Below are 57,671 nucleotides of genomic sequence, written 5' to 3' on the forward strand. Positions count from 1 at the left end.
CTGCTGATCTCATTATGGGTGAATTATTAATCGTCCCTCATTGGCTGCTCGCAGGATTAGTGTTTGTAGTATTGTACTACGATAGTGAGAATACATATTTTGCATTAATGTATGCTGTCATTTTTGGTTTGCTTTTTGATATGATTTATACAAGTATATTGGGTGTATATATGTTTTCCTATGCCACAGTTATTTATATCATTCATCTTCTAAAAAAAATGTTACATATTAACTTTTTTAGCATGATTTTATTCCATATTATCGGAATTGGAGCTGGAGATTTACTGATCTACTTTGTTTATAATATAACTGACTTAGTAGATATGGCATGGAATGATTATTTACTTGACCGATTATTACCTACTATAGGTTTAAATCTTATTTTTGTTCTAGTTATCTATCCATTTTTAAAGAAGCAACTTGTGAAATGGAGAACGACAGAGCAGTGGAAATAACTGGTTTTATAAAACTAATATTTTAGCGCCCATTCATAAATGTTTTTGGCTGCTTTAGTGAGTTAATGAGGTGAACATATATTGCGTGAAAAGAAACAGTTAATAACCATCAAGGGTACAAGAGAAGGGATAACGCTTTTTATTGATGAATATTGTTCATTTATAGAGGCGATGAAGGAACTTCATAATAAAATAATTGCAAGTAAACCGAAAGATGATGAACCCATTGTATCCGTTAAAGTAAAACTAGGGAACCGCTACTTAACAGAAGACCAAGAGAAACATTTAAGGAAAATTATAAATGAAAAAAATCGATTTACCATTATTTCAATAGAATCAGACGTTATTCTTAAAGAAGACGCTTTGAAATGGAAAGAAGAAAGTAAAATAAACGCTGTTAATCAAATTGTTCGTTCTGGACAAGTTCTTACTGTAAAAGGAGATCTACTTCTGATCGGGGATGTCAATCCCGGTGGCAAAGTTGTCTCGGCAGGAAATATTTATATTATGGGAAATCTATATGGAATTGCTCATGCTGGTGTGGATGGAGATAGAAACGCCTTCATTGTTGCTTCCTATATGAAGCCGACTCAATTGAGAATTGCTGATTATTTAAGTCGAGCTCCAGACTATGAATCTGATGGTGTGTATATGGAATGTGGTCTTATTGATGAAGACGAGGACAAAATCATAATTGATAGATTGCAAGTTCTTTCACATAAACGTAAAGGATTAAGCAGGTTCGAAAGGAGAGTACAAAATGGGTGAGGCGATTGTAATTACCTCTGGTAAAGGTGGAGTTGGTAAAACTACTACTTCCGCAAATATTGGAACAGCTCTGGCATTAATGGATAAAAAGGTATGTTTAATAGACACAGATATTGGTTTAAGAAATCTAGATGTTATTATGGGATTAGAAAATCGAATTATTTATGATATTGTGGATGTTATTCAAGGACGTTGTAAATTGAAACAAGCATTAATTAAAGATAAACGATTTGATTTCTTATCCTTGCTTCCTGCTGCACAGACTAGCGACAAAACTGCTGTTACAACTGAAGGTATGAGAAGCATCATTGCTGAATTAAAGCAAGAATATGATTACATTGTTATTGATTGTCCGGCGGGGATAGAACAAGGATTCCAAAATGCTATTGCCGGTGCTGATCGTGCGATAGTTGTAACCACACCTGAAAAATCGAGTGTGAGAGATGCTGATAGAATCATAGGCTTGCTAGAGAAAGAAGAAATGATAGAATCACCGCGATTAATTATTAATCGAATCCGTAATCATATGGTTAAAACAGGGGATATGATCGATATTGATGATATAGTTCAGTTGCTATCAATAGATTTAATCGGTATTGTAATAGATGACGATGAAGTCATTAAAGCTTCTAATAAGGGAGAGCCAATTGCCTTAAACCCAAATTCAAAAGCTTCTATTGCCTATCGTAATATTGCAAGGAGAATTCTGGGAGAGACCGTACCATTACAATCTCTAGAAGATGAGAAAGGTGTATTTCAAAGAGTTAAAAAATTCTTTGGTATACGGAGCTAACCAATACTATTATATAGAAGACGGAATGAAGAAACTTTCATTTCGTCTTTATTTTGCAGGTTGACTACAAGAATTGTAAGTGGGGGACTAACAGAAAGTCAAACGCCCAATTCTTTCAAGGGCCGGATGGCTCTCCTTTCCTTACTGGCAAATAAAGTAAAACTTCACCTAGTGGAGGTTATGTTCATCCCTCACTGAGGGTTAGCACCACAAAAAGTGTCAGCGTTTTTCATGTCTAATTTATGACATATGTTCCATTTATTCACATATACTTGTACAAATGCTGGAGAAGGATAGTGAGAATAAATGGACAAAGGGGTCAAGAAAGTTAGAAAATCAATTGAACACCGTAAGAGAATGAGAAGACTTCCAACAGAAAATCAAGGGCGGAAATTGTATCCTTCCGTTCCCCAAGAGGAAGAGAAACATGGCTATTACCCGTATTTTCCAGAGTCTGATATGGAGAAGGCAAAAACAGGCAGATTGTCTGGATTCGTGTTGAAAGGAATTATATCCTTAATCTTGTTCTTTAGTGTAGCTATTATTCACCAATCAGATCATGCAGTTTTTCAAACTCCAAAAGAATGGACGAGCGATGTTTTATCAGACGAATTTCCGTTTGCAAAAGTCAATGGCTGGTATAGAGATACGTTTGGGAATCCTTTAGCCTTCACTCCGGAAAATCCACCATCTGCCGATACGGAGACAATGGCATTACCTGTTAATGGGAATATTACAGAATCATTTCAAACGAATGGTACCGGTATAATGATTAATCCAGGGGAAACTACGGGAGTATCTGCTATTCGGGAAGGAGTCGTTGTTTTTGCTGGAAAAGATCAGGAGACGAACAAAACAGTAGTAGTGCAACATGAAGATGGTTCTACATCTAGTTATGGGTTTCTAAATGACATTGAGGTATACCTATATCAATATGTGTCAAACAATCAGATAGTAGGAGAATTTGTTCCAAGTGAGAATAATGAAACGGTCTTCTTTTCCATTGAAAAGGATGAGGAGTATATAGATCCTGTACAGGTGATACAAGTCGATGACCAACCGTAACCGATTCCCAAAAGTAAATGTGCATCCAATTCTGCTAATCTTCATCATTATTTCTATTCTCACGGGAACCTTTATGGAATTAAGTATTATAATCCTAATCGTATTTATTCATGAACTTGGTCACTATTTAATGGCTTATCTTCTAAAATGGAGAATAAGGAGTATTATGCTGTGGGTTTTTGGCGGGGTTATGGAAACAGATGAACATGGAAATCGATCTATTCGCGAAGAATTCCTAGTAACCATCTCCGGTCCATTTCAACATCTCATTATCTATCTTTTTCTTTTTTGCTTTAAATACTTCCACGTTATTCCTGATAGTATCATATCGGTTGCTCTGTATTATAATACACTCATCCTATGTTTTAATTTGTTACCAATATGGCCATTGGATGGGGGGAAGCTATTGTACTTACTATCGTCAAAATTTATACCTTATAAGAAGGCATACTATTCTATAATCCTTTTTTCGATAGTAACTGCCTCGTTATTTCTATTTATCCAATTTATCTTCTTTCCTTTTACATTGAGTGCATTTTTAATTATGATTTTTTTATTGTTTGAGAATAAGAATGAATGGAAGCAACGTTATTATGCATTTATTCGATTTTTATTAAATAGGTATGAAGGAAATCATTATGTTTGTAAAATCAACCCCATTCAAGTGGGAAGTGGAAGTACGATGATGGAGCTGTTTTCCATGTTTAAAAGAGACCAGAAACATCCTATCTATATTATTTATCCTAAAGAAAAACGAAAAGTTGTTGATGAAATGGATTGCTTGCATGTGTACTTTAGCGATAACCGCCATAACGAAACAATTGGGGAGCGTTTTAATTAAAGAATAGTTACTAGTTCTCCTTGACAAAAACCATATAAAAGTGGTAACATCGTTATGTTGTCAGCACCAGTGCTACAACCGCACAGAACAGGTGATAAAAAAAGCGACAGCTTACCTGTATGGCGAGTCTTAGTTATATGAGGAGGTGCAAGTATGTACGCAATTATTGAAACAGGTGGTAAACAAATTAAAGTTCAAGAAGGTCAAGAAATTTTTGTAGAAAAAGTTTCTGCTGACGAAAATGAAACGGTAACTTTCGATAAAGTTCTTTTCGTAGGTGGCGAAGATGTTAAAGTTGGAGCTCCTTTCGTTGAAGGTGCTACTGTAACGGCTAAAGTTGAAAAACATGGCCGTCAAAAGAAAATTACTGTTATCAAATTCAAAGCAAAGAAAAACTACCATCGTAAACAAGGTCATCGTCAACCTTATACAAAATTAGTTATCGAAAAAATTAACGCGTAAGGATATAGCATATGATTACTGTGACGGTTTATAGAGAAGATAATCGAATAACAGCATTTAAATTGTCTGGACATGCTGAAAGTGGTCCATACGGCTATGATTTAGTCTGTGCGGGTGTATCTGCTGTATCGATCGGTACTGTAAATGCAGTCACGGAATTGTGTCATGTTCCTTTAGAGATAGAGCAAGGCGCTGAAGGTGGTTACTTATATGTAAGCATTCCAAGCGATACTGATTCAGAAATAATGAATCAAGTTCAGCTCTTATTTGAGGGAATGCTTGTTTCGCTTAAATCGATAGAACTAGAATATGGGAAATTTATTAAAATAAATACCAAATAGGAGGTGCACAGCTCATGCTACGTCTTGATTTGCAATTTTTCGCATCCAAAAAGGGTGTTGGTAGTTCAAAGAACGGTCGTGATTCTGAATCCAAACGCCTAGGCGCTAAACGTGCAGACGGTCAGTTTGTAACTGGTGGATCCATTTTATACCGCCAACGTGGTACAAAAATCTACCCAGGTGAGAACGTAGGCCGTGGTGGAGACGACACACTTTTCGCTAAAACTGACGGTATTGTTAAGTTTGAACGTTATGGTCGTGACCGCAAAAAAGTTAGTGTTTACCCTGTTGCACAGGAAGCTTAATCTCGTATAACAAAAAACTCCAGCCAATTCGTTGGTTGGAGTTTTTTTGTAGTCTAGGAAATTATAAAATGAACGACTTTTGGATAATTCTTATCATAAGAAAGGCCACGTCCGGCTCCAGCGCCCAGCAACTATCAAACTTCACACTCCTCCACTACGATAAGTCAACATCGACTCCCTACGGTCATCGTGTTTCCTTTATCTCATTGCGGAGCGTTCCAGTTTGTACGTTGCTAAACGGGCGCTTGCGCCTTTGTTCTTATGCATTAGTAAGATCATAAAGTAGTATATCAATGATCTTAAGTTATTAGCACAAGAACGAGATTGTATTCAGTTCTTCTAATATAATGCACTTTGGTTTTATTTCTGCTATACTTTCATATTAATGGGGGTAGGGATAATGGAGAAGTCTGAGGTAATTCGCTTGTTGCAGCAATACAGACATGATTTAATGAATAGAATGCAGCTTGTGCATGGTTATTTAACAATGAAAAAGTATGAAAAAGTTGATGAGAAAATAGAGGATTTATTTCAATACTTTCAAGAAGAGCGTAAACTAATGAATACAAAAGCCCCGAGCTTTATTTTGTGGATGATGTATTTTCCGTTGCGTTACAAACAATTTCAACTAGAATACCATGTAGATACTGATCACGATTTATCAGAAATGGATGAATCCATTGTGAGCGAATGTACATACTTAATGGATAATCTTTTAACAATATGTAATAAAGATAATTTATATGAGATGAAAATAGATGTAATAGAAGAAGAGCAAAAAATAGAATTTAACTTTCTGGTTAATGGGCAATTTAATCGTAAAATAGAGAATAATAAACAGACGAAGAATAGTAATCCAAATTTCTTATTACAAGAAGATGGATTAATTTATCGTTTTATGCTTCCAAGGAATGGATGAGGTGATTAATAAATGTTTGTAGATCAGGTACGCGTATATGTTAAAGGTGGAGACGGTGGTAATGGTCTAGTTGCTTACCGAAGAGAAAAATACGTACCTTTAGGTGGACCAGCAGGTGGAGATGGTGGCGACGGAGCTGATGTGGTATTTGAGGTAGACGAGGGTTTAAATACATTAATGGATTTTCGTTATCAGCGACATTTTAAAGGGAAACGTGGAGAGAATGGTTTGAGTAAAAACCAGCATGGTAAAAATGCGGATCCTTTAATTATCCCTGTACCACCAGGTACAACGGTAATAGATGAAGATACTGATGAAACGATTGCAGATTTAACAGAACATGGGCAAAAAGCAGTTATTGCAAAAGGTGGACGTGGTGGACGCGGAAATTCACGTTTCGCAACTCCTAGAAATCCTGCTCCTGATTTTGCAGAGAACGGAGAGCCAGGGCAAGAACGCAATATTAAGGTCGAATTAAAGGTGATTGCAGATGTTGGTTTAGTTGGATTCCCAAGTGTAGGAAAATCCACTTTTCTATCCGTAGTCAGTGCTGCTAAACCAAAAATTGCAGATTACCACTTTACAACATTAGCTCCTAATTTAGGTGTTGTAGAGACAGAGGATCATCGGAGTTTTGTTTTAGCTGACCTACCGGGCTTAATAGAAGGAGCACATGAAGGTGTAGGCTTGGGACATCAATTTTTACGCCATGTAGAACGTACGAGATTAATTGTCCATGTGATTGATATGGCAAGTATTGAAGGTAGAGATCCGTATGAGGATTTTGTAAAGATTAATGAAGAGTTAAAAGAATATGATGCAAAATTATTAACTAGACCACAGATTATTGCTGCAAATAAAATGGATATGCCTGATGCCAAAGAGAATTTAGCTATCTTTAAAGAGAAACTTGCTGATGATATTCCTATTTATGAAATATCTGCATTTACACGGACAGGCTTAAGAGACATTCTATTTGCAATAGCCGATGAACTGGAGAGGATTCCAAAATTGGCACCAGAGATAGAAGAAACGGAAAAAGAGGTAGTATATCGTTTTCAGAAGGAAGAGAAAGCCTTTATCATTTCACGTGATGATGATGGAGCATTTGTACTATCTGGCAATAAAATAGAAAAACTATTTAAGATGACAGATCTTTCCAGAGATGAAGCTGTACAGAGATTTTCCAGACAGTTAAGAACGATGGGTGTAGATGCAGCATTAAGAGAACGTGGTGCGAAAGACGGAGATACTGTACGCTTATTAGATTTTGAATTTGAATTTATAGAATAGATGATTATGGAATGAACTAAGGGGGAAGTATTGTTGACAACGATAGGTTACTTAGGACCAAAAGGCACTTTCACAAAGTTGGCAGTTGATACTGCTTTTAATGGAGAAGAGAAAATCAGCTTTAATACTATTCCAGAGTGTATCGATGCTGTATATAATGATGTAATTGATATTGGAGTTGTTCCGTTAGAGAATGCAATTGAAGGCACTGTACAGTTAACTGTAGATTATCTTGTACATCAAGTAAGATTGCCTGTAAAAGCAGAAATTGTCGTACCCATACAACAACATTTGCTAGTCCATCCTGAGTTTACAGGGGATTTATCAGAAATTAAAGAGGTGCATTCACATAGCCATGCAATTGCACAGTGTCATCAATTTCTTCATGAATATTTACCAAACGCTAAGCTATCTTATAGTACATCTACTGGGAAAGCAGCTGAATATGTTTCAGAAAACAAAGAACTTCCAATTGCCGCAATAGGAAATAGGCTTGCTGCAAAGGAATATGGTTTAATCATGCTAAAAGAAAACATTCATGATTATCCTAATAATCATACTAGATTTATCGTACTTACAAAGAATAAGGAATTAAATATTAAACATACTTTGCAAGGAGAAAAAACCACGTTATTAATAACGTTACCAAACGATGAGTCGGGAGCATTACATCAAATTTTATCTGCATTTGCTTGGAGAAAAATGAACTTGTCTAAAATTGAATCTCGTCCAACAAAGACAGGATTAGGTAATTATTTCTTTATTATTGATGTAGAACAGCCGTATGACAGTGTGCTCTTTCCTGGCGTAAAAGCGGAATTAGAAGCGCTTGGATGTAGTGTTACAATCCTTGGTACCTATCCAGTATTTCATATGAGTTTATAAAAACAAATATAGTGAAGCTTCACTTAGTGCGTATTTTTTTCATCCACCACTGAGTCTTAGCACCACTAGGGTATGAGTATGGTGAACAAATTGGGCGTTAGACGGGAATCACTCCCCCACTTTCAAATCTTATATTCTACTCGAATTCTTTTCGTAATGGGTTTTACAGCTAGTTAATAAACCAGCCGTTCATTTTTTATATAAAGATGAGCGGTTTTTTTATGGCCAAATTAGAAGTTTTCAGTAACTGGTCAACTTTTATAAAAGGAATGCATATGTTGATATAGTAATTAGCCCAGAGTAGTTAAAATGAAAGGAGTATGGTTCTCTTGAAAATACACATTGTTCAAAAGGGAGATACATTATGGGAGCTATCGAAGAAGTATGGGGTTGATTTTGAAGAGTTGAAGCATGTAAACTCTCATTTAGCCAGTCCTGATATGATTATGCCTGGTATGAAAATAAGAATACCTAGCTCTACTAAGACAGTGAAGAAAGAAATGGCAACAGCACCAACTAATGTGAAGAAAGAAATGGCAGTAGCACCAACTAATGTTAAGAAAGAAGTTCAAACACCATATAAGCATGTATCACCAAAACCAATGCCTGTAATCAAAGAAGATGATAAACATAAACCGAAAATGGTAAAGCCAGTAAAGCCGGTGTTGCCTCAGCAGCCACAAATGCCAGCACAGCCAATTATGCAAATGCCAATCATGCAGATGCCTATAATAGATCAGGATTTTGATTTACAGTTTAACTTTCCGCAAATGCCTCATTATCCCAAGCCTAAAAAAGAAGTTAAAAAAGAAGTTAAAAAGGAAGTAAAAGAAAAGCCAATTGAAAAACATGTACCAAAGCAAGTGCCAAAACATGTACCAAAGCAAGTGCCAAAACATGTTCCAAAGCAAGTGCCAAAACATGTATCAAATATACCAAAACATGTACCAAATATACCTAAGCATGTACCAAACGTCCCAAAAACCGCACCTGTTATGCAAACACCAATTCAACAGCCGATTTATCAGCCGATGGTTCCGCAAATGTATCCTTGTTGGGAAGTGATGCCTGTATGGCACGAACCTTGCTACGATCCTTGCGTTGAACCTTACTATGATCCTTGTATGGAACCTTACTTTGATCCTTGCCATTCAATCATGCCTTATCATCATATGATGATGCCTTATATGCCAATGTCTGTGGCACCTATGTATCAAGCAGAAGATGATTGCGGTTGCGGATCTAAGAGTGGTCAAATAAGTCCTTATCACATGCATGCAAATCCGATGTATGGAATGCAGGCTGATCCAATGATGCAACAACCGCCAATGCAGACATATTCTCCAGAGCAACATGGACAATTCGTAAATCCAACCCCACCAATGTATCCGCAATTCTCACAATTCCAGAGACAAGATAATGAAGAGGATAGTGACAATGAAGAATAGACCAGCAAGAGACGTTAAATCTACGTCTCTTTTTTTATTTATCATAGATTACATCTTACTGTAGGCATTAATGGTCCAAAGCAGAAGGGTCTCAAGTTTTATTATTTTATGAAAGGGTATTCTATTTTTAAGAAATGTTTTTCTTTTATCGCAGGTTAACTGGCTGTAAAACCCTAAAGAGAAGGATGCAAATATAGTAAGTGTGGAGAGATTCTTGTCTAAGGACCGATTAGTCTAAGGGCCTCTAGGTCATACCCTTACGGTGCTAAAACTCAGTGGGGGATAGATTTTAGCCCCACTGAGTGAAGTTTCACTTTATAAACATTTAATGATAATATTACAATATGTTAATTAACCTTACACAAAGGGAGAGAATCTGTTTATGGAAAAAGAAGTAAATGAAATAGTTCAATGGCTGCAGCAGCAATTAAAGGTAACAGGAGCTAAGGGGTTCGTTGTTGGGGTTAGCGGCGGTCTTGATTCTGCTGTAGTTGCTAACCTGATTAAACAAGCGGCTCCAGAAAACTCTCTTGGTGTTTTATTACCAATTCATTCGAGTGAAGATAGTTTGGAAGATGGCAAAAAAGTTATTGACGAATGTGGAATCGATTCATTGACGTTGGATTTATCAGAAACCCATCATGTCATGTATTCCCATATTAAAAATCAACTACAAGAAAAAAGTGAATTTAACGAGTCAAGTGATCAATTAGCGGGTGCTAATTTGCGGGCAAGACTTCGTATGAGTGCATTATATACACTTGCGACTAATTATAACTATCTTGTAGTAGGAACGGACAATGCTGCAGAATGGTATACAGGATATTTCACAAAATATGGAGACGGTGGCGTAGATATTTTACCACTTTGTGAATTCACAAAATCAGAAGTAAGGGAAATGGCTAGATTCCTTGATGTTCCTGAGTCAGTTATTACAAAAGCCCCAAGTGCGGATTTGTGGGAGAATCAAACAGATGAACAGGAAATGGGTACGACTTATGATACCATAGATGCATATCTTAAAGGAGAAGAAATCCCTGCGGAGGATAAAGAAATTATCGAATCTTTGCATAAACGTTCAGAACATAAGCGCTCAAGTTTGCCGCGTTTTAAACGATCCAGATAAAATGAAGCAAGATGTCAGTGGGATTTTCCGTTTCCACTGACATTTTGTATTAAAAGATATAACTTCCTCGAGCACGAACCAGGCTCTAGACACTCACTCCACTCCTCACACTATTCTTTGCTAACTCAATTTCTTCTCTTAAACTTTTCCCGGAAAGATATAGTCTTTATAGTGCCCGAGTATGTGTATACAAGCGACGTTAAGCCGGTGTACCAGCTACAGCGTTAAATATACCTTAATTAACCAGATTAAATACCCTCCCACTTGCGGATTTTATAATTAAGGAGGGTTATTATGTTAAAAATAATCGGTTTAAATCTTTTGATGTTATTTTCACTTGCAGGCTGTGGAGTTGGGCAGCATACAGAAGAAGATAATAAAGAAAATGATACATTACAAATTAAAAACCAAAATAATAGAGAAGAGACCGGTACACCTTATGGGTATAACCACACTTCCGACCGCGATGGAGGATTAAATTCTGCAAGTAATCAAGATAAATATTCGGATCCACATACGACCGATGAAAGTTTGCTTCTTACCGAAGAATTGAGAAAGCATAAGGATATTATTCAAGTCCAGGTTGCATCAACGCAAGAGAGAATAATTGTTGGCGTTATTCTAAGAGAAGCAAAGCATACGATTAGCAAAGAGGATATAGAAAAAGAAATTAAACAAATACTTCCTAACATTAATAAAGAAATTATTGTCTATACAGATGACGTGTCATGGGACTATTATAAAGATCAAAATGCAAGGCCGAAATCAAATGAGAATGGCAAAACAATGGAGGACTTTGGAGAGTAACAACTATTCATGAGCTATTTTGCGGGAATGGGTTATACTTTTCTATCTTCCTTTTTTTTGATATAGTTAGAAAGGATATTGTTGAGAGGAGTATCGTTATGGCTGGACATTCTAAATGGCATAACATTCAAAAGAGAAAAGGCGCTCAAGATGCGAAAAAGGGAAAAATCTTTATGCGCCATGCAAAACTTATATACACGGCTGCTAAACAAGGTGGAGGAGATATAACAACAAACGCCACACTCAGGACAGCTGTAGATAAAGCAAAGGCTGACAACATGCCAAATGATAATATAGATCGCGCAATTAAAAAGGCAACAGGCAACTTAGATGGTGCTAATTATGAGGAATTCTCTTATGAAGGATATGGTCCTGGTGGTGTAGCTGTCATCGTTAACGTATTAACAGATAATCGAAACCGTACAGCCTCCGACGTAAGGCATGCATTTAAGAAAAATGGTGGTAATCTAGGAGAAAACGGCAGTGTTTCGTTTATGTTTGATCGTAAAGGCTATATTTTAATCACCAATGAAGAAGGTAATATTGATGAGGACGAAATTACGCTAGAAGCACTTGAAGCAGGTGCAGATGATATAGTGACGCAAGACGGAGCCTATGAAATCTTTACTGCGCCTGAAAGCTTTCAGGAAGTCGTCTCTTATTTGACTGAAAAAGGCTTTGAGATTGAGGAAAGCGAAATCACATTATTCCCTCAGAATTATAATGCTGTATCGGAAGAAGACGCTGAAAAAATGGCGAATCTAATTGATACATTAGAAGATAATGAGGACGTTCAAGATATTCATCATAATTTAGAAGAAGCAAACTAATTAAGACATGATATGATTAGCATAGAACTTCTATTTCTTATTAGAAATAGAAGTTTATTCATTATCATAAATGGTGTTAGAATAGAATAGGAGCGGACAAAATGATTGCGTATATTAGAGGTGTTTTGTCATCGATTGAAGAGGGATCGATTATCATAGATGTCCACGGGGTAGGTTATGAGCTTCACTGTCCAAACCCGTTTGTCTTTCAATCATCTATTAACGAAGAAATCCAGATCCATACATATCATCATGTGCGAGAAGATGCACAAATCTTATACGGCTTTAAAAATAAAGATGAGAAATACCTTTTTACTAAGCTAATTTCTGTTTCTGGAATTGGACCTAAGGGTGCATTAGCGATCCTAGGGTCAGTAGATATTGATGGGTTTGTGAGTGCAATTGAAAGAGAAGATGATAAATTCCTGACTAGTTTTCCTGGTGTAGGTAAAAAGACCGCAAGACAGATCATATTGGATTTAAAAGGAAAATTAAACACTGTTCTTTCGCTTACCCCTAATGAAGGTATCTTCCAATTAGAAGAAGAGGAAGAAATGAGAATGGTGAATGAAGCGACTGAAGCACTTAAAGCACTGGGTTATTCTGATAAAGAAATTAAATCCATCTTACCTCAGTTAAATCAAGAGAAAAATAAGAGTGTCGATGAATTAATAAGAACAGCACTAGCGTTACTTATGAAAAAGTAGGGGGTTGATGAATTGGATGAACGTATGGTAACTGGAGAAATAAGAGAAGAAGATATCACAATAGAACATAGTTTACGTCCAACAACCTTAAATCAATATATCGGTCAACACAAAGTGAAAGAAAATTTAAGTGTGTTTATTCAAGCGGCTAAGATGCGCGAGGAGCCATTGGATCATGTTTTATTATATGGACCCCCAGGACTGGGTAAAACGACACTTGCTGCCATCATTGCTAATGAGATGGGTGTTCAGTTTCGCTCCACATCTGGTCCTGCCATTGAAAGAGCAGGAGACTTAGCAGCTATTCTTTCTTCATTAGAGCCGGGCGATGTTCTTTTTATAGATGAAGTCCATCGTTTGCCTAGAGCAGTGGAAGAGGTTCTATATTCAGCAATGGAAGACTTTTTTATTGATATTGTTATAGGAACAGGCCCCAGTGCACGATCCGTTCGAATAGATTTGCCGCCGTTTACCTTAGTTGGAGCAACAACCAGAGCTGGATTATTAACGGCACCTTTAAGAGATCGGTTTGGTGTATTAAGCAGACTGGAATTTTATGAAACACAGGATTTATGTTTGATTGTGGAACGAACAGCAGAAATTTTCCATACATCGATATCGAAAGAAGCAGCTATGGAGGTAGCACGCCGTTCAAGGGGAACACCACGGATTGCCAATCGGTTATTAAAAAGAATTCGTGATATATCTCAAGTGAAAGGCGAAGAGGAGATTAGTATCGGCTCAACTGATAAGGCACTAAGTATGCTGCAGGTCGATCATGTTGGCTTAGATCATACTGATCACAAGCTGATTAAAGGAATTATTGACAGCTTTAACGGAGGTCCAGTTGGATTGGAAACAATTGCAGCAACGATCGGGGAAGAAGCCCAAACTATTGAAGATGTTTATGAGCCTTACTTGTTACAGATTGGATTTATTCAACGTACTCCCCGTGGCAGAATTGTGACACAGAAAGCATATGCGCATTTTGGTCTGAAGGGGCATGAGGAATCGTGAATTTGGGAAAACTGTTTATTATATTAGGAATTGTTTTTCTCATTATTGGTTTGCTTTGGAGTTTTATCGGGAAATTACCTGGTGATTTACAATTTAAGGTAGGAAATATACAGATTCATTTTCCTCTTATGACTTCCATTGTGGTAAGCATTATATTGACAATAATCTTTACGATAATATCAAGGTTTAGATAGGATTAAAGGATAGTTAGGAGATTCATCATGGATATTGAACAATTTGATTTTCATTTACCAGAGGAACTAATCGCTCAGACACCATTAAAAGACCGGTCATCATCAAGACTTATGGTAGTAAATAGAGAGACGAGGGATTTTAAGCACCAGCATTTCACGGATATTGTGAAGTATCTCAAAGAAGGAGATTGTCTTGTATTAAACGATACAAAGGTTCTTCCAGCTAGGCTTTATGGCGTTAAAGAAGATACTGGGGCAAAAATAGAAGTGCTTTTACTTCATCAGGAAGAAAACGATACATGGGAGGTTCTAACAAAGCCTGCGAAAAAAGTTAAGGTTGGAACAGAGCTTGTGTTTGGAGATGGGATGCTAAAGGCGACTTGCAAAGGATATAAAGACCATGGTGGAAGAATACTGGAATTTTCTTATGATGGGATTTTTTATGAGGTTTTAGATCAATTAGGAGAAATGCCATTACCACCGTATATTAAAGAACAACTCTCGGAAAAGGATAGATATCAAACGGTTTACGCAAAAGAGGAAGGCTCCGCTGCAGCACCAACAGCTGGCCTCCATTTTACTGAAGAACTCCTTCAGGAAATTAAGGAAATGGGAGTAACTATTGCGTTCATTACATTACACGTTGGGTTAGGAACATTTCGCCCTGTTAGTGCAGACAGTATCGAAGAGCACAAAATGCATTCAGAGTTCTATCAAATGAATGCAGAAACTGCAGAAACACTAAATAATATCAAGCAATCTGGCGGCAGGATAATTTCTGTTGGTACAACATCAACGAGAACTCTAGAGACTATTGCCAGAGATCATGGTAAGTTTGTCGAAACAAGTGGATGGACAGATATCTTTATCTATCCTCCTTATGAATTTAAAGCAATAGATGGATTAATCACCAATTTCCATTTACCTAAATCAACACTGATTATGTTGGTAAGTTCCTTGGTGGATAGGGAAACAATACTGAAAGCATATAATGAAGCGGTAAAAGAGAAATATCGATTCTTCAGCTTCGGCGATGCGATGTTAATACTGTAGAAGAGGAAGTAGAAGATGCAACCAATTAGATATGAATTAATAAAAACAGATAAGCAAACTGGCGCAAGACTGGGGAGAGTTCATACTCCTCATGGATCCTTCGACACGCCTACTTTTATGCCTGTTGGTACATTAGCCACGGTAAAGACAATGAGTCCAGAAGAATTAAAGCAAATGGATGCAAGAATTATTCTCTCCAATACGTATCATTTATGGCTAAGGCCTGGGGAGGACATTATTAGAGAAGCAGGCGGGCTTCATAAGTTTATGAATTGGGATGGAGCTATCTTAACAGATTCAGGTGGTTTTCAGGTTTTTAGTTTAAGTGATATGAGAGAGATTAAAGAAGAAGGCGTACATTTTCGAAATCACTTAAATGGTGACAAGCTATTTCTATCACCAGAAAAGGCAATGCATATTCAAAATGCACTTGGCTCAGATATCATGATGGCGTTTGATGAATGCCCGCCATATCCAGCGACACATGAATACATGAAACAATCTGTAGAGCGGACCTCTCGCTGGGCAGAACGTTGCCTGGCTGCCCATGAACGTCCAGATACTCAAGGCTTATTCGGAATTGTTCAAGGCGGAGAATTCGAAGACCTGCGTAAGCAAAGTGCGAGGGATTTAGTTTCATTAGATTTCCCTGGATATGCAATTGGTGGACTATCTGTCGGAGAGCCGAAAGATATTATGAATCGGGTATTAGAATTTACAACACCACTGCTTCCTTCAGATAAACCAAGATATCTAATGGGAGTAGGTTCACCAGATTCCTTGATTGATGGGGCAATTCGTGGTATAGATATGTTTGATTGTGTGTTACCAACCCGAATTGCTAGAAATGGAACGTGTATGACCTCAAACGGACGGCTTGTAGTAAGAAATGCCAAGTATGCACGTGATTTCGGACCAATTGACGAGAATTGTGACTGTCATGTATGTAAAAATTATTCTCGTGCTTATATCCGTCATTTAATAAAATGCAACGAAACGTTTGGATTCAGACTTACTACTTATCATAACCTGCATTTTCTGGTAAAATTGATGGAGCAAGTTCGATTTGCAATTAAAGAAGATCGGCTTGGTGACTTTAAAGAAGAATTCTTTGAACAATATGGTTTAAATAAACCGGATGCAAAGAACTTTTAATATAGAGAGAGAAGGGAGGAAATAAGAACATGGAAATGCTAGTATCGTTATTACCGATTATCTTAATGTTTGTTATCTTTTATTTTCTACTAATTCGTCCACAACAAAAACGACAAAAGAAAGTAATGGAGATGCAAAATAGCCTGCAAAAAGGTGATGAAGTTGTAACAATTGGTGGCTTACATGCAACCATTCATGCATTGGATGAAGGTACAATTGTATTAATCACCGAAAGTGGTACAAAATTAAGATACGATCGTTCCGCAGTACGTGAGGCAAAACAATCTTAATGGAATTAGGTTTTATGTAATTCATACATAGAATTCTATAAAAAAGACAATCTTAACCAAAATGGTATAAGATTGTCTTTTTTTTATTTAACAATAATAACTTCTATCTTTTGATAATTCTTCACTTACAAAATAGCTTCGTGGCCATGGTTATTTCCATACCAAGTACAACGATTTTTTACAAATAGGGTAAATTTGATTTTAGTCATATTTCAACCGGCACTTACGAGAATTAGTACATCATTCATTAATATAATCTTCTATTTTGCATCTCCTATTATATTAACTCCAATTACACCGCCTAATATAGCCGCAAATAGATATCCTAAATGATGTAAAAGCTGCTCTACAGAAAATCCTTGCTGATATCCTAAATATTGTACGGAAAAAGTAAACAGTGTGAAACCTAAACCGGTTATTGCCCCTAGAATCCATCCCTTCATTTTTCCTTTCATTCCAGTGATTAGCCCGCCAATAAATAAGGATAATATGCCAACCGATAAGGCAACCCAAGATAAAATGTTTGCGTCCATAGATGTGACACGTAAAAGGAATGCAATAATTAAACTGGAAATTAGTATTAAACTAAATACGGATATCCATCCAAATAATAATGCATGAAAAAGCTGTCTTTGCATAACTTCTCCTCCTTAAGCTTTGTCCATTGTTATAGACATCTTATTCAGTACTTTTTAAAAATAGAAGAAATATTTGTCTCCTCCGCATAGAACATCATATGTAAGGAGGTATGGATGGATTTGAGCAAGGTTATAATCATAGATGAAGCTGCTGTGTAAATTTGGAATTATATAGAGTAGCCAACCCTTAAATCAATCTCTCCACTAAAAAAACTTCTGTAAAAAAGGTATCTGCTTTAATTCCTCCCTAGTAATAAAGCGGAGGGAGAAAATGAAGATAAGATATAAGACACAAAGAATGACCAGCAAGCCTAAGAATAGGATAATATTTGGTTGTATTAACTGGTATATATGTTTAAAGATATTACCTAATCCCCAAGTCAAAATAAGAAGGAGAATCATTTTACTAATGTCTTTAAAAGGGATCGTATAGTTAATAGCTTTTTGAAGAGTTAGTAAATGTAATAGTGTTATAAATACAACTCCAACACTCATAGCGATTGCTACACCCATAATTCCAAAGTTTGGATTAGATGCGAGTATGAACAGAACAGTAAATTTAACTACTGCTCCTGCTAAGCTATTCCACATTGCTTGCTTTGCTAAATCAAGGGCCTGTAAAGCAGCTTGGAGGGGAGATTGAATATATAGCAATAAATAGAATGGAGCCATTAGAATAAGAATTTGGCTGGCATTATCTGTACCGTACATATATGTTAAGATTTGTACCGAGAAAAGTGTAATTACTACGGTGGAAATTGCTCCAGATGCGAACGAAATTCGAATCGATTGATGGATACGGTAATGAATTAATTTGGTATTGTTTTTAGCCTCAGCTTCCGAAATAGAGGGTACTAAAGCAATAGCTAATGAATGCGTGATAAAGGTTGGTAAATATAAAAGTGGGAGTACGTATCCAGTTAATTCTCCATATTGTCTCGTAGCAAGAGAGGTGGTGAATCCCGCGATAGCTAGACTTTGAGCAACCAAAATAGGCTCAAGAAAAGTAGAAATAGATCCTATCATTTTACTTCCAGTGCTAGGAATAGAGATGGACAGTAATTCTTTCAACGTTCCCATACTGGATCTTAAATAAGTAAAAAAATTATTTCTTACCTTCATTCGTTTCACGCGTTTAAATTGTAGAATCATATAAAGAAGTGAGATAAACTCACCTAGTATGACACTGATCATCGCCCCTGCAGCGGCATATTCAATGCCGTAAGGAAGAAGCAGATTAATGAACAAGGCGACACAAGTAATTCTGACAATCTGCTCAATGACTTGCGCAATGCTTTGTGGGGTCATATTTTGTTTTCCTTGAAAATATCCACGTAGTACAGCAGAAATCGCAGTTATAGGAATAATAGGACTTATCGCGATTAAAGGCAATAATGTACGCTGGTCCGTAAGTAATGTTTTTGCTAGAAATGGCGCCCCAATTATCATGAGAACCGTACAAAGAATACTTGTTATGGAAGTGATGGTAAGGGAAACAATCAGAATTCGCTTTATTTTTGCATGGTCTCCAACGGCATCAGCTTCTGCCACTCGTTTGGATATGGCAACAGGAAGTCCTAATTGTGTGATTGTCATTGCTAAGAATAGTGTTGGCAAGGCCATCATGTATAAGCCAACACCTTCTTCTCCCATTAATCTGGCTACAACAATACGGTTAATGAAGCCTAGGAATCGAGTGATCATTCCAGCTAGTATAAGAATTAATGCACCTTTTAAAAATGATTGTTTGGTCATTCCTGTCCACCTGCCTTCTCAAATAATAAAAATTCATATACAATATATATATGCTAATGATGTGGCCAAGCATGACTATTACTATGAATACTCCGAGGAGGAGGAGAATGGAAATCATACAGACTGTAAATGATTGGAAACCAATGGTACAATCAGTGTTGGAGAGCAAAGTAGATGAATTTCAAGCGATGGGTTATTCCCAAGCTACTGCTGAAGATATATGGGTATGCTTAGAAGAAAAGGTTTGGAAAGGAAATCCTGAAAAACGTATTCATGAGGTAGTACAGGAAATTTTCAGACTTAGTTCGAATCAATATGTCAGCTATCTTACTGTGAAAGCTTACCAGGATGACGATGATTTAATGGCATCTATAGCTGCTTTGACAGGTAATCCAGAGTAGTAAAAAATAAGAAATACATAGTGAAAGTTCAGCATTTGCTGTAGATTAAGGAGGCAATTCATTCATGAAAAAAAGAGGCAGAGTCGTTGCCTTTTTTCTAGTCGTATTTTTATTCATGATAACGATTGGGACAACGATAACAGGAATCACGAAAGATATTAATTTAGGTTTGGACCTTCAAGGCGGATTTGAAATTCTCTATGAGGTTGAACCAGTAGATGAAGGACAGGAAATATCCAGAAGCTTAATGGAAGGTACGGTTCAGACATTAAATGACCGTGTCAATCGATTAGGGATTAGCGAGGCAGTTATTAATATTGAAGGTGAGAACCGTATTCGGGTGCAGCTTGCAGGTGTAGAAGACCAAGCACAAGCTAGAGAATTAATTGGTACTTCGGCGCAGCTTTCTTTCCGAGATGTTAATGACAATGAACTACTAAGCGGGACAGATATAAAGGAAGGCAGTGCGTCACAAGATTTTGATCCAAATACCAATCAACCGATTGTAACTTTGAGACTCAATGATGCAGCTAAATTTGGCGAAGTAACAAGTAAAATTAAGGATATGAATGATCCTGAAACCATCTATCCTGATAATCTGCTCGTTATATGGATGGATTTCCAGGAAGGAGATTCCTTCGCAGAGGAATTTGGGAAAGAGAATCCGAAATACATCTCTGCACCAAGTGTCACAGAAACTCTAAACACTACGGATGTTATGATAAGTGGTAATTTCACGGTTGAGTCTGCCCAGCAGATGGCTGATATAATAAATTCTGGGTCACTACCCGTACATATGAATGAGATCTATTCCAACTCAGTTGGAGCACAATTTGGTGAGAATGCGTTAAACCAAACTATAATAGCGGGAATAATTGGGGTAGCCTTAATCATACTCTTTTTACTCATTTTCTATCGATTCAATGGATTGATAGCTTCGATTAATCTTATCATCTATACCTATTTAGTTATTCTTGTTTTCGAGCTAATGAATGGTGTGCTTACTCTATCGGGGATTGCCGCATTAATTCTCGGTGTCGGGATGGCAGTGGATGCAAATGTCATTACTTTTGAACGGATAAAGGAAGAATTACGAGTAGGGAAATCAGTTAAAGCTGCATTTTCAGCTGGTACGAAGAACTCACTCTCTACTATTTTCGATGCTAATATAACAACCCTAATTGCGGCTGCCGTGTTATTTATCTTTGGTACCAGTTCTGTAAAAGGCTTTGCAACTATGTTGATTATCAGTATTTTAGTTAGTTTTATAACTGCCGTATTTGGAACACGTCTTTTACTTGGATTATGGGTACAGAGTGGTTTTCTTACTAAGCGTAAAACATGGCTGGGTGTCAAGAATAGCGAAATTCAGGATATTAATGATAGCAACATAGACGAAACCCCAACACTCTTTAATAAAGAAGTGAATTTCGTTAAACATCGAAATAAATTCTTTATTTTCACCATTTGTTGCGTGGTTATAGGTCTTATTGCGTTATTTATCCTACAGATTAATCCAGGGGTAGATTTCACAAGTGGATCCCGTATTGAAGTAGTATCTGATTCTGCATTGACCACTGAAGAGGTAGAACAAGGATTCGAGCAATTAGGATATGTACCAACTTCTATCGTTTTATCGGGGGAAAACAGTGAGATAGCAGTAACTAGATTTGATGATGTCTTATCAGACGACCAAATAAAAGAGGTTCAGAGCTTCTTTAATGAAAAATACGGACAAAATCCTACAGTAAGTGTCGTCTCTCCAATTGTAGGACAGGAGCTTGTCAAGAATGCCATATATGCCGTTGCTGTTGCAGCTGTCTTTATGATCATCTATGTGACTATACGGTTCGAGTTTTTCTTCGCTGTCACAGCGTTGATTGCATTATTACATGACGTTTTCATTATGCTGGTTCTTTTCAGTATCACACAAATCGAATTTGATATTACAATCATATCAGCGATTCTAACAATTGTGGGTTATTCTATTAATAATACCATCGTAATCTTTGATCGAATTAGAGAAAACATTCGTATGAAGAAACGGGTGAGTTCTTTTAAAGAACTATCAGAAATAGTCAATAGAAGTATAATACAGTCCTTTACAAGAAGTATGAATACGACGCTTACGACGCTAATAGCGGTTATTGCTTTCCTAATTTTAGGAGCGCAATCCATATTTAGCTTTGCATTGGCTTTAACTGTAGGACTGATTGCTGGGACATACTCATCTCTATACTTAGCATCACAAATGTGGTTAGTATGGCGTGGAAAATCTGTAAAAACGAAACCCTTAGATTTTAGAAAGAAAAAACGTGTAGATGGTCCTCAAGTATAAAGAAGACAACAATATATGAAATGTATTTGCTCCCCCTGACTCTCTCTAGTATAATAGATTAGTCAGGGGTGAATTTATGTTACAAAGTAAGTCAAATTGGAAGTATTGGATACCTGAAAATGTAGAAGAAACAAGTTTAGAAGATATAAATGGGTTATCCCCAATTGTTAAACAATTATTAATACAAAGAGGGCTAACTTCAACGAAAGAAATAAACCAGTTTTTATCACCTGATATAAAAAACTTATATAATCCTAATTTATTGTCATCGATTGAAAGAGCTACAGAGAGAGTTCACCAAGCAATTGCTAATAAGGAAAAGATACTAATCTTTGGCGATTACGATGCAGATGGTGTGAGTTCTACAACAGTTATGCTGAAGACGTTACAGGAGTTAGGTGCTGTTTGTGATTACTATATCCCCAATCGCTTTACAGAAGGGTATGGACCCAATGAACAAGCATTTATAGAAGCTAGTAAAAATGGCTTCAGTCTAATTATAACAGTAGACACAGGTATAGCGGCAGTACATGAAGCAGAGGTAGCGAGGAACTTAGGAATAGATTTAATTATTACAGACCACCATGAAGTTCAGCATGAGATTCCTGATGCATTCGCCATTATCCATCCTAAGTGTTCTCCTGACTATCCTTTCAACGAGCTTGCTGGTGTAGGTGTGGCATTTAAATTCGCTGAGAGTTTATTAGGTTACTTTCCGAAACATTTATTAGAGTTTGTTGCAATTGGTACGATTGCAGATTTAGTACCTTTAGTAAAAGAAAATAGAATCCTCTCTTACTATGGTTTACATGCTTTAACTATTTCTAAAAATCACGGAATCAATGCGTTGAAGCGTGTTTGTAAATTAGAAGGGTCTATAACAGAAGAGGATGTAGGATTTTCGATTGGTCCTAGAATCAACGCAGTTGGGCGACTTCAAGATGCAGAACTTGCGGTCCAATTGCTGATGACAGAAGATCCTGATGAAGCAGAAGAAATAGCTTTGGAAGTACAAGGAATAAATGAACAAAGACAGCAGATTGTAAATGATATTGTAAAAGAAGCAGAAGCGATGATAGACCAAGATCACGATGGAGTGATTGTGGTTGCGAAGGAAGGCTGGAATGAAGGGGTCTTAGGCATCGTTGCATCACGATTAGTAAAGAAATATGACCGTCCGGCCATTGTATTAACCATTAAGCGAGATCAACAAGAAGCAAAAGGCTCTGCTAGAAGTATACCAGCATTTGATTTTTTCCATTATGGTATGAAAATCAGAGAGCTATTTACTCACTTTGGAGGTCATTCGCAAGCAGCTGGTATGACCTTGCCTATAGAGAACATTTCACAGATAAGAGATAAATTAAGTGAATATATGCATACAGATTTATCCGAAGAAGATTTCAAACAGGAAATCGTTATTAGTGAATGTTTATCGATAGAGGAGATATCGATAGAAATGGTAAATGACCTCACAAGATTAGCTCCGTTTGGCATGCAGAACCCAAAGCCAATCTTTCAATTAAAGGAGATACCTGCTGAAGTCAGACAAATTGGCAGTATGAAAAACCACTTAAAAATACAATTTGCGAATAGTCAAGCCAGACTTGATGGTATTGGTTTTGGTCTTGGGGAATTATATCCTTATTTAACACCAAAGACACCGATATCTGTAGTAGGAGAACTGGGAATCAATGAATGGAACGGTATCAAGAAAGTTCAAATATTGATTCAAGATATGAAGATAGAAGAACGTCAAGTATTTGATGAAAGAGGAAAAAAAAGAATAGAAGTACTATCTTATCCAAATCAGCGCATATTATATATCAGTCATGAAAAGCCAGAGCATTCTATGGATAAAGATTGGGTAAATTATGAGATGAATATAAGTGAATTGCCAAAGGCCGATGTTCTTTATATCTATGACTTACCAAAAAGAGTAGAGGAACTCAGGCAAGTCATTCAACAAACACAACCAACAAATATCCATGCATGTTATACGGTTGAAGAAAGTGCATATTTAACCACTTTTCCTAAGAGGGAGGAATTTGTTTGGTTTTATGCTCTTGTAAAGAAACGGAAGAAAGTCGACTTAACTCGGGAGATTGCCTCCATCCAAAAGACTAAGGGCTGGACTAGAGAAAAAGTTATCTTTATTTCACAGGTGTTTTTTGAGTTAGGTTTTGTTACAATAACTAATGGAGTAATATCTTTGAACCCCAACCCAGACAAAAGGGATTTAAGTGATTCGATAATATACCGCGAACGTTTAAATAAGATGGAATTAGAGAAAGTGCTGTATTATTCAAATTACGACGATTTGAAACGGTGGTTTAATAATTGCATCATGGAGAAGGATAGTCCCAAGGAGGAATTAGCCAATGGATCTTAAGCAATATGTTGAAATAGTTAAAGATTATCCAAAAGAAGGAATTAGTTTTAAAGATATAACACCATTAATGAATGATGGGAAGGCTTTTAAAGCTGCCGTAGATGAAATTGTTGAGTATGCCAAAGAGAAGGAAATTGATATTATTGTTGGCCCGGAAGCTCGTGGTTTTATTATTGGTTGCCCTGTTTCCTATTCATTAGGGGTTGGTTTTGTACCAGTGCGAAAAGAAGGTAAATTACCACGTGAAGTAATCAAAGTGGATTATGGTCTAGAATATGGAAAAAATGTATTAACCATTCATAAGGATGCAATAAAACCTGGACAACGCGTACTTATTACAGATGACTTACTGGCAACAGGCGGAACGATCGATGCAACTATTAAATTAGTTGAAGAACTTGGTGGTGTTGTAGTGGGTTGTGCATTTTTAATTGAATTAAGCTACCTAGATGGTAAAGACAAGTTAGATGGATATGATGTATTATCCTTAATGAGTTATTAATAAGCAAATGAAAAAAGTCTGGCGAATTTCGTCAGACTGTTCTTTTATATCTTTTAAAAAAGTTGTTGATTTTAGTCGAATAATGAATTAATCATACAAATTGCTTAATTCTTTCCGCTATTGGCTAATAATATGATAAAATAAATCAAATAACCTAAATGAAAAAGGGCTATTTGACTGAATTAATATTTTAAATCTTGGCTTGTCGAAAGTCTATAGTAAAGCCAAGTTTTTCTTATACAGTGACAAATTAATACTTTTAAATACAAAATAAACCAAATTTACCTATGGTAGCAAAATAAGGTGATTTCATGGCGAAAGATGATAATTATACAGTAAAAGATGTAATAGAGAAATCAAGTAAGTATCTGGATGACGAGGATATTGCCTTGATTCAAAAGGCGTACGATTACGCAAAAGATGCTCATAGCGAACAATATCGGAAATCGGGAGAGCCGTATATCATTCATCCTGTACAGGTTGCTGGGATACTAGTTGATTTAGAAATGGATGCAGAGACCATTGCGGGTGGCTTTTTACATGATGTTGTGGAAGATACAGAGATTAAACTGGAAGATATCGAGGAGTCTTTCAATCATGAAGTGGCGATGCTGGTAGATGGAGTCACGAAATTAGGTAAGATAAAGTATAAATCTAAAGAGGTTATTCAGGCAGAAAACCATCGAAAAATGTTTGTAGCCATGGCAAAGGATTTGCGAGTTATTCTTATCAAACTAGCAGATAGGCTGCACAATATGCGAACATTGAAGCATTTACCACCAGAGAAACAGCGTCAAAAAGCAAATGAAACACTGGAAATATTTGCTCCACTTGCGCATCGTTTAGGTATATCGACAATTAAATGGGAGCTCGAAGATACAGCTTTACGATACTTAAATCCACAGCAATATTATCGAGTTGTCCATCTCATGAAGCAAAAGCGAGAAGAACGAGAAAATTATATTCAAGAAGTGGTGGATGAGCTAACAAACCAGCTTAAAGAAGTGAATATAGACGCAGAAATGTCAGGTCGGCCTAAGCATTTATACAGCATTTATCAAAAGATGACAAAACAAAATAAACAATTTAATGAAATATATGATTTATTTGCTGTGCGAATTGTAGTAGAAAGTATCAAGGATTGTTATGCTGCTCTTGGCATCATTCATACAAATTGGAAGCCTATGCCTGGAAGATTTAAGGATTACATTGCTATGCCGAAGCAGAACCTGTATCAGTCATTGCATACCACAGTTATCGGTCCAAAGGGAGACCCTTTAGAAGTACAAATTCGTACAAAGGAAATGCATGAGATCGCAGAATATGGAATTGCCGCTCATTGGGCATATAAAGAGGGCAAGCAACTCAATAATGGTAAGAAATCTTTTGAGGAAAAACTAACCCTATTTAGAGAAATACTAGACTGGCAAAGCGATACGCATGATGCAGAAGAGTTCATCGAATCCTTGAAAGTCGACCTATTTTCAGATATGGTTTATGTTTTTACACCTAAAGGTGATGTAATTGAGTTACCCTCTGGTTCTGTTCCTTTAGATTTTGCATATAAGATTCATACTGAAATCGGAAATAAAACGGTCGGTGCAAAAATAAACGGTAAAATGGTTCCACTTGAATATAAATTAAAAAATGGTGATATCGTGGAGGTCTTAACCTCTAAGCATTCGTATGGACCATCTCAAGACTGGTTAAAAATTGCTCAAACCACGCAGGCGAAAAGCAAGATAAAGCAATACTTTAAGAAACAGCGAAAAGAAGAAAATGTAAGTAAAGGTAAAGAGGCAGTAGAAAAAGAAATTCGTGCATTGAATTTTGAACCGAAAGATGTCTTAGTCCAAGAGAATCTTGGTCGGGTTTTAGAACGATTTAACTTCCAGTCAGAGGACGATATGTATGCAGCAGTTGGTTACCAAGGAATTACGGCAGCATTAATCGCAACACGTTTGACTGATAAAATGCGTGAAAGACAGCAGAAAGAGCAGGAGCTTGCATTAACAATTAATGATGTAAAGACTGCAGATGTAAGTCACAGGCCATCCCATAAGAAAGATTCAGGAGTTCGTGTTGAAGGTATAGATAACTTATTAGTAAGACTTGCAAAGTGTTGTAATCCAGTACCAGGAGACGATATTGTTGGTTACATCACAAAGGGACGTGGAGTATCTGTTCACCGTGATGATTGTCCTAATGTACAAACAGATGAAGCTAAGGAACGGTACCTCCACGTTGAGTGGGAAAATAATCAACCGGATAGCAAACAGTATCATGTTGATTTAGAAGTAACCGCTTATGACAGAAGAGGTTTGCTAAATGAGGTTTTACAGGCTGTGAACGAAATGAAAACCAATATTACCCATGTTAATGGCCGCTCTGATCAAAATAAAACGGCTGTCATTCAGATTACAATCTTGATTCATAATACCCAGCACCTGCGGAAAATTGTAGAACGAATTAAACGAATTAAAGATGTATACAGTGTAACCCGTACAATACACTAGGGACGGTATGAAAGGATTGAAAAGAAGATGAAAGCAGTTATTCAAAGAGCGCGTAATGCAAATGTAAAAGTAGATGGAAAAGTAATCGGTGATATAAAACACGGCTTCGTTATTTTACTCGGTATCACCCATGATGATAATGAAGAAGATGTAGATTACCTAGTAAAGAAAATTATTCATTTACGTGTATTTGAAGATGATAACGAAAAAATGAATCACTCGTTGCTTGATGTAAATGGCGAAGTCCTATCTATCTCTCAATTTACATTGTATGCAGATACAAAAAAAGGAAGAAGGCCCAGTTTTATTCAAGCAGCTAAACCAGAGGAAGCAAACATTTTATATGAGCAGTTTAATGAAAAACTTAGAGCTGAAGGAATAGTGGTCGAAACCGGTCAGTTCGGAGCCATGATGGATGTCACATTAACCAATGACGGCCCAGTTACATTAATAATAGATAGCAAGGAAAAATAAAGGCAGACTGTGTCCTGCACTTATTTTTCGATTAGCAAGTTTAATGTATTGCTTAAGCAGTGAAATTAGATAACGTAAATTAGCTAAAAGCCAGCATATTCGCAAAAAAATCGAATGTGCTGGCTTTTCTAATATGTAATGATTTGCTAGCTTTAAAAAAAACTAAAGAAATTCCTTATTCAGAGAAGTATCTTCCTAAACCATTAACAATGCCTGAGACAAGTTTATTTTGATAAGCTTTTGTTAATAACTTTGCTTCTGTCTCAGTATTCGAAATGAATCCTAATTCAACTAGAACAGATGGTATAAAATTCTGTCTAATAACATATAAATCACCGCTTCCAACTCCGCGATCTTTTCCATCTGTTGCTTTGATTACTTCACGCTGTATATGTTCCGCAAGTGCTTTGTCTTGGTTATGATAATAAAACGTTTCTATTCCTGTTACTTGCGGCTGTTCTGTAAAGCTATTATAGTGAATGCTTATAAAAGCGTCAGCGTTGGATATATTGGAAAAACTGACTCTTGCTGCTAGAGAAACGAATTCATCTTCTGGTCTAGTTAGCATTACATTGGCACCTAATGCACTAAGTTCCTTCTCTAGCTCTGTAGCAGTAAAATATGCAAAGTCCTTCTCATACGTACCTGTAGCACCAATTGCACCTACATCATGTCCACCGTGTCCTGCATCGATAATAATCGTTTTATCTTGAAAGGAATTATTCTTTGCATCGGTATCAGGAGTATCATCTAGTAAACCTTTGTATAAATAGCCAGTAATTTTATCATTTTTGACTTCGTACCAATCATCCATTTCGGACAGAATAGTAAATTCTTCATTAGCGTTTGCAAAATAAACAATCTCATAGTCGGTAGAAGGCCCATTCCTTAATTGAGTTTGATCCTGTTGAATGGATAGTTTCTTCCCCTTTTTTTCTTTCCCTATTTTAGCTTCAGTACCATTAATTGTTACGAATTCCGCAGTTACCCAACCAGTGCCACTATCCAGCTCAATTTCAACCCAATCTTCCTCTTGTTGAAGGAAGGGATATACTTCTTCGGCATTTGCTTGTCCGACAGTTGGATATTCTGTTCCAGGACCACTGCGAATATTGAGATTATCTACTCTAACTAAAACCTCATCTGCTTGTACCGTAGTGATGCAAGCTCCAATTACAAGCGTAACCGTAACCATAAATAGAATGAGTTTCTTCATTCGTTATATATTTCCTTTCTTTAAACAGTCTCCAACAAGTATAATAAAAATTTCTTTATTAGGCAAAGCTATTGATATAGCAAAGGAGGAATTTGGATGCGGGTACATGTTAAACAATGGAGTGCTAGAAATAGTAATGATATTTTTGGAGTTAATTTCCACCGATTTACAGAAATCGAAAGTCATGCAAATCATTTGGAAATCGCAGAAGAATTAGGTATATCAATAGGTGAGGTTAGAACTCTGAAGAAAAAATTGGATCGTGCTTGACAATCTTTAGAGGAAATATTAATATTAAAGACATTCAATATTAACGAACAAATGTAAATATGCAATAGATCCAATGAGGGAAAGAGTAATTAGTGACCAAATGAAAAGAGAGAAAATGCCATGGCTGAAAGCATTTTTACATGTTGGGCTAATGAAAGACATTCCTAAGGATTTATATCGAAATAGAGTAGATATAAACGTTTGGCAGGCGTTAACTGCATCGAGTGGATACACAGTATCAACTAGGGTGGCAACGCGGGTAAACTCCCGTCCCTTATTTTAGGGACGGGAGTTTTTTCTATGCATAATTTTAAAAATTAAGTTTGGAGGTATATTAAAATGAGTTTGAGTGCACCACGTGGAACGGCTGATATTCTGCCTAAAGATGCAAAAAAATGGCAATATGTCGAGCAGCAAATAAAGTCGATTTGTGATAATTACAATTACCAGGAAATACGCACCCCATTGTTTGAACATACGGAGGTTTTTCAAAGAGGAGTTGGAGATTCTACTGATATCGTTCAAAAAGAAATGTACACCTTTGAAGACCGTGGGGGAAGAAGCTTAACTCTTAGACCTGAAGGAACAGCTGCTGTTTCGCGTGCATTTGTGGAGCATAAGTTATTTGGTGAACCAAATCAACCTGTCAAACTATACTATTTTGCTCAAATGTTCCGTTACGAACGTCCACAAAAAGGGAGGATGCGTCAACTAAATCAATTTGGCGTAGAAGTCTTAGGTAGTGCTAGTCCTTCAGTAGATGCAGAAGTAATAGATTTAGCAATGACAGTTTATCGTAAACTCGGTTTAAGCTCCATAAAATTAGTCATCAATTCATTAGGTGACAAAGAGAGCAGGACGAATCATAGAAACGCACTGGTAGAACACTTTAGCCCCCATAAGCATGAGCTGTGTGCAGACTGCCAAACTAGATTATCTCAAAATCCTTTACGTGTACTTGATTGCAAAAAGGACCGTGACCATCCAGCAATGAAAACGGCACCCTCTATTTTGGATTATTTAAACGAAGAATCAAAAGAGTATTTTGAACAGGTCAAAACTAACTTAACAGCTATGGGAATTCAATATGTAGTTGATCCCAATCTAGTTCGGGGTCTAGATTATTATAATCATACTGCATTTGAAATTATGAGTGATGCGGAAGGCTTTGGGGCTATTACTACTCTAGCTGGCGGTGGAAGATATAATGGCTTAATCGAAGAACTAGGTGGCCCCAATACTCCTGGAATTGGCTTTGGAATGGGTCTTGAACGTTTGTTAATGGCGCTTGAAGCTGAAAAGGTAGAAATTCCACTTGACGATGCATTGGATTGTTACGTCGTTGCAGTGGGGAATAAAGCAGAATTGGAAGCTGTAAAAGTTGTTCATCAACTACGAAATGAAGGAATTCAAGCAGACAAAGATTATCAAAATCGTAAAATGAAAGGCCAATTTAAAGCAGCAGACCGTCTGCAAGCAAAGTATGTCCTAATTTTAGGAGAAAGTGAACTTGAAAGACAAGTCATCAATGTGAAATCTATGGGAACAGGAGAACAAACAGAAGTATCTCTTGGCAATATCGTAGAAGCAATGAAAGGGTACCTTCAGGGAGGAAAAGGCGAATGATGGAAAGAATATTAGCAGGTACAATTACAGAAGAGTATATTGATCAAGTTATTCAATTAAAAGGTTGGGTACAAAAAAGGCGTGATTTGGGTGGATTGATTTTTATTGACTTGCGTGATAAATCAGGGTTAGTTCAAGTTGTATTCAATCCAGATTATTCAAAGGAAGCATTAGAAATTGCAGACAAAATACGATCTGAATATGTTGTTGAAATCACTGGTCAGGTGGTTGGTCGTGATGCCTCTACCGTGAATCCGCTAATGGAAACCGGGACTATTGAAGTGCTTGCGAAGGAGATTGTTATTTTAAACAAAGCTAAAACACCTCCTTTTACTATTCAAGATGAAACCGATGTATCAGAAGATTTACGATTAAAGTATCGATATCTTGACTTGCGCAGAAAACCGCTACAGGAAACATTTAAATTACGTCATAAAACAACACAAGCAATTCGTAATTACCTAAATGATAACGGCTTTTTAGAAATGGAGACACCAATTCTTACTAAGAGCACCCCAGAAGGAGCTCGTGATTATTTGGTGCCAAGCCGTGTTCACCCGGGTGAATTCTATGCGTTGCCACAGTCACCGCAACTTTTTAAACAATTGATTATGATGAGTGGGTTTGAAAGATATTATCAAATCGCTCGTTGCTTCCGTGATGAAGATCTGCGAGCAGATCGTCAACCAGAATTTACTCAAGTGGATATTGAGACATCGTTTATGACCAGCGATGAAATTATGGAAATGACAGAACGCATGATGCAGAAGGTTGTTAAGGAAGTAAAGGGAATTGAAATTGAATTGCCACTTCCTAGAATGCCTTACCAAGAAGCAATGGACCGCTTTGGTTCAGATAAACCGGACACAAGATTTGGATTAGAATTAATTCATATCTCTGATATTGTAGCTAATGCAGGTTTCAAGGTATTTAAAAGCGCGATTGAAAATGGTGGTAAAGTAGCCATGTTAAATGTAAAAGGCGAAGCTGCAAACTTCTCCAGAAAAGATATTGATAAATTAACAGAGTTTGTTAGTGTCTACGGAGCGAAAGGTTTAGCATGGTTGAAACTAGAAGGGGAAGAGTTAAAGGGACCAATTGCGAAATTCCTGTCTGAAGAAGAGAAAACGAATATTTCTAATCGCGCAGAAGCAACAGATGGTGATTTATTATTATTTGTTGCTGATAAGAGTTCTGTGGTCTATGATAGTTTAGGTGCTCTTCGTCTCAAACTAGGTAAAGAGTTGAATTTAATTGATGAAGCGGAATTTAATTTCCTCTGGGTAACGGACTGGCCGCTTTTAGAATATGATGAAGAGCTTGGCAGATATTTTGCTGCACACCATCCATTTACATCTCCAGTTGAGGAAGACTTGGAAAAGCTGGAAACCGACCCTGAAAATGTTCATGCAAATGCGTATGATCTAGTGTTAAATGGTTATGAATTAGGCGGAGGATCTATCCGTATATACAACCGCGATTTGCAGAACAGAATGTTTAAAGTGTTAGGATTCACACAAGAAGAAGCTGAAGAGCAATTCGGCTTCCTATTAGATGCTCTCGAGTATGGTGCTCCTCCACATGGTGGTGTTGCGTTAGGATTAGATCGTATTATCATGCTACTAGCTGGAAGAACAAATTTACGAGATACAATCCTGTTCCCTAAAACTGCCTCTGCCTCTGATTTACTAACAGAAGCACCGAGTCCAGTGAGTGGAGAACAATTGGATGAACTATCTATTCATTTATCAAAGGAAAATGACTAATAAAAAGTAATTGATGATAAGAAATTGTAATAGTTGTAATGTAAATTTCATCCAATGTTTCATTGAAAATGACCATATGATATGTTAAGATAAATTTACAAATGAAATAAAGCTTGATCCTGATATGTTCGTTTGTTGCTCGTTATTTGACCGAACACTTTTAAAAAAGGGAGCTTGAAGTTTTTATAGTGCATGCAAGCCACTTTCTAAAGTGGAAGCATTATACCTATAAAACAGAGCACCCACCTGCCATAAGCGGGATCAAAACAGAAATCAAACGGCATAATCGGGATTTTGCTGTCTACATAATAAAAAACTGACTTTTTCATTAAAGTCAGTTTTTTTATGCTTTAGATTAAACAGTAAGACTTGGCTAAATAATATCTTGGCATTGACTATAAAGCAGAGGAGTGCCCAAATAGCGGCAACTGTGATGAGAAGGGCACTCATAGGGTGAATGAGCGCCCAAACAGCGGTAAACTGTGATGAGAAGGGCACTCATAAGGTGAATGAGCGCCCAAACAGCGGTAAACTGTGATGAGAAGGGCACTCATAAGGTGAATGAGCGCCCAAACAGCGGCAAACTGTGATGAAAAGGGCACTCATAAGGTGAATGAGCGCCCAAACAGCGGCAAACTGTGATGAAAAGGGCACTCATAAAGCGGATGAGTGCCTGAAAAGCGGATGATGGTAATGAAAAGAGCACTCATAAAGGAGATGAGTGCTCAAATCGTAAAAATTGGACGCTCAAAAGATCCAAGCGAATGGTAGAGTTTCTCTAGTATTATCTGGATCTTTTTAATTAGAACCCTGTGCCACTTGTTCAAGATTCCCATTTTTGTCCATTCGAAAAGTTGGGGCTTTTATTCCTGTTTGGTCTTCTAGGACAGTCATCTTTCTTGCTCTTTCCATAATTTGAATAAATGCTTGATAATCTTCTTTAATTGTCTTCTTTTCTTCTTCCGTTTGTTCTAAGTGTTTTTGTAACTGTTGTACTTTTTCCTTAAGGATGCTGTTTTCATTTCTCAATTGTTCCAATGTTAATTTTGATTGATTGGAAGCCTGATAGTCTTTCTTCAAATCTTTTAAATAGGAAATGACCGTATCGAGATTAATGGACGGTGCAGCATTAACGATTGAGAAAGCTGTGTCCTCTTCACTTTTAACCATTTCCTCATCAAAATTTGCTGGTAAAGCAATAACCGGTTTTCTAAAGGTTTGCGTCTTGCTTACCATAGCACGTTTTTTCTCTTTACGCTGTCTCTTCGCTAAGTCGATTGCACTTTCATATTTTTGTCTCACTTCAGCATTCCAGCGAAACCCACAGGCAGCTGAAGTGCGATTAAGATTGTCTCCAACTTCCTCAAAAGCATTGAGTTGTGTACTGCCCTCTCTAATGTGTCGTAATACGGTTTCAGCTAGCAATAAATCATCTTCATGTGACCAAGCATCTTGTCTAACTTTAGCCATTATATTTCACTCCTTTTCCTAGCAGCTATAACAATAGATTTCATTATTGAAAATTGATATAGATTGTTACCTAATATTTAGAGAATAAATTCAGTTTAGTAGGGTAACGTTCTATGATTAATAATTAGTTTTGCCGCTAAGAAATGGATTTATACCTTATTTATTTTTTTTCTTGGTTCATTTTTTCATAAACTTGCTTGAATGCACGCTCAAATTTGCCAGACTCTTTTGGTTGATAGTAGTGTTTGTTTTTTATAGAGTCAGGAAGATATTGTTGTGGAACCCATCCGTTTTCGTAATCATGTGGGTACTTATATTCGACACCTCTACCCAACTTTTCAGCTCCCTGATAATGTGCATCTTTTAAATGGTTTGGAATTTCTCCACCTTTACCGCTACGAACATCAGCAAGCGCAAGATCTAGTGCTTTATAAGCTGTGTTTGATTTCGGAGAGAGACATAGCTCAATAATAGCAACACTCAATGGTATCCTTGCCTCAGGAAAACCTAATCTTTCGGCGGCTTGAACTGCAAAAAGCGCTCTTGGTCCTGCCTGTGGGTTTGCAAGGCCAATATCTTCGTACGCAGTCACAATCATCCGGCGTGCTATGCTCTCCAAGTCACCAGCTTCAATTAATCTACTTAAATAATGTAGCGCTGCATCTACATCGCTGCCACGTATGGATTTCTGAAATGCAGAAAGAACATCATAATGTGCATCTCCATTTTTATCATGTGAGAAGCTCTTCTTCTGCATACACTCTTCAGCAATTTCAAGATTGATTAAAATCACACCATCTTGATTCTCTGGCGTTGAAGAAACAGCTAACTCCAAGCCGTTAAGTGCAGAACGCAGGTCCCCATTTGAAGATAAAGCGAAATGCTGTAGTGCTTCCTCTGTTAGTTCTACTTTTTTTTCACCATATCCATTGTCCCTGTCTATAATAGCGCGATTCAATGCCTTTTTTACATCTTCTACTGTTAAGGCATGAAGCTCAAACAAATGACATCTGCTGCGGATAGCTGGATTGATGGAATGATAAGGATTACTGGTGGTGCATCCAATAAGAGTAATTAAATTGCTTTCTAAATGTGGAAGAAGAAAGTCTTGCTTACCCTTATCTAATCGATGTACCTCATCTAAAATTAAAACAAGATTACCTCTCATTTTTGCTTCTTCGACAACAATCTCCATATCCTTTTTCTTGTCTGTTACTGCGTTTAGTATTTTTACAGTTATCCCTACTGTACGAGCTAAGGCATAAGCCATGGAGGTCTTGCCTGTTCCAGGTGGACCGAATAAAATCATGGAAGACAGTTGATCTGCTTTAACCATCCGATTAAGTATTTTTCCTTCCCCTACTAGATGCTCTTGGCCAATGATTTCATTTATGTGTGTTGGCCTCATTCGAAAAGCTAATGGTTTTCTCATTTTATCCGTCCCTTTGCGTTAATCTATCATATAAAGCTTAAATCCAATTCGGCTATAATGCAAGAAGCTTGTCATTCGTGATATAATATCGTGTAATATAGAAATGGTACGTTTGAGGGATACTTTATTTAAAATAAAATTAGATATTCTAAACGTTAATAATAAAATAGAGGTGTAAGAAAATGAAAATATCAACCAAAGGAAGATACGGCTTAACTATAATGATTGATTTAGCAAAAAGGAGTGGAGAAGGGCCCACTTCCTTGAAGTTAATTGCAAAGGATAATGACCTGTCTGAAAACTACTTAGAGCAGCTCGCATCTCCCTTAAGAAATGCCGGCCTTATAAAAAGTATACGAGGTGCATATGGAGGGTATGTACTTGCTCGTGATGCAAAGGATATTACAGCAGGGGATGTTATTCGAGTTTTAGAGGGTCCCATTACGATTGTAGAAGGTATTGAAAGTGAACAACCAGCTCAACAGGAGCTTTGGGGAAGAATTCGAGATGCCATAAAAGAAGTCCTGGATAAAACAACATTAGAAGACCTGGCAAATCATGACAATGACGAACCACAGGAAGCTTATATGTTTTATATTTAAGGCTGTTATTATAGATAGACTTGCTGACTTAATTAATTCACTATATAGAGGAAAAACCGCTCCGGAAATACACTGCGCTTTCCGCGGGCGCTGCTGGGCCTCCTCGAGACTGTCGTCTCTGCGGGGTCTCAGCTAGGCTTTTCATCCCGCAGGAGTCTCCGTGTATTTCCTCCGCTAATTAGTGCTTAAACTTTTAAACTATAGATGGTAAAAGCTAAGTTAAATATGAAGTGATTGTAGCGGAGGGCAGTCGACTCCTCGAAAAAGAAAAGCACTTTTTCTTCGTGCGATGTATCGCTGCCGAAGCCTTCCTTGTCCTGCGGGAAAGCGAAGACGCTGAGACCCCGTAGTGAGCGGTCTTTGCGAATGAGGAGGCTCAGCGCGAGCCCGCGGAAAGCGTACTGCCCGCAGCGGAAATCACAAGCGCATATTTCTGGTTTAGTGTTTTTAAGATAAATATTTAATTAAGTTAATTCACAATTTCTATCAATTTTGTCAATATAAAGACAATTTGACATACTGAAAGATCGGTTATATATATTTATATGAAGATAGAAGGGAAAGAGTAATATGGAAGCCATTTATTTGGATCATGCAGCAACCACTCCAATGGACAAAGAAGTCATTGATGCTATGTATCCAGTGTACCAGGAAATATTTGGGAACCCATCAAGTGTTCACTCGTTTGGCAGAAAAGCTAGACGGCATCTTGATGAAGCTAGAAGAATCATGGCGAAAAGTATTAATGCGAATGAGAAGGAAATTACCTTTACAAGTGGTGGTACAGAAGCAGACAATTTAGCATTACTCGGGACAGCACTTGCGAATCGTGAAAAGGGAAATCATATTATAACTACAGTTCAAGAACATCATGCTGCACTTCATACAGCAGAATACCTTGAAAAAGAAGGATTTCAAGTAACCTATCTACCTGTATATGAAGATGGAATGATCTCAATTGATGATTTACAAGAAGCATTACAGGATGATACGATTTTAGTTTCAGTTATGTATGTAAACAATGAGACAGGTATTATACAGCCAATAGAAGAGATAGGGAAATTATTAAAAGAACATAAAGCATATTTTCATACCGATGCAGTACAAGCTTATGGGTTACTAGATATTGATGTAAAAGCATTAGGAATCGACATGTTATCTGTTTCTGCACATAAAATCAATGGTCCAAAGGGCGTAGGATTCTTGTATATTGCTGATGATGTAAAGATAAATGCCCTGCAATTTGGTGGTGAACAAGAAAGAAAACGACGCCCTGGAACAGAAAATGTAGTGAGTATAGTTGGATTTAAAAAAGCAGTAGAGCTCGCAATGGAAAGAAAAGAGGAAAGACGAAAATCGTACCAAACATTTAAAGATTTGTTTACTGATGTCCTAAAAGAAAATGATGTGCGATTTGAAATTAATGGAAACCCACAATCTCAAATTTCATCCATTGTCAATATTAGCTTTCCGGGCACAAACGTAGAGCAATTACTGACAAACTTTGACTTGGATGGAATAGCAGCTTCCAGCGGAAGTGCTTGTACGGCCGGTAGTGTAGAGCCCTCCCATGTATTAAGTGCGATGTATGGAGAGAATAATCCATGTACAACGAATTCAATCCGATTTAGTTTTGGTTCGTTTAATACAGAAGAAAATGTCAGGGAAGCGGCGGAACGAGTAGCCAAGATCATAAAAAGATTAACAAAATAAAAAAGGATTGTGAGAAATGAAGGATAATAAAGATATTCGTGTAGTGGTAGGAATGAGTGGAGGTGTTGATTCATCTGTTGCGGCACTTCTTCTAAAGCAGCAAGGGTACGACGTTGTGGGTATATTTATGAAAAACTGGGATGATACAGATGAATTTGGTGTTTGTACAGCAACGGAAGACTTCGATGACGTTGTTCGTGTTTGTAATCAATTAGATATCCCGTATTACTCTGTTAACTTTGAAAAGGAATATTGGGATAAAGTCTTTACTTATTTTCTAGACGAATATAAGGCTGGAAGAACACCAAATCCAGACGTTATGTGTAATAAAGAAATAAAATTCAAAGCGTTTCTTGATCATGCGATGTCATTAGGTGCGGATTACTTGGCAACAGGTCATTATGCACAAGTAAAAGAAGTGGATGGCAAAGTACAGATGCTTCGTGGTGTAGATGACAATAAGGATCAAACGTATTTCTTAAATCAATTGTCTGAAGAAGTATTACAAAAAGTAATGTTTCCGTTAGGTCATATGCCTAAATCAGAAGTTCGTAAGATTGCAAAAGAAGCTGGTCTAGTTACGGCAACAAAGAAAGATTCAACTGGTATTTGCTTTATCGGTGAACGCAATTTTAAAGAATTCTTAAGTGAATATCTTCCTGCACAACCTGGTGAGATGCAAACACTTGATGGAGAAGTGAAGGGTCGCCATGATGGTTTAATGTACTATACAATCGGACAAAGACAAGGACTTGGAATAGGCGGTCCTGGAGATCCTTGGTTTGTTATTGGGAAGAATTTAAAAGACAATGTTCTCTACGTGGAACAGGGTTATCACAATGATAAGTTATATTCTGACGCATTAATTGCAACGGATCTGAACTGGATTAACCCTGAGAAAATCCAAGACACTTTTACTTGTACAGCAAAATTTAGATATCGTCAAAAAGATAGTAAAGTTACTGTAACCAAACAATCAGATGGAAGTCTGTTTGTCGACTTTCATGAGCCACAAAGAGCGATTACACCTGGTCAAGCTGTTGTTTTGTATGATGGTGAAGTGTGCTTAGGTGGGGGAACCATTGATCAAATTATCAAAGATAACAAATCACTTTCATATGTAGGGTAAGACAAGGAGTGCTATCGTGGATAAGAATGAACAAGGTATACAAGCAATGATGGAAAAAGATTATGAAAAAGCCGGGCAGCTTTTTCATGAAATAATTGAAGCTGAACCAAATAATCCATTAGGCTATATCAATTTCGGGAACTTATTATTTCACCTCCAAGAATTCGAGCGAGCAGAGCGTTTTTTCTTAAAGGCAATCCAGTTAGATAATCAAGCAGTTGCTGCCCACTATGAATTAGGCAATTTATACTTCGAACAGTCAAAATATCCAAAGGCACAAGAAAGCTTTCAAAAAGCAATATCTCTTGGGTTAGAAGATGCGGATGTCTATTTTATGCTTGGTCTAACTCTGCAGAATCAGGACCAGCCTAAATTAGCCTTGCCATATCTATTGCGGGCAACGGAAATCAATCCTAATGATGAAGAAATTCTGTTTCAATATGGTTTAGCTCTTGCACAATCCGATCATATTAAAGATGCAGAAGAAGTTTTTAATAAGATTTTGAATATAAATGGAAATCATGCTGATGCACATTATAATCTAGGAGTTATAGCCTTGTTTAAGGAAGATATGAATAAAGCAAAGAGTCATTTTGAAAAGTCATTATCCATTCAGTCGGATCACCTTTTGGCAGCGAATGGATTAAGGAATATAGAAGCATTAATGAATCAATAGTGAGGTTTTTAATCATGGATGAGCTTGTTCAAGAAGGTATTGAAGAAAAAAAATATATAAAAGGACAACTTCTTCGGATGATTTACCAAAATGAAGCAGAGCATTTCTCCATTGCTAAAATAAAGGTCCAAGATACAACGGAAGACTTCAAAGAAAAAGAAGTTGTCATTAAGGGGTATTTTTCTGCTCTTCAAGAACAAACAACCTACTATTTTTATGGAACCTTTGAGAAGCACGTTAAATTTGGTTTGCAATATACAGTTCATGCTTACAAGACTTTTATTCCAAGTACCAAGGATGGACTAATATCCTATTTATCCAGCGAGCTTTTTTATGGTATAGGTAAGAAGACAGCGAAAAAGGTCGTGAACCATTTAGGGGAATCAGCCATATCTAAAATTCTAAATCAACCTGATTGTTTAGATGATATCCCTGGGTTAAAAAAAGAGACAAAGCAGCAATTAGTGAAAAGCTTACAAGAAAATCAGGGTTTTGAGAATGTAGTCGTACATTTAGCTAAGTATAGTATTGGTCTTAAAATGGCACAAAAAATTTATAAAGTATATCAAGATTCCGCACTTGAAGTATTAGAAGAAGATCCATACCAGTATGTGTTTGAGATTGAAGGTTTCGGATTCCAGACGGCGGATGAAATTGCAAAGCAAAAAGGATTATCCGTTTCACATCCAAATCGTATTGGTGCAGGTTGTGTTTTTGTTTTACAGAAAACCATTCAGGATGGTCATGTTTTCTTACCAATAGATGAATGCGTTCATCAAGTATTGAATCTATTAAATGCAAGACAAGAGCTTACAGAGTCTAGCATTTTAGAAATATTGGAATCCCTGAACCAAGAGAAGCAGCTAATTTTAAAAGAGGGCAGGGTATATTTACCATCGCTTTATTATGCAGAAGACGGGTTCAGTTCCCGATTAAAAAAGATTCTGCAAAATGAAGTAGATGAAAAAACCTCCCTTGCAGAATTAATGAAGATTATTGGCGTGATTGAAGAAGAAGAAACATTAAGTTATGGAAAAGAGCAGTTTAATGCGATTAATAAGGCGATTGATTCTAAAGTATTGATTCTAACTGGTGGGCCAGGTACAGGAAAGACGACAGTAATTAAAGGAATCTTGAAAGCATATGGTGCAATTCACAGCCTATCCCTCGATCCGAATGACTATAAAAATAAAACTGAATTTCCTTTTATATTAACGGCGCCAACTGGCCGAGCAGCAAAAAGATTGAGTGAATCTACTCAACTTCCAGCTGTTACTATCCATCGGTTATTAGGCTGGAATGGAAATGAGTTCGACAAGGATGAACATGAGCAGTTACAAGGAAAATATATTATTGTAGACGAATTTTCTATGGTTGATATATGGCTTGCCAATCATCTATTCAAGGCAATACCAGATGATATGCAGGTACTTTTAGTAGGTGATGAGGATCAATTGCCATCTGTCGGACCTGGTCAGGTATTGTCGGATTTACTTAGCAGCGAATTAATTCCATCTGTGACTTTGAATGAAGTTTATCGACAGAAAGAGGGCTCAAAAATTATTCAGCTTGCTCACGATATTAAAAATAATAATTGTACCCCTAATTCCTTAAGTAAAGATAAGGATTTTAGTTTTATCTCTTGTTCAGAATCTCAAATGATAGGTTGTATCACCCAAATTGTAAATAGGGCTTATGAGAAGGGCATTGATTTAAATGATATCCAGGTTCTCGCACCGATGTATCGTTCTCAAACCGGTATTACGATGATTAACAAAGAGCTGCAGCTCTTAATTAATCCTAAAACGAAAAGAAGAAGAGAAGTAAAAGTACATGACGTGATTTATCGAGTTGGTGACAGGGTAATTCAGCTCGTGAATCAGCCTGAAGATGGTGTATACAATGGCGATATTGGAGAGATCGTTGCAATCTTCCGGGAGAATGAGAACACGGAGAACGAAGAACAAATTGTGATTAGTTTTGATGAACGGGAAGTAGTGTACGTAAGAAAAGAGTATGATAACTTCATGCACGCCTATTGTATTTCCATTCATAAGTCTCAAGGAAGTGAGTTTCCGATTGTGATTTTGCCTGTCGTTTCTAGTTATCATCGTATGCTAAGAAAGAATTTACTTTATACTGCAATCACACGGAGTAAAGAATCTTTAATTATATGTGGAGAAACAAATGCCTTTTTCAGAGGAATCCAAACAATTGACACCAATAATCGTTTCACTTCATTAAAAGAACATCTTCAAGAAAAGTTAGAGAAGGAAGATATGGAAGAGCTTACTCCATATGATTTTATGTAAATGTATATTTCTGTTGTTTTCGGGCAACACTCTCATTATAAATGATATCTATGAACCTGAGGTGTTAATATGATAATGAGATGTCCGAATTGCAATAGTAGAGACATTGGAAAAATTGGAGCTCAAAATTATTACTGCTGGAATTGTTTTATTGAAATGTCTATATTAAATAATGAATTAACCGTCCATCAAATTGAATCAGATGGTAGTTTAAGCTCACTCAATGACTTATTTACGGAAGAAGAGCTGAAACTTCAATAACCAAGCGTTTACCTTGATTATTTCACTTTCCAGAGGAGGAATGCATGGTGATTCATCAAGATAGACGGTATCGTTATCTGATATGGATAATTTTTGGCATTCTTACCTTTCTTTTTATCTACTTATTGGTTAAGACGTATCCGTTTTATAGTGAGATTTTTTCGTTTTTATGGAGATTATTGATTCCGTTTATAATAGCCTCCTTAATTGCATATTTATTATATCCTGTGATTGAGAAACTTGACCATTACAATATTCATAGAGGAATAGCGATTCTATTCATATATATTCTCTTTTTTGGTGGGGTGGGCTTTCTAATCTATAGAATCTATCCACAGGTCATTCATCAAGTGAGGGATTTAACCAATAACTTCCCTTTATTTATGGATATGTATCGGAATAGTATCCAGCAGGTTTATAATTTTACCTCTTTCTTACCTGAAAATGTCCATGATAAAATGGATGATATTATTTTAGGTATAGAAAATAGCTTAGACATTTTGCTATCCAAACTTATAAGTGGCTTTACAAGAATTTTCGATATGGTGATCGTTATTACAGTGATTCCTGTACTCGTATTTTACTTCCTTAAAGATTATGACAAGATGAAGAATTTTGTTAAAGGGTTTATTCCCCATAAATTTGTTGGAAAAACGAGTGAAGTCATACATGCAATCGATGATAGTTTAGGAAAATATATTCGTGGCCAATTAATTGTTTGCCTATTTGTTAGCATAACCTCGATGCTCATCTTTAAACTGTTAGATTTGGAATACGCATTACTGCTTGCTATAGTAATGGGAATTACTAATATAATTCCATATTTTGGCCCTATTTTAGGAGCGATACCAGCTGTAATTATTGCTTATACAACAACAGGTCAAATTAAACTTATATTTTTTGTTTTGATTGGTATTTTGGTTATTCAAATTATAGAAGGAAATCTGCTGTCTCCATATATTGTTGGCAAAAGTGTGGCAATCCATCCTGTAGCCATTATCTTCGCTTTATTATTAGGTGGAGAATTATTTGGTGTAATTGGGTTAATTTTTGCTGTTCCTTTACTAACAATAGGGAAAGTTATCGTAAATCATGTTATAGCTTTTCCTGGTAATCGTTGACAATATGTCTGAAGTTTTTTATACTCTAATCAGTTAAATATAAATACCACATATTTGCTAAAATAATGAAAGTGATCAGTACATGAAGTTCAGTTTATTAGAGAAGGATTTTCTTGGCTGAAAAAAATCCTAAACAAGAGTCATGGAAAGCTACACTGGAGTGCGACTAATCCCCGCCGGTATCATACCGTTAACATGAGTAAGTGATGAACTTTAAGCAAGTAATCAGTTCATAATTAGGGTGGTACCGCGATATATCTCGTCCCTGCATAATGCAGAGAGGGGATTTTTTTGTTTTATAAGAAAGCTGTTTTCTATTTGATAGTTGATACTTACAAATATAGATAGACTTCTGATTAGTTTAATTCAGTATAGTGCATAAAACCCACAGCGGAAATACACTACGCTTTCCGCGAGCGCTGTTGAGCCTCCTCGAGACTAGGCTTTTCATCCCGCAGGAGTCTCCGTGTATTTCCTCCGCTAATTAGTGCTTAAACTTTTAATGTATAGATGGTAAAAGCTAAGTTAAACATGAAGTGATTGTAGCGGAGGGCAGTCGACTCCTGCGGGAAAGAGAAGACGCTGAGACCCCGCAGTGAGCGGTCTCTGCGAATGAGGAGGCTCAGCGCGAGCCCGCGGAAAGCGTACTGCCCGCAGCGGAAATCACAAGCACATATTTTTGGTTTAGTGTTTTTAAGCTAAATATTGAATTAAGTTAATTCACTATATCTATCAACTGTCAAAATCAATAAATAGCGAAATGGCCAATTGGAAATCATATTTTTAGGAGGAAATATAATGAAAAAATTAACATCCGCACAAGTTAGACAGATGTATATCGACTTTTTTAAAGAAAAAGGCCACCGAGTAGAGCCTAGTGCTTCTCTAGTCCCTATGGACGATCCAACATTGCTTTGGATTAACAGTGGAGTTGCAACCCTTAAGAAGTACTTTGATGGTCGTGTTATTCCAGAAAACCCTCGAATAGTTAATGCTCAGAAAGCCATTCGTACAAATGACATTGAGAATGTTGGATATACAGCAAGACACCATACGTTCTTTGAGATGCTAGGAAATTTCTCTATTGGGGATTACTTTAAAAAAGAAGCAATTCAATGGGCTTGGGAGTTTTTAACAAGTGAGAAATGGTTAGGACTTGATCCAGAAAAGCTATCCGTAACCGTGCATCCAGAAGATGATGAAGCATTTGATTTCTGGCTTAATGAAATAAAATTACCAAAAGAAAGAATTATCCGTTTGGAAGAAAATTTCTGGGATATTGGAGAAGGACCGAGTGGACCTAATACAGAGATTTTTTATGACAGAGGAGAAGCATTTGGCAATGACCCAACAGACCCGGAATTATATCCAGGTGGGGAAAATAACCGTTATCTAGAAATATGGAATTTGGTGTTTTCGCAATTCAATCATAATCCTGATGATACGTATACTCCGCTTCCTAAGAAGAATATTGATACTGGTATGGGCCTGGAGAGAATGGTCTCTGTCATTCAGGATGCTCCGACTAACTTTGAAACCGATTTGTTTATGCCAATTATTCGTAAGACAGAAGAGTTAGCAACAACAACTTATGGTAGAGCAACTGAAAGTGATACAGCCTTCAAGGTAATAGCAGATCACATTCGTACTGTAAGCTTTGCTATAGGTGATGGAGCATTACCATCTAATGAGGGTCGTGGCTATGTATTAAGAAGATTATTGCGCAGAGCAGTAAGATTCGCAAAAGAAATTGGAATCAATAAACCTTTCATGTATGAATTAGTAGAGACTGTTGGAGAAATTATGGAAGAATTCTATCCAGAGGTGCTGAAGCAAAAAGATTTAATTAAGTCTATTGTTAAGGTAGAAGAAGAACGATTCCATGAAACACTTAATGATGGGCTGGAAATTTTGACGACAATTATGAAGGAAGAAAAGGAAAAAGGAAATACAGTATTCCCAGGAGTGGAAGTATTCCGGTTATACGATACGTATGGATTTCCAAAGGAATTAACCGAAGAGTATGTATCAAAAGAAGGATTTACAATAGATGAAGACGGTTATAACGAGGAAATGCAAAAACAACAAGACCGTGCTAGAAATGCCCGTCAAAAAGTAGATTCTATGAAAGTACAAGACAATGCTTTAAGTGAAATTGAAGTCGAAAGTGAATTCGTTGGTTATGACCATTATGAAGTAGAAACGGAGATTGTATCCATTTTCAATGGAAAAGAGATAGTTGATACTGCGAAGAAAGGTGATGAGGTATTTGTATTCCTCCGTTCTACTCCGTTTTATGCGGAAAGTGGTGGACAGGTAGCGGATCATGGCTGGATCTATACGGACGAAGCATCTTTATATGTAAAAGATGTAAAAAAATCACCTAAAGGCCAACATATTCATCATGTAGTAGTAAAAGATGGAGAAGTACGCAATGAAGAGAGTGTGAGAGCGTCTATTGATTCGACTTTCCGAACCTCCATTATTAAAAATCACACCGGAACGCATTTATTACATCAAGCATTAAAGGATGTTTTAGGATCACACGTGAATCAAGCAGGCTCGTTAGTTACACCCGAACGCTTAAGATTTGATTTCTCCCATTTTCAACCAGTTACAGAAGAGGAATTACATCAAATTGAACAAAAGGTTAATGAAAAAATATGGCAAGCGTTGCCTGTTGAAATTAATCTAAAAAAATTGGCAGAAGCGAAAGAAATGGGTGCAATGGCACTATTTGGAGAAAAATATGGTGATATTGTTCGCGTAGTTCAGATTGGTGATTACAGTCTAGAACTTTGTGGTGGGTGTCATGTTCGTAATAGTTCAGAGATAGGCTTGTTTAAGATAGTTTCTGAAAGTGGAATAGGGGCTGGTATCAGAAGAATTGAGGCTGTGACAAGTAAGTTTGCATATCAATTTTTAAGTCAAAAGATAGATATTCTTCAATCGGCTGCTAAATTAGTAAAAACAAGTGATGAAAAGGTACCTGAACGAATCGAAAGTTTATTTAACGAGTTAAAACAAGTACAAAAAGAAAATGATTCATTAAATGCGAAATTAGCAAATGCAGAAGCAGCCTCCATCCTTGACCAAGTGAAAACCATTAATGAGGTACCATTGCTAGCACAAAAAGTTCATGTGAAAGATATGAACCAGCTTAGAAACATGGTAGACGAATTAAAACAAAAGTTATCAACAAGTATCATATTGTTAGCTGCTGAAAGTGATGGGAAGGTACTATTAGCTTCAGGAGTTTCCAAAGATTTAGTTGAAAAAGGATACCATGCAGGGAAATTAATTAAACATGCTGCCGAAGTATGCGGAGGCGGTGGTGGTGGACGTCCTGACATGGCTCAAGCAGGTGGTAAGAATCCGGCTAAAATAGAAGAGGCATTACTAGCTGCCCAAGAATATATCAATAAGGTCTAATAGAACAGATGAAAATGATATAATATTTTCATGAAACATGTTAAGATGTTATTAAAGTATATTCAAAGTAAAGGATCAGTTTTTTTAAGGACGGGGTGTCGTAATGAGTTCCAACGATAAAACAATGAAATTCAACTTTTCAGAAGAACCATTTGATCAGGACATAAAGGAAATACTATTTACAGTTCATCAGGCCTTAAATGAAAAAGGATATAACCCAATTAATCAAATCGTTGGTTATTTACTTTCTGGTGATCCAGCTTATATTCCGAGATATAATGATGCAAGAAATCTCATTAGAAAAGTAGAGCGCGATGAAGTAATAGAAGAATTAGTTAAATTTTATTTAGAACAGCAAAAGGCGGATTAAATGAAAATTATTGGATTGGATGTTGGTTCAAAAACGATAGGTGTTGCTGTCAGTGACGCACTAGGATGGACCGCTCAGGGTTTAACAACTTTATATTGGAATGAAGACGATATTCATTCTGCAGACGAATCTCTAAGTGAAATAATAAAGGAACATGATATTGGTAAAGCTATTATAGGATTACCAAAGAATATGAATGGTACAATAGGTGAACGTGGAGAAGCTTCCATTAGGTTCGCTGAGTATATGGAAGAGACTTTCAAGATTCCTACAGTTTTGTGGGATGAACGTCTTACCACAATGGCTGCTGAAAGAGTACTTCTTGAGGCCGATATGAGTCGCAAGAAACGCAAGAAAGTTATTGATAAGATGGCAGCAGTTATGATTTTGCAAGGATATTTAGATAAAAAATGAGGTGAGTTTGTGGCATTAGAAAAGAAAGAACGAATTATTGTACCAGACGAGAATGGTGAGGAACATCTATTTGAAGTATTGTTTACCTTTGATGTAGATGAAACAGGTCAATCCTATATTGCTGTTGTACCAGTTGAACAAGCAGAGGATGAAGAAGTAGAAGTTTATGCTTTCCGTTATGAAGAAACAGAGAAAGAAGATCTCTCCTTATTCCCAATTGAATCTGACGAAGAATGGGACATGGTAGAAGAAATGTTAAATACGTTAGCAGATGAAGAAGAACTAAATGCCGACTAACACAAACAAAGCTGATGTTTACTGACATCAGCTTTGTTTTTTTAAGACTACATAATATAAAATTGTGGTATATGATAATAAATATAGACTTCTGATTAGTTTAATTCAGTATATTGTCTAAAAACACCGGAAACACCAGGGAAATACGCGGGGTGATTTCCGCTGCGGACAGTACGCTTCCCACGGGCAACGTCTCAGCCTCGGGCCAACAGGATGTTGGTCACAAAGGCGTTGCGACAGGACGTGGCGTTCTTAGCCTTTGTTCCTTCTCACTTCCTGCGGGTTCTTCGCTTGTAGCTTTTCCCACATGACAAGGAAGGCTACGGCAGCAATACATCGCACGAAGAAGAAGTGCTATTCTTTTTCGAGGAGTCGACTGCCCTCCGCTACAATCACATCATATGTGGAGTTGTGTTTCCTTTATAGCACCATACCAGCGGAGGAAATACACGAAGACTCCTGCGGGATGAGAAGCATAGGTGAGACCCCACAGAGACGTTAGTCTCGAGGAGGCTCAGCAGCGCCCGCGGAAAGCGTAGTGTATTTCCGGAGCGGTATTACCCACTATTTTTGATAATTCGCAGTTTATATCAACTAAGAAAGAGCAAAAAAAGTAACAAATTAATACCGTAGTCGTCCTTCCAACATAAAAATAATGGATATAAATGTGCTTTTTTAGTATAATATGACGAATGAGAGGGGGATTTTATGTCCAAGAATAACAATAAGGGATCTTTTAAGGACAACCTCATTGCGAGAAGTGAAGAGGCAACTAAAGTTAGGAAAATTGCTTCCGTTATTATATTGGCAATACTATTACTTATTATTGTTGGTGGAGTATCAGGCTATTTGTATATCAAATCTGCATTAGAGCCAGTAGATCCTAACAATGGTGAAGAAATAATTGTAGAGATTCCATTAGGTTCTTCCAGTTCAAACATTGCAAGTATTTTAGAAGAAAGTGGTGTGATTAAGAATGCAACCATCTTTCAACTATACATAAAGTTAAATAATTACTCAGACTTTCAAGCTGGAAATTATACACTAACACAATCAATGTCCCTTGATGAAATTGCTGAGAACATACAAGAAGGCAAAGTATTGCAGGAACCAATTTATCGAGTAACAATTCCAGAGGGTCTCACAATAGAACAAATGGCCGATATCTATGCAGAGAAATTACCCTTTACTAAGGAAGAATTTCTGGAAGTAGTGAATAATGAAGATTATATTAACGAATTAATAAAAAGATATAGTGTTTTAACAGAGGACATCTTACAAGAGGATATACTGGTACCGTTAGAAGGTTATTTATTTGCTGCTACTTATGACTTCTATGAAGAAGAACCAACTGTAGAATCTGTAATAGAACAAATGCTCTCTCAGACTGAATTAATTGTTTCGAATTATCTTGCTGCGATTGAGGAAAGAGGATTAACGATACATGAAGCTGTTACATTAAGTTCTTTGGTGGAAAAAGAGGCTAGTAATGAAGAACAAAGAAAACAAATTGCAGGGGTCTTCTATAATCGTCTGGAAGAGGGGATGAAATTGCAGACTGATCCAACCGTTGCTTATGCGATAGGTGAGCATCTTCAGACAACGTTGTATGAGCATTTAGAGGAAGATTCACCTTATAATACTTATATGATTGAAGGCCTGCCAATTGGACCTATCTCAAACTTCTCAGCAAGCTCACTGGATGCAGTTGTTAATCCTATGGACTCCGATTACCTATACTTCCTGCATGACGCGCAAGGAAATATTCATTATGCTGAAACCAACGAAGAACATAATCAAAATAGAGCTGAATATCTAAATTAATAAAGAAAATGCAGAAATGTGATCTATTTTCACATTTCTCATTTTTTTCAAGAAGTCGGTATGTTTCTAATGGATTAGGTTATTAAAATAGTATTGTTCAGAGAATTGGGGTAGGGAAATGGAAGAATCAATTAAAGATTATTTAATGGAAATACTGCCAGCTAAGGAAGGCTGGATAAGGGACTTGGAAGTCGCAGCAAAAAAGGACCACGTTCCAATAATGGATCCTATTGGCATTCATTTTATCATGCAGTTAATTCGCATTCATCAGCCAAAACAGATTCTTGAAGTTGGAACTGCTATTGGATATTCCGCATTAAGAATGCTAGAAGCATACCCAGAGACAATGATTACAACAATAGAGAAAGACGAGGAGCGTTATTATCAAGCAATTCAAAATATAGAACGGCAAGGCAAACAAGAAAAGATCCATGTTATTAATGGTGACGCACTTGATGAAATGGAAAAATTGTACCAGTTAGGCAAGTCCTTTGATTTTATATTTATTGATGCGGCCAAAGGCCAATATAAGAAGTTTTTCGATCTTTCCGTACCGATATTGAATGACAGTGGTCTAGTTGTAACGGATAATGTATTATTTAGAGGGTATGTTGCAAACCCAGTGGATTCACCAAAGAAGTTCAAGAATATGGTAGAGAAGATAAGAGGTTATAATAAATTTTTAATGGAACATCCTCTTTTTGATACTTCCATTATACCTATTGGTGATGGAGTTGCTGTTAGTTATAAGAAGTGAAGGGAGTCTTAACAAAGTGAAAGATAAACCAGTCGTGATTGGAGTTGCAGGTGGTAGTGGAAGCGGCAAAACTTCTGTGACAAGGTCCATTTGCAAACGTTTCTCAGATAAAACCATCCTTGTTATTGAACAAGATTATTATTATAAAGATCAAAGCCACCTTCCGTTTGAAGAAAGGCTTAACACCAATTATGATCATCCGTTAGCTTTTGATAATGATTTATTAATTGAACATTTGCATCAATTATTAGATGGTAAGGAGATTAATAAGCCTGTTTATGATTATAAAATTCATACACGATCCACAGAAGTGATTCGCGTTGAACCTAAGGATGTAATTATTGTAGAAGGTATCCTTGTCTTGGAAGACCCAAGATTAGTGGATTTAATGGATATAAAAGTTTTTGTGGACACCGATGCAGATATTCGAATAATTAGGCGATTATTACGCGACATTAAGGAACGAGGAAGATCGCTCGATTCCGTAATCGAACAATATTTGAATGCTGTCAGACCGTCTCATCTTCAATTTATTGAACCGACAAAGCGGTACGCAGATATTATCATTCCAGAAGGTGGAAAAAATTACGTTGCGATTGATATTATGGCATCTAAAATTGAAAGCATACTAGCAAAAAATAGTGAAAATAATTGATAAAAGTGTTGATTATTTATTTAAATTCTGCCATAGTATTGAATAGTATACTTAGAAATAATCTGTATTATGAGCTTCTATGTAAGCTCATTTGATTTGTATAGTGTAAAAAGGAGTGTTTTTGAATGGCTGTAGAGAAAAGTTATTACATGACGCAAGAGGGGAAAGAGAAGTTAGAAAAAGAACTCGAATATCTTAAAACAGACCGTAGACAAGAGGTCGTTGAACGAATTAAAATTGCTCGTGATTTTGGAGACCTTTCTGAGAACTCTGAGTACGATGCAGCTAAAGATGAACAAGCTTTTGTTGAACAACGTATTACTCAATTAGAGAAGATGATTCGTAATGCGGTAATTATCGAGAATGATGATGCAAATGCAGATACGGTTGCTTTAGGAAAATCAGTAACCTTTGTAGAACTTCCTAACGGAGAAGAAGAGACATATACGATTGTGGGTAGTGCAGAAGCAGACCCATTTGAAGGGAAAATCTCTAACGATTCTCCAATGGCGAAAAGTCTGCTTGGCCAAGAAGTGGGTTCTGAGGTGACAGTTTCTACTCCTGGTGGAGATATCCAAGTAAAAATCCTTAAAATCAGCTAATTAACCATTTTAGTAAGATATGAAAAGAGAAAGCGATTAACTTCGCTTTCTCTTTTCATTTGTCATAAAGTGGTAATCACTATTTCATTCATTTGACTAGATTATATTAAGATTTTTATGTAAGTTGTGGTATTATAAAAATAATGTTAGGGGGAAGACACATGCGCGACATTGAAAATCGAACACGTAAAGACAAATATGAGAAACGAAGAAAAAATACCAAGTCTACTTCTATTTTAATTGTAGTAAGTGTTATTCTAGTTATCTCATTGATTAGTGTATTTGTTTTTGGTGGAGGTAATAATGAAACAGTTGATGAATCTCCCCAAGAGTCAACAGAAAATAACACTTCAAACGATAGTGAAGAAGTAACAATTAAAGAAGAGGAAACGAGTCAGCAAGAAGAAGATCAATTATTGGAAGATGATACTCAAAATGAAACAGACTCTTCTGAGGAAAACAATGAAGAAAACGGTCAAGACATAGAGCAAGTCGAACCATCTGATGATAATGTCTCTGAAGCCTATACAGCAGATTGGGAACCGGTTGGAACGCAGCAGGAAGGTCCACACACAGTTGATTATAACAACGGATCACAAGACCGGTTAGAAATGAAAGAGGCAATTTTAATGGCTACTGGTTTAAGTGAAAATGATTATCACGAATGGTGGATTGGCAATGGAGGCAATCAGAAAGTGATTGCAACTGTAAGTGATGAAGCCCAATCAGAAATTTATCGTGTCTATTTATCATGGAGGGATAATGAAGGCTGGCAGCCAACAAAGGTTGAAGTCCTCATAGAGAATGACTGGAAAAAATATCAATAAGTTTTATTTATAGATGATCGGAGGAAATAGGATAGTGACTATAGGTATTATTGGGGCCATGGATGAAGAAATTCGCTTGCTTCTGGAGAATATGGAAGATAAAGCAGAACAAACTGTTGCTGGATGCATGTTTGTGCAAGGTAAGCTGCACGGAAAAGAAGTTGTCTTGTTAAAATCAGGAATTGGGAAAGTGAATGCAGCAATGGCTACCACGATTTTACATGAACAATATTCACCTACTCATATTATAAATACAGGCTCAGCGGGTGGATTTTCCGAAACTTTAGAAGTAGGAGACTTAGTAATCTCGAGTGAAGTGGTTCATCATGATGTTGATGTAACAGCATTTGACTATGCTTATGGTCAAGTTCCAGGCTTGCCAGCAATGTTCGAAGCAGATAAAACCCTGGTAAATATGGCCATTCAGGCAGTGAATAATTTGCATGTCCGATTTGAAAAAGGAATTATCGCAACAGGAGATTCATTTATGGAAGACCCAGAGAGAGTAGAATTCGTAAGGGGGAAATTTCCAGAAATGATAGCAAGTGAAATGGAAGCTGCAGCGGTGGCACAAGTATGTAACCAATATAAAACTCCATTTGTAATTATACGAGCTTTATCTGATATAGCTGGTAAGAAATCTTCTGTCACATTTGATCAATTTCTGGATGTAGCAGCTAAGAATGCTGCAGAGTTAATCATGTCTATGATAAAAGACATGGAATAGGACGAGATGATATGAAGCGCTAATGATTTTTATCATTAGCGCTTTTTGCGCATGTACCTGTATATATATGTCCCTAGAATCGTTTTGAGCGCAGTTATTCCCCTATTTAGCAAAATAGATGGGTAGAGTCCTAGTAACCAACTCCAAGTGTTCAGTTCGCTCGAATTTGAATCTAGCTAGCTTTGCCAGCAAAAATCTGCCTGCTTAATTATATCCCTATCCATCTCTCTCTTTACGATAATATTCATGGAATACCTTCATCAATGCTCTTTTTTCAATACGGCTTACATAACTGCGTGAAATATTTAGCTTTTTAGCAATTTCACGTTGTGTCATCTCTTTTGAATTGTTCAAGCCATAACGGTAAACAATTACTTCTCGTTCCCGGTTATCTAGAATAGTAAAATATTCCTGCATCTTTTCAATTTCCATGTTTAGCTGGATATATTCAATAATGTTTTCGTTTTCAGCTTCTAAGATATCAATCAGGCTTATTTCATTTCCTTCCTTATCCTGACCAATGGGATCATGTAAGGAAACATCTTTTTTCACTTTCTTCAGTGCACGTAAATGCATAAGTATTTCGTTTTCAATACAGCGCGCAGCATATGTTGCAAGCTTTGTACCTTTGTCTAGAGAAAAACTCTCTACCCCTTTAATGAGTCCAATTGTACCGATCGAGATTAAATCTTCCATGTCTTCTCCTGTGTTTTCAAATTTCTTCACAATATGTGCAACAAGTCTTAAATTATGCTCAATTAACTTATTTCGAGCATATTCACTGCCATCTTGCATTTCTTTGATAAACTTTCTTTCTTCTTCAGGTGATAAAGGTTGAGGAAAGGCATGATTTTTAACATATGAGACGAAAAAGAGGGCTTCTTTAACAAATAGAGCAAGAACGGTAAGAATTCCAGACAAACCACATGCACCTCCTAGGAAGATGTTTATTTCTCGATGAAATTGGCTTTCTGACAAGAAGTTGGGTGTCCTGGCTCTGTACCTGTAAACAAAAGCAAAGAAGTATTTAGACGTAGTCCTGTGATATCTAAACCTGCCGAATACCAATCGTTGCATTGCCGGTACTAGCACTTTCTTCACCCTGGATATTGGGTGAAGAAAGTGTAAATTAGGTCAGTAAATACATTCGGTGTATAGTAAAACTACACTTCCTGTTTTCCTAATACATTAAGAAGTCTTTGTGTAATTGTGCCAATCGCCAGATATATTCATCATACGCAATGCTGTTGCAGTGCAGGACTTAAGCGATAACCCAAATGGAAAGAGAATTCACTCTTCGTTTATTAATATAAATGGGTATTTTGCTTATATAACATCTTTATGAGGATAGTATTCTTTTCGTGTCTGTCCATGGAAAGAAAGATAAATAAAGTGAAACTTTACTAAATGGGGGTTTTCTTCCATTCCACCCTTGTATCAGGGTAACCTGCGATAAAGTGAGTACCCTTATCTAATAAATTTGTTTTTCACTATGTGTAAAAACTAATGGCAGAACAAAACATCCAATGATGGTTATAAGATTTTTATGGACTAGATGGGTGTTTGCCGGATAATAGAACACTGAGTAATGGAGGGGAAACAAGATTGAGTTGGCAGAAAGGAATTTCAAATTAGGGGAAGAGTCGAGTCAAACAGATGATGTATTAAAAATGATGGAGTCCAAGTGTAACATTAGGAGACACTAAGTAAGAAAAATAAAAAACCCCCTCTAGTTTGATTGAAGGGGGTTTCTTGATACTGTAAAGGATAATTTTTGCTTTTAACCTGACTTCTTTTTATACTTTATTTTGTGTGATAGGCTTCTCTTATGGATTTCCTCTTCTATTAATGTAATAAAATCAGGGCTTAAATTTAGTTCAGTTGCTGTATAATAGGATTCTATTAGTAGTTCATCCGACAAATGTTCCATCCATACAGCCCTCCTAATGAAATAGTGTTTCTTGGTATAGATTGGGATAGATTTAAAAGGTTATTAATAATTTACCATTTTTCTCATGAGAGGACAAGAAACAAGTTATCTACATCCAATTGTAGATAACTTGTGAGCAATTTTCTGGGTTTCCTTGTTCTCCAGTGTCTAAATGCTGTTGAAAACGCCCAGAAAGTTATCCACAATTCGAAAAGTGAAGATATTTGTCGAACGAATTTTCAGTCAATAATCGTTGGAATGCATAAATCTATCGGTTCTTATCATATAATAGCCATTTAACTCGGAATATCAAGTTTAATTTTATCCCAAACTGTTAGCCCCTAAAAAGAAGGATTCGTGCAGAATACAACAAAGAAACCCACCACTGAGTGAAGTTTCACTTTATCTAAAGATGATATTTGTTGACCTTTCCGTCTATCGAAAGTTATTGTAGGATTAGTGTATACTCTAAGGTACTGGTTATTTATCGTTGGGTAACTGGCTTAAGGGCTCTAAAAAGAGAAAGGTTCTTAGAGTAGCAATGAAGTGAGGGAATCGTTAGCTATTTTCAAGAGCCTGTCGGTTTGTCCATTTTATGTCATAATGGGTAGTGCCATTGTTGAGTTTTACTTATTTGGAATAAGAGGTGTAGTTAGTTGTTAAATAAATTTTTACCAAATGAACATGTAAAAAGTATTTTTGAAATACATCCGCAAAAATTGAAAGAACAAGGGATAAAGGGGATTATAACGGATTTGGATAATACGTTGGTCGCCTGGGATATGAGGGATGCCACACCTGAGGTAATTGCATGGTTTAAATTAATGAAAGAAAATGATATACAAGTCACTATTATTTCAAATAATAACGAAGAGCGGGTTACGTTTTTTTCTGAACCCCTAGGTACTCCTTTCGTTTTTAGTGCGAGAAAACCGTTAAGGAGAGCTTTTTTAAAAGCACAAAAGCAGATGAACCTAAAAAAAGAAGAGATTGTTGTGATAGGTGATCAAATACTGACTGATGTACTTGGAGGGAATGCTGCTGGCCTCCAAACTATTCTTGTTGTTCCAATTACCCAAACAGATGGGAAAATAACAAGAATAAATCGGAAAATAGAACGTATGATTTTGAATTATATGCGTAAAAAGGGAAAAATCAATTGGGAGGAATAAGCTTGGAGAAAATAATTTGCCAAGGTTGCGGTTCTCAGATTCAAACAACAGATCCCGACCAAACTGGTTATGCACCACCATCATCATTAGAGAAAGAAACAATATTATGTCAAAGATGTTTTCGTTTAAAGCATTACAATGAAATCCAAGATGTGTCCATTACAGATGATGACTTCTTAAAGATGGTAAGTTCCATTCGTAATGCGGATGGATTAGTTGTTCACCTTATCGATATTTTTGATGTAAATGGAAGTTTAATTAAAAGCTTGCAGCGAATTACAGGAGATAACCCAATTATTCTTGTTGGAAATAAGCTAGATTTGTTGCCTAAATCGACTAATCAGCGTAAATTAATACATTGGTTGCGCTCGGAGGCAAAGGAAGCCGGTATTAAAGTATTGGATGTTTTCTTAATATCCTCCGTCAAAGGTTATGGAATAGAGGATTTAACAACGGAACTAGAAAGGTATAGAAAGCAAAAGGATGTCTACATTGTAGGTACAACCAATGTAGGGAAGTCAACCTTCATTAATCGTCTCATTAAGCAGTCAACAGGGTTAAAGGACGTTATTACAACTTCTTATTTCCCTGGTACCACTCTTGGCTTTATTGAGATACCACTAGATGACAATAGTGCTTTAATTGACACGCCTGGTATCGTAAATAAGCAGCAGTATGCACACTATGTTTCTGATCATGATTTAAAAATGATTACACCCAAGAAAGAGATTAAACCAAGAATTTACCAATTAAATAGTGGACAAACCCTTTTTATTGGAGGTCTTGCACGCCTCGATTTTATTAAAGGAGAAAGACAATCGTTTGTATGCTATTTTTCAAATGAATTACCTATTCATCGAACTAAATTAGAAAAGGCTGATGCTTTATTTGAGAATCAGCAGGGGGAATTATTATCTCCACCAGATAAACAAACATTAGAGACGTTGCCTAAGATGACGGAAAGTACGTATAAGATTTCTACTGAGAAAACAGATATCGTATTTCCTGGATTAGGATGGATAACTTTAAATGAGAAAGGGGCTACTGTAAGTGCTCATAGCCCTAAGGGAGTATCCGTTTCTATTAGGAAATCTTTAATATAATTAATGGGGAAGAGGGAGAGTAAATGGGTTACCGTTTTGCACTGATTGGTTATCCAATCAAGCATTCACTTTCACCATGGATACATGAGGAATTTTTGAGAAAAGCTAATTTACAGGGATCATATCAAATAAATGAAATTCCTTTAGAGGGAAATTTTAAAGAAGAAATATTGAAATTGAAAGAGCAACAGGTAGAT

57 protein-coding genes, 1 other RNA gene and 3 other annotated features (2 of these 61 running past the window's edge) are annotated in these 57,671 nt (G+C 36.7%); of the genes, 51 read left to right on the forward strand and 7 right to left on the reverse strand.

What is annotated here, in order from left to right; translation table 11 throughout:
* The 21 genes from mreD to yajC all read left to right on the forward strand — a co-directional run.
* Positions 1 to 455, forward strand: the 3' portion of a protein-coding gene (gene mreD / locus D8M04_RS01405) for a rod shape-determining protein MreD (protein ID WP_121520673.1). The gene continues 73 nt to the left of window position 1, outside the view; the window shows 455 of its 528 coding nt (coding positions 74-528); the start codon falls outside the window, past its left edge; the stop codon is at positions 453 to 455.
* 81 nt (positions 456 to 536) lie between these two features.
* Positions 537 to 1,223: a septum site-determining protein MinC gene (gene minC, locus D8M04_RS01410; RefSeq protein WP_121520675.1), complete on the forward strand. Its 687-nt coding sequence runs from the start codon at positions 537 to 539 to the stop codon at positions 1,221 to 1,223.
* The gene (minD, locus tag D8M04_RS01415) at positions 1,216 to 2,016 is read left to right on the forward strand and encodes a septum site-determining protein MinD (RefSeq protein WP_121520677.1); all 801 of its coding nucleotides are present in this window, start codon (positions 1,216 to 1,218) and stop codon (positions 2,014 to 2,016) included. Before minC ends, minD begins: the two co-directional genes overlap by 8 nt.
* A gap of 306 nt (positions 2,017 to 2,322) precedes the next feature.
* The gene (locus D8M04_RS01420; RefSeq protein WP_121520679.1) at positions 2,323 to 3,081 is read left to right on the forward strand and encodes a M23 family metallopeptidase; all 759 of its coding nucleotides are present in this window, start codon (positions 2,323 to 2,325) and stop codon (positions 3,079 to 3,081) included.
* Positions 3,068 to 3,922 carry a site-2 protease family protein gene (locus tag D8M04_RS01425; protein WP_121520681.1) on the forward strand — a complete coding sequence of 285 codons (855 nt, stop codon included), beginning with the start codon at positions 3,068 to 3,070 and terminating at the stop codon, positions 3,920 to 3,922. Before D8M04_RS01420 ends, D8M04_RS01425 begins: the two co-directional genes overlap by 14 nt.
* A 66-nt stretch (positions 3,923 to 3,988) precedes the next feature.
* Positions 3,989 to 4,062: a sequence feature (ribosomal protein L21 leader region), on the forward strand.
* Between the two features lie 13 nt (positions 4,063 to 4,075).
* Complete coding sequence (rplU, locus tag D8M04_RS01430; RefSeq protein ID WP_121520683.1) at positions 4,076 to 4,384, forward strand: 50S ribosomal protein L21; 309 nt, start codon at positions 4,076 to 4,078, stop codon at positions 4,382 to 4,384.
* An 11-nt stretch (positions 4,385 to 4,395) separates the two neighbouring features.
* A complete protein-coding gene (locus tag D8M04_RS01435; protein ID WP_121520685.1) occupies positions 4,396 to 4,725 on the forward strand; it encodes a ribosomal-processing cysteine protease Prp in 330 nt (109 codons plus the stop codon).
* Between the two features lie 14 nt (positions 4,726 to 4,739).
* Positions 4,740 to 5,030: a 50S ribosomal protein L27 gene (gene rpmA, locus D8M04_RS01440; protein WP_121520687.1), complete on the forward strand. Its 291-nt coding sequence runs from the start codon at positions 4,740 to 4,742 to the stop codon at positions 5,028 to 5,030.
* Between the two features lie 400 nt (positions 5,031 to 5,430).
* On the forward strand, positions 5,431 to 5,949 hold the full coding sequence (locus tag D8M04_RS01445; RefSeq protein ID WP_158595073.1) for a Spo0B domain-containing protein: 519 nt from the start codon (positions 5,431 to 5,433) through the stop codon (positions 5,947 to 5,949).
* Positions 5,950 to 5,961: 12 nt separating this feature from the next.
* A complete protein-coding gene (obgE, locus tag D8M04_RS01450) occupies positions 5,962 to 7,242 on the forward strand; it encodes a GTPase ObgE (protein ID WP_121520691.1) in 1,281 nt (426 codons plus the stop codon).
* A 33-nt stretch (positions 7,243 to 7,275) separates the two neighbouring features.
* Complete coding sequence (pheA, locus tag D8M04_RS01455) at positions 7,276 to 8,127, forward strand: prephenate dehydratase (RefSeq protein WP_121520693.1); 852 nt, start codon at positions 7,276 to 7,278, stop codon at positions 8,125 to 8,127.
* Positions 8,128 to 8,447: 320 nt separating this feature from the next.
* Positions 8,448 to 9,575 (forward strand): SafA/ExsA family spore coat assembly protein, encoded by a 1,128-nt coding sequence (gene safA, locus D8M04_RS01460; protein WP_425463994.1) that lies wholly within the window; start codon positions 8,448 to 8,450, stop codon positions 9,573 to 9,575.
* Positions 9,576 to 9,957: 382 nt separating this feature from the next.
* Entirely contained in the window at positions 9,958 to 10,701 is a 744-nt protein-coding gene (nadE, locus tag D8M04_RS01465; protein ID WP_121520697.1) for an NAD(+) synthase, read from the forward strand.
* 294 nt (positions 10,702 to 10,995) lie between these two features.
* Positions 10,996 to 11,508, forward strand: a complete 513-nt coding sequence (locus D8M04_RS01470; RefSeq protein WP_121520699.1) for a YhcN/YlaJ family sporulation lipoprotein — start codon at positions 10,996 to 10,998, stop codon at positions 11,506 to 11,508.
* A 98-nt stretch (positions 11,509 to 11,606) separates the two neighbouring features.
* On the forward strand, positions 11,607 to 12,338 hold the full coding sequence (locus D8M04_RS01475) for a YebC/PmpR family DNA-binding transcriptional regulator (RefSeq protein WP_121520701.1): 732 nt from the start codon (positions 11,607 to 11,609) through the stop codon (positions 12,336 to 12,338).
* Between the two features lie 101 nt (positions 12,339 to 12,439).
* Positions 12,440 to 13,045 carry a Holliday junction branch migration protein RuvA gene (gene ruvA, locus D8M04_RS01480; protein WP_121520703.1) on the forward strand — a complete coding sequence of 202 codons (606 nt, stop codon included), beginning with the start codon at positions 12,440 to 12,442 and terminating at the stop codon, positions 13,043 to 13,045.
* 12 nt (positions 13,046 to 13,057) lie between these two features.
* Positions 13,058 to 14,062: a Holliday junction branch migration DNA helicase RuvB gene (gene ruvB, locus D8M04_RS01485; RefSeq protein ID WP_121520705.1), complete on the forward strand. Its 1,005-nt coding sequence runs from the start codon at positions 13,058 to 13,060 to the stop codon at positions 14,060 to 14,062.
* Positions 14,059 to 14,256, forward strand: coding sequence for a DUF2905 domain-containing protein (locus tag D8M04_RS01490; RefSeq protein WP_342772608.1), 198 nt, complete (start codon positions 14,059 to 14,061; stop codon positions 14,254 to 14,256). Before ruvB ends, D8M04_RS01490 begins: the two co-directional genes overlap by 4 nt.
* A 27-nt stretch (positions 14,257 to 14,283) precedes the next feature.
* Positions 14,284 to 15,309, forward strand: a complete 1,026-nt coding sequence (gene queA / locus D8M04_RS01495; protein ID WP_121520709.1) for a tRNA preQ1(34) S-adenosylmethionine ribosyltransferase-isomerase QueA — start codon at positions 14,284 to 14,286, stop codon at positions 15,307 to 15,309.
* Between the two features lie 15 nt (positions 15,310 to 15,324).
* Positions 15,325 to 16,464: a tRNA guanosine(34) transglycosylase Tgt gene (gene tgt, locus D8M04_RS01500; protein ID WP_121520712.1), complete on the forward strand. Its 1,140-nt coding sequence runs from the start codon at positions 15,325 to 15,327 to the stop codon at positions 16,462 to 16,464.
* Between the two features lie 29 nt (positions 16,465 to 16,493).
* Complete coding sequence (yajC, locus tag D8M04_RS01505; RefSeq protein WP_121520714.1) at positions 16,494 to 16,754, forward strand: preprotein translocase subunit YajC; 261 nt, start codon at positions 16,494 to 16,496, stop codon at positions 16,752 to 16,754.
* A 260-nt stretch (positions 16,755 to 17,014) separates the two neighbouring features.
* Here the strand turns inward: yajC and D8M04_RS01510 are convergent, their stop codons facing one another.
* Together D8M04_RS01510 and spoVB are read right to left on the reverse strand one after the other, a co-directional pair.
* The gene (locus tag D8M04_RS01510) at positions 17,015 to 17,392 is read right to left on the reverse strand and encodes a TIGR04086 family membrane protein (RefSeq protein WP_121520716.1); all 378 of its coding nucleotides are present in this window, start codon (positions 17,390 to 17,392) and stop codon (positions 17,015 to 17,017) included.
* A gap of 204 nt (positions 17,393 to 17,596) precedes the next feature.
* Positions 17,597 to 19,147, reverse strand: coding sequence for a stage V sporulation protein B (gene spoVB / locus D8M04_RS01515; RefSeq protein ID WP_121520718.1), 1,551 nt, complete (start codon positions 19,145 to 19,147; stop codon positions 17,597 to 17,599).
* A 107-nt stretch (positions 19,148 to 19,254) separates the two neighbouring features.
* Here spoVB and D8M04_RS01520 point away from each other — a divergent pair, with 107 nt between their 5' ends.
* The 6 genes from D8M04_RS01520 to dtd all read left to right on the forward strand — a co-directional run bounded on the left by D8M04_RS01520 (position 19,255) and on the right by dtd (position 27,770).
* Positions 19,255 to 19,548 (forward strand): post-transcriptional regulator, encoded by a 294-nt coding sequence (locus tag D8M04_RS01520; protein WP_121520720.1) that lies wholly within the window; start codon positions 19,255 to 19,257, stop codon positions 19,546 to 19,548.
* 64 nt (positions 19,549 to 19,612) lie between these two features.
* Positions 19,613 to 21,886, forward strand: coding sequence for a protein translocase subunit SecDF (secDF, locus tag D8M04_RS01525; protein ID WP_121520722.1), 2,274 nt, complete (start codon positions 19,613 to 19,615; stop codon positions 21,884 to 21,886).
* 76 nt (positions 21,887 to 21,962) lie between these two features.
* Entirely contained in the window at positions 21,963 to 24,278 is a 2,316-nt protein-coding gene (recJ, locus tag D8M04_RS01530) for a single-stranded-DNA-specific exonuclease RecJ (RefSeq protein WP_121520724.1), read from the forward strand.
* Positions 24,268 to 24,780 (forward strand): adenine phosphoribosyltransferase, encoded by a 513-nt coding sequence (locus D8M04_RS01535; protein ID WP_121520727.1) that lies wholly within the window; start codon positions 24,268 to 24,270, stop codon positions 24,778 to 24,780. The genes recJ and D8M04_RS01535 overlap by 11 nt, the downstream gene beginning before the upstream one ends.
* Before the next feature lie 311 nt (positions 24,781 to 25,091).
* Positions 25,092 to 27,296, forward strand: coding sequence for a RelA/SpoT family protein (locus D8M04_RS01540; RefSeq protein WP_121520729.1), 2,205 nt, complete (start codon positions 25,092 to 25,094; stop codon positions 27,294 to 27,296).
* A 27-nt stretch (positions 27,297 to 27,323) separates the two neighbouring features.
* Positions 27,324 to 27,770, forward strand: a complete 447-nt coding sequence (gene dtd / locus D8M04_RS01545) for a D-aminoacyl-tRNA deacylase (protein WP_121520731.1) — start codon at positions 27,324 to 27,326, stop codon at positions 27,768 to 27,770.
* A 175-nt stretch (positions 27,771 to 27,945) separates the two neighbouring features.
* Here the strand turns inward: dtd and D8M04_RS01550 are convergent, their stop codons facing one another.
* On the reverse strand, positions 27,946 to 28,986 hold the full coding sequence (locus tag D8M04_RS01550) for an N-acetylmuramoyl-L-alanine amidase family protein (RefSeq protein ID WP_121520733.1): 1,041 nt from the start codon (positions 28,984 to 28,986) through the stop codon (positions 27,946 to 27,948).
* 96 nt (positions 28,987 to 29,082) lie between these two features.
* On the opposite strand from D8M04_RS01550, the gene D8M04_RS20105 reads away from it, so the two are divergent.
* The 4 genes from D8M04_RS20105 (at position 29,083) to ssrS (ending at position 32,945) form a co-directional block, all read left to right on the forward strand.
* The gene (locus tag D8M04_RS20105; protein WP_187695390.1) at positions 29,083 to 29,256 is read left to right on the forward strand and encodes a hypothetical protein; all 174 of its coding nucleotides are present in this window, start codon (positions 29,083 to 29,085) and stop codon (positions 29,254 to 29,256) included.
* Positions 29,257 to 29,320: 64 nt separating this feature from the next.
* Positions 29,321 to 29,534 (forward strand) — a binding site (T-box leader).
* Between the two features lie 61 nt (positions 29,535 to 29,595).
* On the forward strand, positions 29,596 to 30,882 hold the full coding sequence (gene hisS, locus D8M04_RS01555; protein ID WP_121520735.1) for a histidine--tRNA ligase: 1,287 nt from the start codon (positions 29,596 to 29,598) through the stop codon (positions 30,880 to 30,882).
* Positions 30,879 to 32,648 (forward strand): aspartate--tRNA ligase, encoded by a 1,770-nt coding sequence (gene aspS, locus D8M04_RS01560; RefSeq protein ID WP_121520737.1) that lies wholly within the window; start codon positions 30,879 to 30,881, stop codon positions 32,646 to 32,648. Before hisS ends, aspS begins: the two co-directional genes overlap by 4 nt.
* A 113-nt stretch (positions 32,649 to 32,761) precedes the next feature.
* Positions 32,762 to 32,945, forward strand: a non-coding RNA gene (ssrS, locus tag D8M04_RS01565) — 6S RNA.
* 501 nt (positions 32,946 to 33,446) lie between these two features.
* Here the strand turns inward: ssrS and D8M04_RS01570 are convergent.
* Together D8M04_RS01570 and D8M04_RS01575 are read right to left on the reverse strand one after the other, a co-directional pair.
* Positions 33,447 to 34,118, reverse strand: a complete 672-nt coding sequence (locus D8M04_RS01570; RefSeq protein ID WP_121520739.1) for an RsfA family transcriptional regulator — start codon at positions 34,116 to 34,118, stop codon at positions 33,447 to 33,449.
* A 160-nt stretch (positions 34,119 to 34,278) separates the two neighbouring features.
* The gene (locus D8M04_RS01575; protein ID WP_121520741.1) at positions 34,279 to 35,550 is read right to left on the reverse strand and encodes a replication-associated recombination protein A; all 1,272 of its coding nucleotides are present in this window, start codon (positions 35,548 to 35,550) and stop codon (positions 34,279 to 34,281) included.
* 182 nt (positions 35,551 to 35,732) lie between these two features.
* On the opposite strand from D8M04_RS01575, the gene cymR reads away from it, so the two are divergent.
* The 17 genes from cymR to mtnN all read left to right on the forward strand — a co-directional run bounded on the left by cymR (position 35,733) and on the right by mtnN (position 53,269).
* Positions 35,733 to 36,152, forward strand: coding sequence for a cysteine metabolism transcriptional regulator CymR (gene cymR, locus D8M04_RS01580; RefSeq protein ID WP_121520743.1), 420 nt, complete (start codon positions 35,733 to 35,735; stop codon positions 36,150 to 36,152).
* A 570-nt stretch (positions 36,153 to 36,722) separates the two neighbouring features.
* Positions 36,723 to 37,865 (forward strand): cysteine desulfurase family protein, encoded by a 1,143-nt coding sequence (locus tag D8M04_RS01585; RefSeq protein ID WP_121520745.1) that lies wholly within the window; start codon positions 36,723 to 36,725, stop codon positions 37,863 to 37,865.
* 16 nt (positions 37,866 to 37,881) lie between these two features.
* The gene (mnmA, locus tag D8M04_RS01590; RefSeq protein WP_121520747.1) at positions 37,882 to 38,994 is read left to right on the forward strand and encodes a tRNA 2-thiouridine(34) synthase MnmA; all 1,113 of its coding nucleotides are present in this window, start codon (positions 37,882 to 37,884) and stop codon (positions 38,992 to 38,994) included.
* Between the two features lie 16 nt (positions 38,995 to 39,010).
* The gene (locus tag D8M04_RS01595) at positions 39,011 to 39,670 is read left to right on the forward strand and encodes a tetratricopeptide repeat protein (RefSeq protein ID WP_121520749.1); all 660 of its coding nucleotides are present in this window, start codon (positions 39,011 to 39,013) and stop codon (positions 39,668 to 39,670) included.
* Positions 39,671 to 39,684: 14 nt separating this feature from the next.
* Positions 39,685 to 41,982, forward strand: coding sequence for an SF1B family DNA helicase RecD2 (gene recD2 / locus D8M04_RS01600; protein ID WP_121520752.1), 2,298 nt, complete (start codon positions 39,685 to 39,687; stop codon positions 41,980 to 41,982).
* A gap of 75 nt (positions 41,983 to 42,057) precedes the next feature.
* A complete protein-coding gene (locus tag D8M04_RS20310) occupies positions 42,058 to 42,243 on the forward strand; it encodes a hypothetical protein (protein ID WP_246001087.1) in 186 nt (61 codons plus the stop codon).
* 47 nt (positions 42,244 to 42,290) lie between these two features.
* Positions 42,291 to 43,364 carry an AI-2E family transporter gene (locus D8M04_RS01610; protein ID WP_246001088.1) on the forward strand — a complete coding sequence of 358 codons (1,074 nt, stop codon included), beginning with the start codon at positions 42,291 to 42,293 and terminating at the stop codon, positions 43,362 to 43,364.
* A 56-nt stretch (positions 43,365 to 43,420) separates the two neighbouring features.
* Positions 43,421 to 43,634: a binding site (T-box leader), on the forward strand.
* Between the two features lie 528 nt (positions 43,635 to 44,162).
* On the forward strand, positions 44,163 to 46,796 hold the full coding sequence (gene alaS, locus D8M04_RS01615) for an alanine--tRNA ligase (protein WP_121520758.1): 2,634 nt from the start codon (positions 44,163 to 44,165) through the stop codon (positions 46,794 to 46,796).
* A 103-nt stretch (positions 46,797 to 46,899) separates the two neighbouring features.
* Complete coding sequence (locus tag D8M04_RS01620) at positions 46,900 to 47,166, forward strand: IreB family regulatory phosphoprotein (protein WP_121520760.1); 267 nt, start codon at positions 46,900 to 46,902, stop codon at positions 47,164 to 47,166.
* Positions 47,167 to 47,580 (forward strand): Holliday junction resolvase RuvX, encoded by a 414-nt coding sequence (gene ruvX, locus D8M04_RS01625; protein WP_121520762.1) that lies wholly within the window; start codon positions 47,167 to 47,169, stop codon positions 47,578 to 47,580. It begins immediately after the preceding gene.
* A gap of 9 nt (positions 47,581 to 47,589) precedes the next feature.
* Positions 47,590 to 47,877, forward strand: a complete 288-nt coding sequence (locus D8M04_RS01630; RefSeq protein ID WP_121520764.1) for a DUF1292 domain-containing protein — start codon at positions 47,590 to 47,592, stop codon at positions 47,875 to 47,877.
* Positions 47,878 to 48,585: 708 nt separating this feature from the next.
* Positions 48,586 to 49,701 (forward strand): endolytic transglycosylase MltG, encoded by a 1,116-nt coding sequence (gene mltG, locus D8M04_RS01635; protein ID WP_121520766.1) that lies wholly within the window; start codon positions 48,586 to 48,588, stop codon positions 49,699 to 49,701.
* Between the two features lie 118 nt (positions 49,702 to 49,819).
* The gene (locus tag D8M04_RS01640) at positions 49,820 to 50,458 is read left to right on the forward strand and encodes an O-methyltransferase (RefSeq protein ID WP_121520768.1); all 639 of its coding nucleotides are present in this window, start codon (positions 49,820 to 49,822) and stop codon (positions 50,456 to 50,458) included.
* 16 nt (positions 50,459 to 50,474) lie between these two features.
* Positions 50,475 to 51,113: a uridine kinase gene (udk, locus tag D8M04_RS01645; RefSeq protein WP_187695391.1), complete on the forward strand. Its 639-nt coding sequence runs from the start codon at positions 50,475 to 50,477 to the stop codon at positions 51,111 to 51,113.
* Between the two features lie 125 nt (positions 51,114 to 51,238).
* Entirely contained in the window at positions 51,239 to 51,715 is a 477-nt protein-coding gene (greA, locus tag D8M04_RS01650) for a transcription elongation factor GreA (RefSeq protein ID WP_121520770.1), read from the forward strand.
* Positions 51,716 to 51,876: 161 nt separating this feature from the next.
* Complete coding sequence (locus D8M04_RS01655; protein ID WP_121520772.1) at positions 51,877 to 52,542, forward strand: YrrS family protein; 666 nt, start codon at positions 51,877 to 51,879, stop codon at positions 52,540 to 52,542.
* Between the two features lie 34 nt (positions 52,543 to 52,576).
* Entirely contained in the window at positions 52,577 to 53,269 is a 693-nt protein-coding gene (gene mtnN / locus D8M04_RS01660; RefSeq protein WP_121520774.1) for a 5'-methylthioadenosine/S-adenosylhomocysteine nucleosidase, read from the forward strand.
* Positions 53,270 to 53,485: 216 nt separating this feature from the next.
* Here mtnN and sigK read toward each other — a convergent pair whose 3' ends face one another.
* Both sigK and D8M04_RS01670 read right to left on the reverse strand, forming a co-directional pair.
* On the reverse strand, positions 53,486 to 54,190 hold the full coding sequence (sigK, locus tag D8M04_RS01665) for an RNA polymerase sporulation sigma factor SigK (RefSeq protein ID WP_121520776.1): 705 nt from the start codon (positions 54,188 to 54,190) through the stop codon (positions 53,486 to 53,488).
* 859 nt (positions 54,191 to 55,049) lie between these two features.
* A complete protein-coding gene (locus D8M04_RS01670) occupies positions 55,050 to 55,199 on the reverse strand; it encodes a sporulation histidine kinase inhibitor Sda (RefSeq protein WP_121520778.1) in 150 nt (49 codons plus the stop codon).
* Between the two features lie 656 nt (positions 55,200 to 55,855).
* On the opposite strand from D8M04_RS01670, the gene D8M04_RS01675 reads away from it, so the two are divergent.
* The 3 genes in view from D8M04_RS01675 to aroE are tightly spaced (at most 23 nt apart) and all read left to right on the forward strand, a layout consistent with a single transcriptional unit that may run on beyond the window.
* Positions 55,856 to 56,371, forward strand: coding sequence for a YqeG family HAD IIIA-type phosphatase (locus D8M04_RS01675; protein WP_121520780.1), 516 nt, complete (start codon positions 55,856 to 55,858; stop codon positions 56,369 to 56,371).
* A gap of 2 nt (positions 56,372 to 56,373) precedes the next feature.
* The gene (gene yqeH, locus D8M04_RS01680) at positions 56,374 to 57,474 is read left to right on the forward strand and encodes a ribosome biogenesis GTPase YqeH (RefSeq protein WP_121520782.1); all 1,101 of its coding nucleotides are present in this window, start codon (positions 56,374 to 56,376) and stop codon (positions 57,472 to 57,474) included.
* A 23-nt stretch (positions 57,475 to 57,497) separates the two neighbouring features.
* Positions 57,498 to 57,671, forward strand: partial view of a shikimate dehydrogenase gene (gene aroE / locus D8M04_RS01685; protein WP_121520784.1) — the 5' portion only. 672 nt of this gene lie beyond the right edge of the window; the window shows 174 of its 846 coding nt (coding positions 1-174); the start codon lies at positions 57,498 to 57,500; its stop codon lies beyond the right edge, outside the window.

Source organism: Oceanobacillus piezotolerans (genome assembly GCF_003665065.1).
In the GTDB taxonomy this organism is placed as follows: domain Bacteria; phylum Bacillota; class Bacilli; order Bacillales; family Amphibacillaceae; genus Oceanobacillus; species Oceanobacillus piezotolerans.

Coding starts and splice junctions, on each gene's coding strand:
- secDF (WP_121520722.1), top strand. CDS start 19,613: ATGAAAAAAAGAGGCAGAGTCGTTGCCTTTTTTCTAGTCGTATTTTTA.
- hisS (WP_121520735.1), top strand. CDS start 29,596: ATGAGTTTGAGTGCACCACGTGGAACGGCTGATATTCTGCCTAAAGAT.
- D8M04_RS01425 (WP_121520681.1), top strand. CDS start 3,068: ATGACCAACCGTAACCGATTCCCAAAAGTAAATGTGCATCCAATTCTG.
- cymR (WP_121520743.1), top strand. CDS start 35,733: ATGAAAATATCAACCAAAGGAAGATACGGCTTAACTATAATGATTGAT.
- D8M04_RS01520 (WP_121520720.1), top strand. CDS start 19,255: ATGGAAATCATACAGACTGTAAATGATTGGAAACCAATGGTACAATCA.
- D8M04_RS20310 (WP_246001087.1), top strand. CDS start 42,058: ATGAGATGTCCGAATTGCAATAGTAGAGACATTGGAAAAATTGGAGCT.
- D8M04_RS01670 (WP_121520778.1), bottom strand. CDS start 55,199: ATGGAACATTTGTCGGATGAACTACTAATAGAATCCTATTATACAGCA.
- ruvX (WP_121520762.1), top strand. CDS start 47,167: ATGAAAATTATTGGATTGGATGTTGGTTCAAAAACGATAGGTGTTGCT.
- D8M04_RS01620 (WP_121520760.1), top strand. CDS start 46,900: ATGAGTTCCAACGATAAAACAATGAAATTCAACTTTTCAGAAGAACCA.
- D8M04_RS01445 (WP_158595073.1), top strand. CDS start 5,431: ATGGAGAAGTCTGAGGTAATTCGCTTGTTGCAGCAATACAGACATGAT.
- rplU (WP_121520683.1), top strand. CDS start 4,076: ATGTACGCAATTATTGAAACAGGTGGTAAACAAATTAAAGTTCAAGAA.
- queA (WP_121520709.1), top strand. CDS start 14,284: ATGGATATTGAACAATTTGATTTTCATTTACCAGAGGAACTAATCGCT.
- spoVB (WP_121520718.1), bottom strand. CDS start 19,147: ATGACCAAACAATCATTTTTAAAAGGTGCATTAATTCTTATACTAGCT.
- D8M04_RS01585 (WP_121520745.1), top strand. CDS start 36,723: ATGGAAGCCATTTATTTGGATCATGCAGCAACCACTCCAATGGACAAA.
- yajC (WP_121520714.1), top strand. CDS start 16,494: ATGGAAATGCTAGTATCGTTATTACCGATTATCTTAATGTTTGTTATC.
- obgE (WP_121520691.1), top strand. CDS start 5,962: ATGTTTGTAGATCAGGTACGCGTATATGTTAAAGGTGGAGACGGTGGT.
- greA (WP_121520770.1), top strand. CDS start 51,239: ATGGCTGTAGAGAAAAGTTATTACATGACGCAAGAGGGGAAAGAGAAG.
- mnmA (WP_121520747.1), top strand. CDS start 37,882: ATGAAGGATAATAAAGATATTCGTGTAGTGGTAGGAATGAGTGGAGGT.
- D8M04_RS01435 (WP_121520685.1), top strand. CDS start 4,396: ATGATTACTGTGACGGTTTATAGAGAAGATAATCGAATAACAGCATTT.
- recD2 (WP_121520752.1), top strand. CDS start 39,685: ATGGATGAGCTTGTTCAAGAAGGTATTGAAGAAAAAAAATATATAAAA.
- D8M04_RS01540 (WP_121520729.1), top strand. CDS start 25,092: ATGGCGAAAGATGATAATTATACAGTAAAAGATGTAATAGAGAAATCA.
- D8M04_RS20105 (WP_187695390.1), top strand. CDS start 29,083: ATGCGGGTACATGTTAAACAATGGAGTGCTAGAAATAGTAATGATATT.
- ruvA (WP_121520703.1), top strand. CDS start 12,440: ATGATTGCGTATATTAGAGGTGTTTTGTCATCGATTGAAGAGGGATCG.
- nadE (WP_121520697.1), top strand. CDS start 9,958: ATGGAAAAAGAAGTAAATGAAATAGTTCAATGGCTGCAGCAGCAATTA.
- minD (WP_121520677.1), top strand. CDS start 1,216: ATGGGTGAGGCGATTGTAATTACCTCTGGTAAAGGTGGAGTTGGTAAA.
- D8M04_RS01640 (WP_121520768.1), top strand. CDS start 49,820: ATGGAAGAATCAATTAAAGATTATTTAATGGAAATACTGCCAGCTAAG.
- D8M04_RS01470 (WP_121520699.1), top strand. CDS start 10,996: ATGTTAAAAATAATCGGTTTAAATCTTTTGATGTTATTTTCACTTGCA.
- D8M04_RS01575 (WP_121520741.1), bottom strand. CDS start 35,550: ATGAGAAAACCATTAGCTTTTCGAATGAGGCCAACACACATAAATGAA.
- D8M04_RS01535 (WP_121520727.1), top strand. CDS start 24,268: ATGGATCTTAAGCAATATGTTGAAATAGTTAAAGATTATCCAAAAGAA.
- D8M04_RS01510 (WP_121520716.1), bottom strand. CDS start 17,392: ATGCAAAGACAGCTTTTTCATGCATTATTATTTGGATGGATATCCGTA.
- mltG (WP_121520766.1), top strand. CDS start 48,586: ATGTCCAAGAATAACAATAAGGGATCTTTTAAGGACAACCTCATTGCG.
- D8M04_RS01475 (WP_121520701.1), top strand. CDS start 11,607: ATGGCTGGACATTCTAAATGGCATAACATTCAAAAGAGAAAAGGCGCT.
- safA (WP_425463994.1), top strand. CDS start 8,448: ATGGTTCTCTTGAAAATACACATTGTTCAAAAGGGAGATACATTATGG.
- D8M04_RS01550 (WP_121520733.1), bottom strand. CDS start 28,986: ATGAAGAAACTCATTCTATTTATGGTTACGGTTACGCTTGTAATTGGA.
- aspS (WP_121520737.1), top strand. CDS start 30,879: ATGATGGAAAGAATATTAGCAGGTACAATTACAGAAGAGTATATTGAT.
- alaS (WP_121520758.1), top strand. CDS start 44,163: ATGAAAAAATTAACATCCGCACAAGTTAGACAGATGTATATCGACTTT.
- tgt (WP_121520712.1), top strand. CDS start 15,325: ATGCAACCAATTAGATATGAATTAATAAAAACAGATAAGCAAACTGGC.
- D8M04_RS01420 (WP_121520679.1), top strand. CDS start 2,323: ATGGACAAAGGGGTCAAGAAAGTTAGAAAATCAATTGAACACCGTAAG.
- D8M04_RS01655 (WP_121520772.1), top strand. CDS start 51,877: ATGCGCGACATTGAAAATCGAACACGTAAAGACAAATATGAGAAACGA.
- D8M04_RS01570 (WP_121520739.1), bottom strand. CDS start 34,118: ATGGCTAAAGTTAGACAAGATGCTTGGTCACATGAAGATGATTTATTG.
- dtd (WP_121520731.1), top strand. CDS start 27,324: ATGAAAGCAGTTATTCAAAGAGCGCGTAATGCAAATGTAAAAGTAGAT.
- recJ (WP_121520724.1), top strand. CDS start 21,963: ATGTTACAAAGTAAGTCAAATTGGAAGTATTGGATACCTGAAAATGTA.
- rpmA (WP_121520687.1), top strand. CDS start 4,740: ATGCTACGTCTTGATTTGCAATTTTTCGCATCCAAAAAGGGTGTTGGT.